Consider the following 56,942-nt stretch of genomic DNA (forward strand, 5'->3'; position numbering starts at 1 on the left):
TTGAGGTAATTTTGAAATTCCTCATCCTCAACGCCAATCGTCCAAATGGATTCAGGCATCTCCGAAAATCCTTTCTCTCTCGCTTTTGAGGCGTTCAAAGCGCTGTAGGCTGTCAATCCAGTCCAGAGGCGCTATGTGGGCCATCCAGTCGAAGAGATCAGCGATTATGCCGCCGCCGTCTCGCCAGAAGGCGCGTTTGTTGTTGACTTCTGCAAAGAACCGGCAAATTCCGTAGCGTTCAATGAGGTCATTTCCGCACCGCGCAACACAGGCAGAAAGCGAAAAATGAAGCTTTTTCGTTGTTTGGGCAGAACCCGCGAGGCGAGCGTAAAAAAAACAAGGCCGTTGAGAACCTCGTCGAGATCATCCTCATCAATCCAGCCTTTATTGATGGCGGAGGCGAGAGGAACGGGGATATAGCCTTCTTGTGAAGGGCGAATAAAATTGGCCGTGCGTTTAATCTCAGCAAAGAGGGCGCTCGCTTTAGACGCTTCTTGGTCACCGCTCTCTTGGTCTGCTTGCTTGAGCGCCTTTGCAGCCACGGCTGGGGCGGCCGTTACGCCAATTTCATCGCCTTCAAGCAGCGACCAAGTTTTCGCAAAAAGCCGCCAATTCAAATCAAATACATCGCGTGAGAGTGGCGCGCTATGCACGATAGTGTCCTCACCAATGGGAAGAACAAGATTAAGCTGCGCGTTAATACGGATGTCACTCATCTTATGATAGGCTCCACATGTCACTATTGACGATCTCATAGCCGGCAATCACGATATTCCACCGGGCTTGTGTGCCGTTAAGGGCCTGTTCTGGCTGTGTCATGATGAAGCAATTGAGGATAGTGCGGTCATCTTGCACGGGGCTGTCGCTGATGATCCGCATTTGGCCGATGTAAGTATTCTTTTTGATTTGTTTAAAGAACTCATTCGCTAAGGCTTGGGCGCGGTTGAGATTGATGGTGACATTGACATTCTGTTTCGCTGCTGGGCTCCCCACGCGTCCGGTGAGGGTCTCAATCATATCGGTAACGTTCCCTTCTGGCGCGACCGAAATACCCTCCTGCGCGAGGAAATCTGATGTGATGTTGAGAGAGGAATGGTCTGGGAAGACAATCGAGCCACGAAGGCGGTTAAGCATCCCTTGTGGGGTGGCGGGATTAGCACTCATGAGGGTTAGGCTCCTGTGACCGTCGCGGCGGTGGTGACGCTCTGGCCACTAAAATCAATCGCAAGGTTAAAGGTCAGGCTCGTAAAGCCGCGAATAGGTACAATCGTTGCGGCCAGCCCGTTATACGTGCCGGTCGTGTAATCGGAGGGGTTCGCGGCGATATAGGTACCGAAATCAGTAGCGGTGAGCGTATATTGGGCGAGAATGCACCCGCTAATGACGGCCCCGTCGAGCGTTTGCTGAGCGCGGGCGGTGAGGCGGCTAATGCCTTCTTGATTGTAAATGAGGGGGCGTTGGCCGGGCTGGCTGCCTTCGATCAGAACATTAGCGAGTTGACGCTCTAAGGTGATCGAGCACCAATCCGCGCCATACCATCCGGTGAGCGTATCGCCATTGAGGAGGGTTCCCCAGAAGAGGATAGACCCGGCAATACCGCCTTCGGACGCTGTGCCTGCGAAGCCGACATTATTACGCTTCATCTCAGCAAAGACGGTGCTATGCCCGGCCTCGGGCCAGGGTGTAATCCCGACCAATTGACGGAAATTCATCGGGGCGAGGCGGTTGAGGCCACTCGGGCGGGCGCTGCAAAATTGGGCGGCAACCGCAGAAGCGAGATGCTCTTGTGTAAGTGTTGCGGCACTGGTCCCGTTGGTGACAGCCGAGCCGACATATTCCGCCCCATAGAAAACGGATTTCTGACCTTGGCCATTGACGAGCAGGAGTTTGTAACTGTCCGCATCGCCACAGAGGAAGAAATAACCCCGCGCGTCACTATTGGACTGATTGGCGAAAAAAGCGGGAAGATTGGCGTCATGTGTGGCCCCGCGTGGCAGCACATAGGCGTAGAAACTTTGCGGATACGTGGCGATAAACGCGCTTAATGGGGCTTCAATAGCTGTTGTGCTGATGGGGCCAAGTTCTAATATCCAGAACCCTGCTCGCGTATTGGCAAACCAGGATTGCGCCATGGCCTGAAGTTCGGCCATCGCGGCCTTGTTCCCGCTGGTTGAGCGGATCATATCGTCAACTTCTGGCGTGCCATCCGTCGGGTCTATCGTGCCGTGGGCGATAGGCTGCCCATTCTCAGAGCCGCCTTTGATATTGACGGTAGCGAGAGGCGAGAGCAGGGCCATGACATCCGAGAGAGAGGTCACTTCCGCGGCTTGACCAACCGGAATTGAGGTTGCGCCTAAGCTGATCAGGCACGCTTTTTGTTGTAATAGGTTCGGCATTGCGCCACGGGTGACGCTTTCATTAATCGTGACAATTTGGGGCATTAGAGGGAGGTCCTTAAAGCTACGTGAGCGTGGGAAATGGTTTGGAGCTTGGGGTTCTTAACCGCGCTCTGAAGGGTGAGTTTCGCGCTTTGAATGGTCTGAAACGCCACAGAACGCGCCGCGTGCTGGCTATACATCACGTCTATATCCGCCCGTTTGAGGGAGGCGAGGGTATTGAGATCGGCAAGTGGCTGTTTGTCATCGCGTAGCACAGGAGTGTTAAGCACCCCCATCTTTCCCCAATTGAGCAAGGCCCAGCGCGGGATGAAGGTGAGAATTGTTGATGCGTCTTGATGGTTAAGGCCTACAAAATGTAGCCTTACACGCTCTTGCACCAACGTATCTGTTGATGTGCCAGTTATATCTACCGCGCCCATATGTGTGGCTTGAAGGCTGTCTTCATCATTATGCACACTTACATAAGGCGGAGGCTGGTTATTAGGCACACTAAAGCTTGGGAATACGGGGATATTCTGAGGCCAGGCACACCAGGCCAAAGCTGGGTTTGTGTCGTGCTTCATTGCTAAGAAGAACGGTAATGAATTGCTGACAATGGGGGATCGTCCATCCAATTCTGCTTCTGTTTCGATCAGTTGATGAACAAGAACAGGGGGAAGGATGGTGCCGTCATAATGTTGTAATTCAGCTTGTGCGTAATGGGTTTCTTGAGTGCTGAGTGAAAATTTGATGGTGTCGTATGATCCAATCCAGAGATGATCAACTTCATGTTCTTTATTATAAAAAGGTCGAACATCATCGCGTGTTGTGAGTGTGACCGTTCCTTTATCGAAAGATTGCCATTCTTCTTGTGTGGCCTGATGACGGATATGAAGACTGCCATACACATCAATTGCTGGGGAACACGCGACCCAGAAGACAAACCCATCGCTGGGGAGGATAACGCGCCGAAATTGTTTAAACGAAACACGTTGATTATAGGAAATATCACTCAAACCAGCTTTTAATGCGGCTGAGAGTGGGGTGCCATGTGTGTTTGAAATTTCATCTAAAGAAGGCATGGAAGGCTCCAAGGGCCTTAGACCATCGTCCAGATACTCCCAAATTGCTGAGCAAGGGAAAGGTAGAATTGGCCATAGGGGTTTTTAAGAGTTTGAAGGTCGGCCAAGCTGAGATCTTTGAGGGTATTAGGGATAGACCAGCTCTGCGAGGTGCCACCATCTGAGCTTGAGGCGATTAAGCCAGGTGTAAAGCTATTCATTCCCAATGAAAGGCGTAAATTTTTCCAAAATCGCGGTGTGGCCGATTGAGGTTGATCTTGAGAAAATTGAATAAGGTTGGACGCTGCTAGATTGTAAAGTGCTGCTTTGTAAACGCGTAAAGAAATGCATTGAATATCAGGCAAAGCGAGATCTTTCGCTAAATCAAAGGCAAATGCGAGTTCATCATGCGTTGGCATGGCAGACATTGGCACTTGCATGACCGTGCGTACAAAACTTTCAAACCCCTCTATGGTTGGGGGGGTGTCTGACATGGTTTAACCCTCTGCTGCTTCGTAGGTTTCCTGCGAGAAGGCACTGGTATTTTTACCGCTATCATCATGTGCTGAAATCTTTACTTGCATGGACTTTGTACGGTTTTCTTTTTTCCCACGTCTTGCTTGAGCCATTGTTTGGCCCGTAATCGTTTCCGCTGTCCGGCGACGATTAACGCGTCCTTCTTCCGTGAGCTTATCGTAATTATCTTCTAGTCCAGAGGCGAGTTCTTTGAAATTAACAGCTTTATCTTCGTTATAGACTAAACCCCGATAATGTGGGCGATGACGTGCTTCAGAGGCACGGCAAAACCCAAAAATAGCGTGTTGATCGACAATATCACGGGCGTCTTCTGGGTCTAGATCACGAATGACCACCTGTGCACCGGGGCGAATAGTCAGGCGGCTGGGTTGATCAGCACGATCACCAGGGCGACGGAAGGTGAAAATATGCGTTTGATGGGTTGGATTACCGACAAAAAGCTGCATGAAGAAATGATCCTTTTAAAAAGAGAGCAGGGAAGTTCCCCACTCTCTTTTTGATGACAGATGAGCGATCGGCCGTTTAGTTACCTGCCGTAGATGATGCGGTGGTGCTTTGTGGTCCTGCGGCAGAGAATTCATTAGCCTCTGACACACCGACAGAAAGGATCGTGGTTGCCTCTCCGCGTAATGCCCAGCCGCTGGTGGAGCGCATAAATGTCACAACATCCGTTGCTTCAGCCCCCACAGGGCCTGTAATTTCTGTTGGAATAGAACGATCTGCAAATAAACCATTGCAGCTTAAATTGGCTTGGCCAAATTCATCTGCAAAGACGTTGGTATCAATCTTACCTTGTGCGGCCATATTGGGCAGCTCTGGAATGGTAAAGAGCATGACGTCTGTGCCATTTGTTCCACGACCACGGAGTTCATCATCAGCGGCGAAAATGACCTCCACATTCGCTGCTTTCATGACATCAATCACCGCTTGTACAATGGAGGCAGAACCAGAACCAACGCGCTGGTAACTGGTGAGTTCCACAATCTTGCTGACCAAAGTCCCTAAGACGCGCTGGGGCGCAAGACAGGTGACCTTAACCGCAGGGCCGCCATCATTATAACGCCCTGTGATACCCAACAAGTTACACCGGTTGAGCTGGCCGGTAATGATACGGTTGATGGATTGGAAAAGCTGCCCAGCATCGTAATCATCAACCGTGCTTTTCCCGTTGCTATCAGCGGGGAGAAGTTCACGCACGGTGCCACTGCTGCTATTGAGTAAACCTTCTCCATTTTGTGGGTTAAACCCAAAGAGAGCGGCATCACGTAAAAGCTGGAAATGTCCCTGTCGCATGGCGTTGGAATAGGCATCTGTCAGTGACATATTCCAATTGGCTGCAGCATTGAGGTCTTCGCGCGAATAAACGACACGAATTTTCTGCTCATAGGTAGGCGTGGTGATATAGTCGAGGCTTAGGCTGACAGAAGGGAGCTCATTATAACCGCTCTGCGCTGCCTGCGCGATGGTGCGAAGGTCCAATACTGGAACATAAACGGCTTGGTCACGCTCAGTAAGGCGAACATCCAATTCCTGACGTGGGAAGAGGTGCATAAAGCCAGAACGCAGGGCATAATTAATGAGGAAGCGGGGATCAGTATATGACGGATTAACCGTCATTCTGGTAGGAGCAATAAGCGCCATATTTATATATCCTTAAAGGGAATTAGAATTGGATAAGAACTAAAATAGAATCTTTAATATCTTCGCTTCTCTGCCAGCGTGCGGCCCCTGTTGCCTGGTCAATCGTGACAAGCTTTCCACCTGTTTGGAAAACATCAAGAAGACGCACAGGGATTGTATTGGCGCTTGATCCCGCAACGAGACGTTGCTGAGAAAAATCCCATCCGTAGGACCCAGATGTCAGGTTCCCCACCTGGCTCAGTAAGGCAGGGTCTGCCTGTACGGGGAGACGCGTATCGGAACCGAAGCGCACAAACCCGATAGACATTCCTGGGAAAGACTGAGGGACGGGGCTTGATGGCGTAATGACCATATGATTGGCATGGTCAAAGACGGCAAATCCCGTCATGTCACTATTGGATGTCGCCCGTTTAAGCGCATTACCCATACGACCATTATTGGGTGAGCGCCCTTCATTGACCGTCGCCCCCATGCCAGGAAGTTGACCGATACGTTCTGAAATAGCGATGCCGCCCCATAAGGGAAGGGTTTCGCTTGGGTCAACATAACCAATAGAGAGGCGGTAACGAGTGGCCGGGTCCGCCCAGGAAAGCCCCTGAATGGCACCTGTGGTGGAACTACTAAAAAGCCCGGATGCCTGGGTAGTGGCATACGGGTTGATGGAGAGCGTATTTACCATGAAAGAAATCCTTTAAGACATGAATGCGCCGAAAGCGCTTCGGAAAGAGCCGCGATATTCTGTACGTGTGTGGCCGGTTGGGCTGCGTTGTGTGACGGGGCGGATGGGGTCACTATCTTTGTAACGCATGGGGCGAGAGGCGGCTTCTTGAGCGTCTTTATGGATTTGACGGGATGCAAGCTCGAACACTTCCGGAGGAAGTTTTGAGAGGTCTGTGTTCTTCCAGTCTGCGGAATGTGATTGAAGAAGCTTGGCGCAACGGCGCTGATACCCTTTTACGCTTTCGCCTGGAATATAGCGAGGTGTTTGGAGGCCAAGGGACTGAGCAACAGAGTCCGTTTCAGCTTCAGACTTGCTGACCTCATTATGTTCATCATCCGTCAGCGGACGGGTACGGCGTGAGAGACGCTCTAACTCTTGGCGCTGTTCTTCATCACGGCGGTTCATGTCATCCAAACGCTGGCGAATATCACGATTTTCTGCGCTATCATGAACATAATCGTCAGGATTACCGCCGCATTCTGTAATGCAACGCGCGATCGCTTCATCAGAGCAGCCATTCTCGCGCATCGTGTTCACAACTTGCGTCAGCACACCTTGGGGAAGTGTTGCATCATGGGCGGGCATGGTGGGGGAATCCCCTTGGTTCATGAAGAGATAATATGGGAAATTATCCTGCTCTTCCTCATCTGCATCAGGCGTTTTCTTGGCAGATGCTGGTTGTGCGTCGTCTTTCCCCCGTGGGGCAGAAATTTTCTCTAGTGCAGCGGCAAGACCATCTGTGTCGCTGGGCTTTTCAGAAGGCGCTTGTGTATCGGTTGTCTGTTCAGGAGCAGGTTCCCCAGGAATATAGCTTGAAGGAAGTCGTTCTTTCGTCGCATCATGCTTCGGCTCAGTTTTTTTATCTGTTTCACGCGCGATACGAACAATTTCTTGAGCGATAGCCCCATGATCAGCAGGTTCGTCATCAGAATCATAACGATGATCTGTTTGTGCACCTTCGAGCAACCCTTTGAGTTTACTGAGTTCTTCGAGAGCTTTTTCAAATAATTGCTCTTGATCTGCCGCATCTTGACGGATGGCGGTACGACGGCCTTCTTGATAACGCTGTGTGAGTGCGTTTAAAGCAGCTCGGTTATTGTCGGGGGTAAAAGAAGCCATAATGGCTGTGTCTCCAAATTTAAGATGAATGTGATGTATCAATGCCGGAAGGAGGGCCGTATTTATCCCAAACTCCAGCAGAGACGATTGCGAGATGGTCGGGATGGAAAGGTTCATCCTCCAGGATAAGGCTCTTTGTTCCATGACCGAGTGGCATGCTGACGCTATTTTTCCCTGTCAGCACGCCAGGAGAGGTAGACCACGATGCTTTCATGAGTGCGTCTGCCATATGGTCATCCTGGATACGGACGATGGCCCAAAGCTCTTTATTTTTAATGTAAGGATAAACCACTGAACCTACGACCCGATGACGATAAAAATGGCTATCAATAACAGGTGAGGTAGGAGGATGATCGAGCGTAACAGGCATTCCCTGGCACGCTTCCATGACCCTTGGGGTGAGCCATATATCCCGGTTGCGGTAGGTGTATTCTTGCCGCTTGTCACCACGATAGGCCCATCCAGTTCCACTGATACGCATCGCAAATAATGTTACGTTATAAAATCGTTCTGGGCTGGTATATTTTCTTTCTGCAATTTTACGACACATTGTCCCCATATTCGCCGTAAAACGTTCCAAAATATCGGCAACACCGGGAGAAAGTGGGGAGGGAAGCGCATCTGCCTTAAACCATCCAAAGTCACGATGCTCATGGTTTAAGCGTGGCATAAAGGGCGTATGGACCTTGACAGCATACGCACAAAAGCGCCCTTTTTCTCGTGAAAGTGGAATTTCGACAGACCACAAAACGGTTCCTAAATGAGCATGACCGACTTCTTCATGTGCTTCACGCAACGCTGTTTGGAATAATGTTTCATTGGGGTGATTTTTCCCTCCGACAATCCCCCAGGAACCATCATGTCGTTTAAGCAACAAAACACGTCCTTCTGTTGTATAAACAATACCTGCAGAAAGTTGATTGCGGGATGAAATAGAGGGATCTTTTAAGAAAGGGCGTTTATTGCGAGGTCGCTCGCGTGCTTTATGATAATGATGTGACATGAGAAGATGTTATTCCAAACAAAAAAGCGATAGCCTTCATGAAAGAAGAGCGATCGCTTTAAAAAACGTGATAATAGCGTGATGCTGAAGAGTCATGATAAAGAAGGATAGAATATTATAGAACGAGCATTCATCATCCGTAATGGGAGCGTAAAAACATAAGAGGAGAATAATATTACTGCTTCACAATTTACTATGAAATCATCACAAAGAGAAATGAAAGCCCAATGGCAACGACTTTAACAAGAGTAAATTTATGGACAATTCGGCATTAAAAATACTTTTTACAGGAATAAACTATTATATGTGACAAAAGTCACTATAAATATCTATATCTTATAAAATATCATCACTTAATGTGGCACACAAGAAGTTTTTTCTGTTTTTTGAAAAAAATCAGTTTGTTATGAAAGCTGCCAAGAGAGATTCATCAATATGGCGGAGATCATTGAGCCCGAAATAAGGTCTTCCAACATGGATTGTCATAAATTTTCCTGAGATTGAGGATTATAAAGGAGAAGCTCGGTCGCCCTAACTATTTGATTTTTTAATGATAGTTAAAATAGATGACGGGAACCAAAACACGTTTATCTCCGGGGTGAGGGAGTTCATTTATGATAACGATTTCATGATCATATTCACCATCCTCCGTAGATTCTTTTACAATTCTTTCCCACATTTTGCGCCATTTATAATGGCGAATGACGGCATCTTTCCCCAACTTCCAAATGGGCCTACGCTTATAGGTCCCGAGGGTTCTGATAAAGCGTTCAGGAATATCGTCATAATTGGGCGTCGTTACATGGAAACACGGATGGCAAGGCGGACAAAGAGCCCCATAAATACTACCAGGATCAGCTAGGTATTTGTATCGGTCTTCCTGCGAAGAGAAGATAATATACCGAAAATATGTATGATACTCTACTAAATCTATAGCAGGTTCTTTCTCAAAATCGATTGCATATACATCGTCATTGGACATGATAAACATCCTTTTTATTGGAGAAAATTTTATTAGAAAAGATCGAATAAGCTATAGTCATTTCCATAGACGACGATAGGAACAAATTTATATTTATTTCCAGGATGAGGCACTTCTTCCAAGACAAAAGGCCGTAATAATAACGCGGCATTATCCTTGCATAGAGGGGCTTGCTGTTCTTCAAGACGATTGAGGAGCTCTTCATATTTAAGTTGCAAACGCTGCCCCCAATGCCCCAATGTTGCAACATGCTCATATTGATTTTTAGGGATCTCGTCTTCTGAATAGCTCCACCGTGCGGGCATAAGTTCACGAAAGCAGTCATCATCAGGAGAACGTAGGGCGATAGGCGTGACAGGGTCAGTAGCGTATCTACTAATTCTGCCGATAGTTGTACCAATCGAAGTAGTAAACTTTATAGGAATTATTTTATAGAGCATGGCCACCGCGTAATGGTCACCCTGCTCGATAAGAGTAAAGGGGGTTTCGTCAATATGGCGAAGATCATTGAGCCCGAAATAAGGTCTTCCAACACGGATTGTCATAAATTTTCCTCAAGTTGCGGATTATGAAGAAGAAGTTCGGTTGCCCTAACCATCTGATTTTTCAATGATAGTTAAAATAGATGACGGGAACCAAGACACGCTTATCTCCAGGGTGAGGAAGTTCGTTGATAATGACGATTTCATGATCATATTCACCATCCTCCGTAGATTCTTTTACAATTCTTTCCCACATATTGCGCCATTTATAATGGCGAATGACGGCTTCTCTCCCCAACTTCCAAATGGGCCTACGCTTATAAGTGCCGAGAGTTCTGATAAAACGTTCAGGAATATCGTCATAATTGGGAGTGATTAATTGGAAACAAGGATGGCAAGGTGGAAAAAGAGTCCCATAAGTTCTCCCGTGAATACCTAATCTCTTATGTCGATTCTCTTGCGAAGCGAAAATATCGTGCAGAAAATATGTATAATTTTCTACTAAATCGATACCAATTTCTTTCTCAAAATCCATTTTATATACATCATCATTGGACATGATAGATATCCTCCTTATAGCATTGACTACATTATGGAACAAAATTGTCCTGTAAGAAATAACTATTCTGTTTCTTATGAGGAAAGACTCTGAAAAAATATTTTTCTAGTCTTTCTTTGGTTTACGTTGTTCTTGTTGTTCTTGTTGTTCTTGTTGTTCTTGTTGTTCTTGTTGTTCTTGTTGTTCTTGTTGTTCGTGGAATTTTTGTTTGAATTTTTTGATCACTTTGGGATCATCCACATTGTTATTTTCTAAGAATTCTTGAATCTTTTGTAGAGTATGTAATTTATTTTCATTTAGGAATTTCTGCACATTCTTGATATTGGATGCCCTGTATTTAGGTTGCTCACGATCTGCATAATTCTGATAAGTCTCGTATGGATTACCCTGGATTTGACCTGTTTTTTGTAAGAAATTGATTAATTTCCTATTTTCCAAAAGAACAGGCTGAAAGGAATTTGCTTGATCGGCCTCAGTCAATACTTTTTCTTCAGCTTCCGCGGCAGACAGAGGTTTAAACGTTACGGTTCCATCAGAATTTTTTAAACGATATACATAGTGAGGTTCTCCTTTCGAAGAAGTCTTCTTTGATATGTCTTGAGGGAAATGGAAATCAAGCATAGCGGATGACGCGCTTCCATGAGGGATCAGTCTCAAAACGCTGCTTAATTTATGAGGGTATATCGTATGGATGGAATAATAATTTCCTTTAGAAGTATTTTCTAGCGTGTATTCTTTTTCTTCTGGGGAGTTGTTAAATGAGAGTACGGTCATCGGTACTTTATTTGATGGTGCCATCCCTTCTTTGGGCATGCTGATGACATTTCGTGTTTCTTGATCTGGACGATAAAAATCAAGTCTTCCCTTATCGTGAAGCGTATCATAAGCAATATCTAAAGGGGATTTATAGCCCAAATCGCGTAGTTCTTGGCCATGACGGTGCTCAATATGAAGACGACCATGCCCACCACTTCTCGGTGCATCTCCTCTTTGAATACCTTCTTGATAAATGGCGGGTACCATAACATTGGGATCCTGAGAATGAGAAGTTTCTCCGATAACAATGGGGCGTAATAAAGCAGGCTCCTGCATTGGGTTTCGGCCCGTCTTAGAGGCCCATTGCTTCCCTGAGTGATAGGGATATTCTTTAGAGGTCTTTTTTTGTTCCTCTACTAAGCGATCTAATAAGTCAGCATATTTATGCTGTAATGCTTCAAATTCCGGTCCTTTGCTTTTAATCCATTTTTCATGGTCAGGGTGATGGACGCTTCCTTGTTTTGTCCATTGTCCTTTGCTGTTGCGTGGTTGATTAGGGTTATAGCTATCATGAGCAGCAAAAGGGAAAGCAACAGGGTCAGGGCGATGAAAACACGGATGGTCAGGGCTAAAGAGAGGGATGGCCTCTATCCCTGGTTTTTGAGGGTTGATCGCCTTTTTCCACGATAAGCGCCCATCATGCCAATCTGAAGCTTTCGGGGTGTAAAAGCTTTCGACTATATAATGATCTCCACGTTCAATCAGACGAAGTGTGGGGAGGGGCGGGCGTAAAAAGAACAATGTGGATGCATGCATCATGGCGTGTCTTTCATCCCCTACGTACAAGCAAAAGCGCACAGCGCATCACCGTGTTGTGTAGGAAGATTTAAAAAAGGGAGAGGACATAAAAAAAGCGCCCAAAAGGGCGCTTAAAAGAGCGACGTAACCCGTAAAATATGGGGTTACATGATCTGCATGAAAATGAATGAAAGCGTGCGACTAAAAAAAATCAGGTAGGATCCATTATCGTCAGATGAACGATCAAAGACTTTCAATACAGAAATTATTGATGAGACCATCAATAACCTTGAGGTTGTATATAGTTAAAAAAGAGGAGAGGATTTCTAGACTATAGCTAGGGGGGCCGTATGTTCTTACCGTCAAGGATTGAGTATCACATGTTAAGAAAACCCAGGAAGCTTGAGAGAGGAGACGCAATAGCCATTATTAGCTTATCAAGCGGGGTGCTGGGAGAGAGTTTTGTAAAGCATCAACTCGATTTAGGAACAAAAAGGATAAGGGAATTTGGATTACATCCCGTTTTTATGAAAAACTCTCTAAAAGGCATCGACTATATCTCTCAATATCCATCAGCTCGTGCGGATGACTTAAAGCAAGCTTTTTCAGATTCTTCCATCAAAGCGGTTATATGTTCGATAGGAGGGGACGATACATATAAAACGATTCCTTATTTGATGAATGACCATGCATTTAAAAATTCAGTTCGTGAAAATCCTAAAATATTCAGTGGATTTTCTGATAGCACAATCAATCATTTGATGTTTTACAAATTAGGAATGCAAAGTTTTTATGGCCCATCGTTTTTGACGGATTTGGCTGAACTTTCCAACGATATGTTACCTTATACAAAGGAATACTTCTCATTATATCTTTCAAATAGGAATAATGTTCACATCAAGAGCAGTCCTATCTGGTATCATGAAAGGGATAATTTCTCTGCACAATCCCTGGGAATACCTCGAAAATCCAATCGAGAAAAATATGGACACGATATATTATATGGTACGGGAATTGTTAGAGGATCCCTTTTAGGGGGATGCTTACAGAGTATATATGCATCTCTCACTGGAAATCGTTATCCAGATCAAGCCGATGTCATGGAAAAATATCATATCATTCCCAATCAGGAGGAGTGGTATGATAAAGTTCTGTTCATAGAGACGAGTGAAGAAAGATTATTCCCATATGATTTTAAGAAAATGTTGCGCTGTCTTGTTGAGAGAAAAATTTGGGGTAACGTAAAAGCCATTATGGTTGGCAAGCCTCAAAATGAAATATTTTATAATGAATATAGAAATATTCTTCTTGATTTGGCGCGTCTTACTGGAAAACCCATTATATATAATGTAAATTTTGGACATTCTTATCCGAGAACAATTCTACCATATGGAATAAAAACAGAAATAAATTTTGACACAGGAAAGATATCAATCATAGAGCCATGGTTTAAGTAATATATAATGTTACATAGTAATTAAATTATTTCTCCCTTATGACTTAAAATATTTTCAAATTTTGTCCGAAAAATTTAGAAAATGCCAAGAAAGTACTTTGGGATTGATATAATAGTGAGGATAATCCCTTTTATATCATTATCAAGTGGTCCGTGTCCTTCTTTCCAGAAGGAATGACCTCAAAATATATGGTGGCTGACCATCAATCTGCTTATAGGGTTATCATACTCTATGGATTTATTGTCTTCTTTTCTCGTGAGTAGGGCAGCTTATCTGAAAAGGTCAAACAAGCTATAGTCATTTCCATAAACGACTACGGGTACAGGAAGCTCTTCTTCTTCAGGGTGACGCACTTCTTCTAAGACGAACGGACGGAATAATAACGCCGCATTATGTGCGCATAGAGGGGTTTGTTGTTCTTCAAGACGGTCGAGAAGCTTTTTATATTTGAATTGTAAACGTTGTCCCCAATGGCCTAAGGTCGCAACATGTTCGTACTGATTTTCAGGAATATCATTCTTTAAATACTTCCAGCGTTCTAACATGGGATAATAAAAACAGGGATCATCGGGAGGGAATAATGCAATGGGAGCCATGGGATCAGCCGCATATTTGCGAGGATACCAATGGTAACTTTTACCATCGGGTTGGGCGTCCCTCACAATTTTATAAAGCATGGCCACAGCATAATGGTCTCCCTGTTCAATAAGGGAAAAAGGTGATTCATCAATATGACGGAGGTCACGAAGCCCGAAATAGGGCCTTCCAACTGGGAATGTCATAAATTTTCTGCGATCCTTGATCATATAAAGAGAAGTGAAGTCGTTATACTATCTTGATGTTTTAATGATAGAGTGATTACAATATAAGCTTGATAACGGGAACCATAACACGGTTATCTCCAGGGTGGGGAAGTTCGTCTATAATAATAATATCATCCGTATATCTATCATCATCTGTACATTCTTTTTCAAATTCTTCTAAAATATCACGATATTTATAATGAAGAACGGCTGTTTTTTCCCCAAGTCTGCGTAGAGTCCGAGGGTAGATTACTATCTCATCAAGGAAGTCATCAGGAATGTCTTTATACTGGGGGGTTGTCAGTTGAAAACATGGATGACACGATGGCAGAAGTGTCTGAGTTCTAGCCCATTTATGCCCTAATGACTGACGCCGATCTTCTTGTGATCTATAAACCGTATGATAAAAATATTTATAGTTTTCTTCTAAATCGATAGCAGGTTCTGGATCGATTTCATAGTCATCTTCGTCGAACATGAAAAAATCCTTTCTAGATTATCAATGTTATTATATATAAAAATAAATCATATAGAATAATTATTTATAGTTTCCCCTTTGCCATTTCCTATATAATTTTACTCTTTTTTCATCTGGTATGTCTTTTATTATGTTACGGAAAAATTTCTCTGGACTAAGATCGTTGACTGTCGGCTCGATTGAGTTTTCTAACTGTGGTAATTTTCTATCTTCCCATGGTACAGAGTAAAGAGAGTGCATTTCATCAGACTCATTCAAACCAAGGGTTGCCGCTTCGTCCTTTGAAAGAGGTTTAGTCGTTGTCGTCCCATCGGCTTTTTTGATGCGGAAGATACGCTTAGATACCCCTGATGGAGATATGTCTTCAAGAGGTTTATGACCTATTTCAGAGCTAGGTATGGCAAGTGATGAACTTCCGTAAACAGGATTTTTCATGAGTTCCTCTAATTGTTGAGGGAATATCGTATGGACTTTATAATAACCTCCAGAGAGATTATTCCCTTCTCTATGGTTTTTATTTTCATGCGCATGTTCAAATGTTAGTACAGATACCGGTAATTTGTTGGAATAATTTATGTTTTCGTCCTGAACTACAACGAAATTACGTGAGTTATGGCCAATATTATAAAAATCCTCTTTTCGCGCATCAGCAAGAGTGTCGTAAATAATATCTAAGGGGGAATTATGCCCAAAATCACGTAGTTCTTTTCCGTGGCGATGTTCAATATGAATACGGCCAGATCCCTTACCAGTAGCGCTATTTCCTCTTTGATAGCCTTCTTCGTAAATCACAGGCACCATAACATGTGGATCTTCCGGATGTGATATTTCCCCAACCACGATTGGACGTATGAGAGATGGGTCTTGTGTTGGGTCGCGGCCTGTATCAGGGTCTCTTTCTTTTTCTCTTGGGTCATATGGTTTTTTTTTATTTTCTCGTTGTTCTTTTTCTAAGTGATCTAATAAGTCAGCATATTTATGCTGTAGTGCTTCAAGTTTTGGTCCCTTGCTTTTAATCCATTCTTGATAGGCAGGGTGATGGCCTCTTCCTTGTTTTGTCCATTCTCCTTTACTGTTGCGTGGTTGATTAGGGTCATAGCCATTTTTATGGCTATCATGGGTAGCAAACGGAAGGACAATAGGATCAGGGCGATGAAAACACGGATGGTCAGGGCTAAAGAGAGGGATGGCCTCTATCCCTGGTTTTTTAGTATTGATCGCCTTTTTCCACGATAAGCGCCCATCATGCCAATCTGAAGCTTCAGGGACATGCAAGCTTTCAACGGTATAATGATCCCCACGTTCAATCAGACGAAGTGAGGGAAGAGGCGGGCGTGAAAAGAATAATGTGGATGGATGCATCATAGCGTGTCTTTCACCCCCTACGTACAAGCAAAAGCGCACAGCGCCTCGCCGTGTTGTGTAGGAAGATTAAAAAAAGGGAGAGGACATAAAAAAGCGCCCCAAAGGGCGCTTAAAACTGTGCGTGTAATAACGTAAAATAAGCTATTACACTCTATATAAAACAAAAATCGTAATAAATAATAATGATTATTATTTTGTATTAAGAGGAAGATGTTTTATATTAACAGGATAGGCGTATTCATTGCCGATCATAACAATAGGGACCTTCACGGTGTTATCTTCAGGGTGAGGATATTCATCAATAACAAATGGGCGTGGAAGAGCGGCTCCATTATAGGGGCGTTTGCTTTGTTCTTCCTCCATTCGGTCTAAGAGGGATTTATATTTAAATTGGAGGAGTTGTCCCGGATTACCAAGACGTTCGATGACAAAATCACTTTGATTCGGTGGAATAACGTTAGATGGATCATTGGCTTTGGGAGTATCAAGATAAAGCATGGAGAGGTGGGCGGGGCAAGCGGAATAGGGGTAACGGGTTCAGCGTCCTTGTGCTGATAAGCTGGCCCGTCAGACGTTTCAATAATCTCACCATCATAGAATTTTGGGATTATAAAATGGTCGCCTTGCCTAACAAGTAGGAACGTTGGATCCTCATCGAGATACGGATTTCCACACTTTGATATCTAAATCATATCAGTCACAGTGTAGTGGTCACCTCGAAAAAGCATTTCAGTAGCAAATTTTCCAGCACTTTCTGACCAGGCATAAAATACATGATAGGGCTTAACGGCATGTGACATAAAGCGACGCCTTGATTGTCTGTTGGGCTATTCCAACTATCCCTCAGATAATAGAACATTTATTAAAAAAGCTTTCCAAAAAGAGAAACATTGACGAGGTTTCCTTATTTCTTTTACTAATTTAAAGAGTAATTCATAAAGAATGAGATCAATGTCGTATGTTTGGTGCTATCACAGGTAAAATATTCCTCACAGCCGCTGTTGTTATTATAAGTGCGCTGTCTATTGCTTTGACTTTTTACCGGTATTCCCAACGCAATACGCCAGACTCAGGATTGGTCCCAACGATTATCCGTGTGGTTGTTCCATTGCTCGTTTGTGTTCTTGTCTGGCGTTTGTTCTGGCATTAACTGAGGGGATAGACAGCTTTTTTTGTGCCAATAAACTGATTTTATTCCCCCTCAATCTTGAGGAAGTTTTTCTAAACCAGCAGCTACCTGACCAGCTCTTGGAGGCACAGCAGCCCCAGGGGAGGTAGGGGGTGTTTGTCCACCGGGAGGCGGGGGCGATGGGTTGTGCATCATCGCTTTAATGTCGATATTCAATGACCCCGCAAAGAGATCCTCACCGAGATTGTTGATATTTGTTTGAATAAAGGCGAGGAGTTCCGCAGAGGCGGCTGTATTTTCCTGCACCATGGGGTGCAATAAGCGTGCTGTATCGAGCATGAGATGATATTTCTTTTCTAGAATATCAAAGGCATTTTCCCCCCCTTGCTCGGAGGGGAACACAGAAGAAAAACTATCCCGCCATTCTCGAAAAATCGTCTCGTCGCTTTTTGTGCCATATTCTTTAGGGTGTTTATCACGCATAGCCGCAATAAAGCCTGGGTTCCAGGCACGTCTCATGGTGACAACATCACAATAATTATAAATACTTTTCAACCAACGGCGGATACGGGTGACATATTGTGCAATCTGTTTTGCGTCCTCTTTCCCTTCACCAAATCCTTGTGCCAATGTTTCAGCTTTAAGAATTTGAGCCGGCATAGTCGCTGCGGCTGCAATATCTTCAAGGATGTGTTGGCGCACACCTCTGAGAGAATTATCAACATTCATAAGGTTGAGGGTTGAGACGTCTTCATCATGGCCAATTGTAATCGCGTTTTCATTGGTCGCGAGACGAAGTTTCTCAGCTTTTTCAGTTGAAAAAACCTGCATAGCGCGGTTGGCGATAGACGTAGGTTGTTTTAGCTTTGCAATAAGCACGCCCGCTTTATGCGCGACCTGGTTATTCGCAATTTGGGCTTCCAAATAGGATCGTAAGGGATAGACACAGCGTCGAAAGCTTGAGCGGCCGGAATAGCCAAAGGCTGAGCTTTCATAATCGAGATATTCAGGCTCTTCATTCATTAGAACCAAGAAACGCCCTTTTTTATAGGTTGTTCCATTGATGGTGACGGCCGCGGGTGGCTTTAGAAAAGAGGGATCATTCGGGTCTTGCTGAAAAGTGATGGATCCTGCTGTATTCAGTGGGTCTACGACATTAAAATAGATATCAAGTTCATGAAGAAGATGCAGCGGAATGTCTTGATCAGGTGGAATACGCTCATTTGTTTTGGGGTTTACCGCCCCGAAAACCACCACAGCGGCCCCATAAACACGCGCCTTTGTGCCCAGTTGAGCAATAATATCGTCACAACCAATAAACCCCCAATGGCGTTTAAACTCCTTTGCCGGCTCATCATCTAATGCCGCATCAATACGGATAATGCGTTCTTCCCCCATGGCCATATCAACCGGCATACGCGCAATTTTAGCCCCTAAGGGATGAGACGTATAAAGCAGTTTGCACAGCTCATAAGAGGGGGCATGGCCTGGAAGAATAGGGGCATTCAGCATTTCCCGCCATAAGGCGTTACTGCCAAAGTCCATTGTTATATCAGACATGAATTATAATCCTGTTTCGTCGCCCAGTCCGATAACCACCCCATAGCAAAAGCAATCGAGGAGATCGTCAGAACGGCGGGCTGCGTCTTTATCGTTAAGATGAAAGGTAAAAAGCTGGGTGAGGAGGTGATTGCGGGACTGACCGCGAAAGATGGATGTTTTATCAAAGGCGTGCTGTGTGAGTGCGATCTGTTGGCGATGCACATAGGGGGACACATTCAGCGCCCGTTGATCTTTCCCCATTGAGGTGAGTTTTGATTCAATGGGATGAACCGGATGTCCATTGCGTTGTAATTGTGGAATAATGACGGAACCCGCGGCACGGTCTTCAATAAAAAGCCCTAAAGATCCACTGCGTGCTTGGGTCAAGCGTGCATAATACTCGATCTGCTGGAGAACCGTTGGCACCCATTCTTCCAGCATCCCACCTTCAATCTCAACAAGATCCCAATCAAGAAGGGTGAGTGGGGTAGTTTGATGATAATTATCGAGTGAGAAATAGAGAACAGCCGTGCCGTCATGGCCAACGCCACCTTTTAGCGTGGTATCCATCACAGCATACACACAATCACAATGTGCTGGAGGCGCTATGGGAGAACCTTCAGGTAAGAAATGAGAAATTTTAAAAAAGCGTGCTTCTAAAGACCGATAATCCCCATCCCAAATATGGGCATAATTTTCTGGGTCATGATGGAAGCAACGCAATCGTTCGTCATTTAACGTTGCAGGAAACCAGGGATTATCTGACCAATTAATTTGGTTAATAAAAGCCCGTGGGTTATGAAGAAGACTTTCACGCAACTTCTCAATAGGGGCCCCTTCTTCAAGAGGATTCCACGAAAACCACACCTCCGATCCTTCTTTGCGAATAGTCGGCAAGAGAAGCTCGATAGAATCCTGGCTTAATGTTTGCGCCTCTTCGACCCAGGCAATATCAATACCTTCTGTCGATTTAATGCTCTGAATATTACGGGCTAACCCTTTAAACAGGAACTCAGACCCATTATAGGCCCGAATACTATTTTCGAGAATAGTAAACCATGGGGCAAGGCCAAGTTCACTAATCTGATCTGCCAGCAATTTATGTACAGAATCTGCAATAGAATTTTGATATTCACGACAGCATAAAACACGAAGTGGGCGTGTGAGAGTCAAAGTAAGGAGTGCACGTGCCACGGCCCATGATTTACCGCCTCCACGGCCTCCATGCCAAAGGCGATAACGATAGGGTTGATCAAAATCTCCAAATTTTTCAGGAAGATGAATAATCGTTTTTGTCATAACAAATATAAAAATATGATCATGATGAGGATGTTTTTAGTGGATGAGAAATGCGTTTAATCACTAAATGAGGGGATGAGAGGAGAGGGGACTCTTCAGGTTCAGGTAATTCTTGCGGGGCTTTTACTTTGCCGTAACCCCGGTCAAGAAGTTCCCTGATGGCCGCAATGCGTGCTGTCTCGCTTTTTCCATTTAGAGCAATATCCGACAGAGCATCAATCATGGTTGGACCATGCTTTTGTGCCAATGTCCGCATTGTGGTTGCTGCTTTTGCTGAGGGAGTTCGTTTGCGGCCCGACGCAGTGGATTTATCTCGAGCCATATCCCAATACTCCTTTATGATGATTTTTTGATGTGAGATTTTGGTGACAATTGCTCAAGAGAGACAGAGACACTTTCGAGCATGACGCCACAAACGGCGCATTTATTGTGTGGAACCGCCATAAAAACATGACCATAGCGTGTGCAGTCATAACGAGGGCGCCAGAAATAATAGAAGCAAAGTTTAAGAAATTTTGTCACCATTATAGCCGCTCACCAAAGAGGCTGTTCGGCCTAAGGGGAATAGGTGTGTGAGGACGGCCGAACATGGCCCATTCCTTCCCTCTGTGGGAGGAAGGAATGAAGTGCCTGTATGGGGCACGACCATGTTTTGAAGAAGGGAAGGTAATGTTCACGTAGATAAGCATAAAAAACACTACCTTATGGTGATGATGTCATGTTTGTGGCACACATGCAAGACTTTTTACGAGGGCTTCTTTCTTGCGTTTTTCAATATAAAAATTGGCTAGTTGCTCAAGCAGGAGTGCACATTGAGAGCGTGCCATTTTGGCGGCTTCCGGTCGCGTTTTATGGGGCCATAATATCATCCCCAAAGCAGAGAAACTCAGTCCTTCAACCAGTAATTTTTCCAACCGTATGTGAGAGCATAGGCCAAGCTGCTCCTGTATTTCGCTCACACGAGAGCCAGCTTTACCACGCGCTAAAGCAAATGTATGAGCATCTCCTAGAAGATAATCTCGTGGGAGAGAGTCCTTCAGATAATCTGCATAACCATGCATGCTAAAGAGATAGTCTTTGAGCCATCGTTCTGATGCCGTTACAGCTTCACCGTCTATATCACCACTTTCATGAAGGGTCTGAACGGTTTTGGATTTAACACGGCGTTTCCGCTTGCCGCTGCCTATCGTCTCATAATCAGGTTTTAATGTGCGCTCTTTTGTAGGAAAATAATACTGACAAGAGGATTTCATGGTCTATCTCCTCCGATATAGTGCTGCCATAACGGCATCGTTATTAAGCTTATGATGCGTAAAAGAAGGCTGAAGGGACGTTGAAGGGATGAAACGCCATGTGATCTGCTGCGCAACCTTTGGAATAGATTGATCGGATTCATCGTTGACGACTATTTCATTACAGAATGTAATCATTCCTTCGACATCACGCATGACATTCCTCCTGTCTCTTTTGTGAAGAGAGATGGCTTAAATGGCATGTCCCTTTTTCGGATTGAGATGGACGTTCTGGAGATGGGATTGGATGATAGATAGGCTCTTGAATGAAGAGCTGTAATATGGCGCGTTTATTACGATTTTCCTGAGCGCGCTCTTCTAGTAGCGTATAAATTTCTGCCGGTGTTGGCATAAATTTGAAGCGACGCATTGCCTGTTTTGCCAGTTCGGTTCCCCAGGCAACGGAGGGTATATCTTCTGTGATCATAACGGAGGCTTCAAGCCAGGGAAGCATCCGCTCTGGAATGGGCGGGTTGGAAACAATAGCGCCTAATTGTAGATAGAGATTCTCTAATTGGCGTCTCCGTGTCTTTTCAGGCAAGAGAGCCATATTATGTTTCTCAATGCCCCGTAAAAGCATTATAGCTTCGTTATGAAGTTCTTGGCTTTTTCGGGTTTTCTGCCCATAGAACGTTATTCCATCAACATTTTTCCATTGACGTTGTTGAAGAGCATCATGCAAGGCAAGGCTGATCGTTTGTGGCGCGAGCTGAGTCATTTAAACATCGGCCCCCTTATTTTTTGTAATATAGGCTTTCTTTGCAGCATTAATCACCCATAGGCGGTTTTGCTCTGTTGGTGAGAGTGTGCGCGATAAATGGGGTGATGTACGGGTTGAATGACGATGGGGTGATTTGTCCCATTTTTGGAAGTCAGCACTCTTGCGGCACCATAAACGAAAAGCTGCATCCCAATCACATTTGATAGCGTTCTGTCCTGTTGCGCTATGCCAATAATCACGAAAATCCTCTACTTGTCGGTGTGGGTCTAGTCCATATTGACCAGCATAGTCGATTAGTTGGCTGTTGGCGTACCATGTCTGAGGGAGGCGAGAGCCTTGATGAGATGGCTCTGAGGATGAATTTTTCTGTGTTCGTTCAGGGAGTGAAGCACTCTGTTCTTCCTCTGATGGTGAGGGAGTAGGATCACAGGCTAAGCGTACCGAACCACGCCGGCCATCAGGAGCAGCAAGAAGAATTTTCTGTTGTAAAAGGGCCGTTTTTGCTCGAATAACAGAACGTTCTGAAAGACCCGTTTGGTGTGCAACAAGACGTGTTGAGGGGAATGCCAGTCCATTTTTATTCGCAAAGTTTGCGAGTACCAACAATACATGTTTCTGCGTAGGGGGAACAGGGACAGAAAGCGCCCAATTGATAGCATGAAGGCTCATGGCTCCATCTCTCCTGTATCTTTAATGGTAACGACTGTCTTTTGCTCAGAGAAATGACACGGGATGGCGCGGTATTCGACGGTAATATGCGCCGGAGAGGCATCTTTTATGATCCCAAGCCCATAAGGGGTGCGATAAACGCCTTGCACCCCGCGCTGAAACGCTGTGAGGCTCTCTATAAGGCTCGGGGCTCCACCACCTTCCAGGGCTTCTTGGCTTGGCTTTTCAACGCTCCAACGTTCAATACGAATATGAGCATATGAAAATGGCTTAGAGGGGATGTTCTGAGGCCCGCCTAATGCAGCGATGATTGTACCGCGCATAGCCTTTTTCATTTTGGTGTAGAGCGTCGCCGGCATAAATTTTTTTGCTGATTGCAGCGGATAAGGTGCCGGCAATGTAAAATGAATTGTTTGTTTCATGACAGTTATATTCTCAATGCACGACGGTAAGTGGTGAGAAGCTCTTCATAAGCATCGATTTCTTTTTGGTCACACGATCGAATATTGATGAGCTGCTTCATAATCTTCACGTCGAAACCGGCATGTTTAGCCTCAGTAAAGATTGTTTTTATTTCGGTCGTAATAGCGGTTCGTTCTTCCTCTAAATGTTCAACACGCTCAATAAGAGAAAGGAGGAGATCAACAGCAATGCCGCCTGTGAGGGTAGTACCTTTTGTCATGGAAGAGACCTCTTGATGAATAATGCCATCATCGCGGGGTTTCGTATTTTTACGAAAAAACTCGTGATGCTGATGATAAAGGAAACGTATTCTTGCGAGGGAAAGAGTGATTTATGTACCAGGGCCTTGATGAAAGGCCGTTATTTATGGCGCGATAGTAGGGGTAGGATAGGCCTTTCTTACTATGTCATGAGCAGAGTATAATGGGATTTATCTCATAGTGCAATAAAAATGGGATATATCTCAATTGTTCTTATTTATTTTTGATGCGAATATCCGAAGATATGAAAAATGAGCGCCTCATCCATGAAATACGTCAACGTATGGAAGATAAGGGGATAGGCCAGAAGAAACTGGCACTTTCTGCCGAGTTAAATGAGACCTACGTTCGTGATATTTTAAAAGGGAAATCCAAACGCCCAGATGTTTTTAGCATCGGGCGATTGGCTGTGGCTCTGGGCTGTACTGTGGATGAGTTAATCGGAATGCCGTCCTTCGACCACGCGCAGAGTGGTCATACCGTTAGTATTTCTAAAATATCGAGTGAGGCGCTTTATACGGAGGAGGAGGAGGCTGTCATTGAGCTTTGGCGTTCGCTCTTGCCGGACCAAAAAGAGCACTTGATCGGGCTTCTTGAAGCGATGATGCACCGGAAGATCGCTTGAGTCTTCGTTTTTCTGAGACATATCCCGCTTCCTTTCATTGTTGAGGGCTCAGTCCCGATTAGAAGCAGGATTCCTCTAACAAGTTGATTTATATCATTATTTAACGTTATTAATATTAATAGAAGTTTAATTTTTAAATTATTTTGTGATATATCCCATTTTTTCTTGCCTTATTATGGGATTTGTCACACACTCTTTCTTGGACATCATGCAATCGCTTGTGATGGCATGAGGAGGAGAGATCTTATGATCACTAAAAGCCCAATGGTCATTCAACCTATGTCAGATCAATATGCTCTAGAATTTGGTCAATTTCTTCTTGGTATTCACCCGCAAAGCCAAATGCTCTGTCGGCAATACAAAGTTGTGCAGGGTGTAAAAATATATATAGATCATATCTATGGAGTAATGTTTGATAAAAGTCGTAACCAATACGATAAAAACTTAGCAGAAGAATTTAGCAATTTAGCGATGATTATTGATGAAGAATCTATGCCAGCATTGATGACCTTTATTGATAGACAGCTATATTATGATAGCTCTGAAAATAAGCGTTTAGAAGCCGCCGATATTCGCCGTAAGATAGATTGAAAGTCTTTTAGAGGTTTATTGATAGGTTTTATGTAATACTGAAATAAGGATTACTTATATGTTGGACCGTACACACTTCTCTCCGGTAGAAAAATCAACTGTTCTAAAAGATAATATAAAACAGCAAGAATTATTACTGGATCGTGCATATAATGAAGCAAAATTATACCGCTTAAAGGGATGTTATGCAGATGCGAATAGAACGCTTGATCTTGTGAATAATATTAAGAATGATATTAATATATTAAAATACTCACAATAAAATATTTATTGAATTTTTCACGCTGCTTTCTCCTTAATTGGAAAGGGATGTTATGTTGTTTATTTTATATTCTATAATATTTTATATATTTGTTGGTCTATTTTTTGCTTTTCAATTTGTTTTTTATCGACAAGAAATTGTAAAAATACATAAGGGAACTATTTTTGTGGCTTGTTTTTTATGGCCTTTATTTCTTTTTAATGCCTTAATATATCTGAAACATTATATCAAAAGACAAAAATAGTGAAACATTCCTTTTTTTGATCATTTCACAGGTGTAAACCATTATTAATGGTCCTTCTGTTTAAATGTTAATGTAATTTTTCTTTAAAAGAGAAAATTATTACGATCGGTAATGTGTATTCTCTATTTTCCCAAGAAATAGGATACATGTTACCGATCTTACACATCATAGGAGTCTATGATGAAAATGGATTTTCTTCGTCACCTTTTGCCATGAAGTCTAAAATGTTAGAAGATTCATCGGGCTCCTCTAGTAGCTCTACATCACGTAACTTACGCTCTACCGCCCGTGTACGTTTGCCAGCTTCTTCCACAGTTCGTTTTGCGGTGTCGAGTTGTTTTCCTAATCTCTCCCAGACCTGACCATATTTCATAAATTCTGACTTTGCCGCACCAAGAACCTGCCAGACCTCACTGGAGCGTTTTTCAATCGCTAATGTTCGGAAACCCATTTGCAAGCTGGTGAGAAGTGCTGACAGCGTGGTCGGGCCTTGGATCATGATACGATAGGTTGCCTGAAGGTCACGTGCTAATCCAGGACGACGAATGACCTCTGCAAACAAACCTTCAGTAGGGAGGTACATAATGGCAAAGTCTGTCGTATGTGGGGGATGAATATATTTTTCGCTGATGCTTTTAGCTTGAAGGCGTACGGCTTTTTCAAGGGCTGAGCTGTAACGTTCTATCTCTTCAGGGTTGCCTGTATCTTGTGCTTGTAGAAGTCGCTCATAATCTTCGTGGGGAAATTTCGCATCAATGGGCAGCCATAGCGGTTCATCCGGCTGACTATTCCCCGGAAGTTTAACTGCATAATCAACAAGTTTATCGCTTCCTGGGAGAACCTTTACATTGCTCTCATATTGCTCGCGCGTCAGCATATCATCCAGCAACATTCCTAGCTGAACTTCTCCCCAACCACCGCGTGATTTTACATTGGTCAAAACGCGCTTGAGATCTCCCACACCGGTCGCCAGTGTTTGCATTTCTCCGAGGCCCTTATGGACTTGCTCTAACCGATCACTGACCAATTGGAAGGACTCGCCTAAACGCTTTTCCAATGTGCCTTGCAGTTTTTCTTCAACTGTTGCACGCATGCGTTCTAGCTTGTCCGCATTATCTTTTTGCAAACGCTCAAGAGATCCTGACACGGTGTCGCGCAGCTTTTCTTGAGCCGTTGAATGCGTTTCCATGAGCGCGCCAATACGCTCCGTCACAGCTTGGAGACCTTCTTTTTGCGTTTGGACACCTTTTTCCTGTGAAAGCGTTAAACGATCTGACAATTCGCGTAAGGCATCATTCGTCGCTTTCAATTGCGTTGTCTGTGTGTGGGAGAAGTTATCAACATGACGTTGTATCGATTCCTCAAGCCGTGCACGGTGATCTGACGCTTCTTTCCTCATGCTTGAGAGTTGCCCACTTTGAAAGGTGCTCAGCTCGTTCAAACGGCGATCCATCATGTGAGTTTGATTTGCTAAAACCTGTCGCGCATCATCGCGTGAAATATGCGCTTCGTCACGAAAAGACGCAGACAATTCTGATGAAATACGTTCCAATGCGGCTAAACGCACAGAAAGATCTTGCGACATAGGAGAGGGTCGTCCTTGCCGCAGTAAGACAATAAACACCATCAAGGCGATCACTAACATGATGACAAAAGGTGCAATCACCCACACATCCATAGCCGCTTCTCCTGCTTTTTAAAGGAATGCTACGGTTCTTTTAAAACGATTATGAAGGTATTGTCATGAAATTAAAAATAACGGTTAGTATGTGAGAGAGATTACTAACGATTTGATACATTCTATTTCTTTATAGATAAGGCTTTTGTCGCTGGTACATGTCAATAAGAAACAGCTTAACGCTTATTTGCAAAGATTCCGATATGGGATTGAATGATAAAACCATATCGGAATCTTAGGTACTATGATGCAGGAGCAGAAAAATTATGGATGGAAGGAGCGTTACGTGTATAAGGCTTCCATTCAGAAATATGAGAAGATGTTGGTGTTCCGTTTTTCACGAAATTGACCAGTGAGGCGTGCATAACATCACTGACCTTCACATCTTCATCGTCGAGCTTATCCTGCAAACGTGTTTTCACCGTCGCGAAAAAATAAGGAATATCAGAGGCATGAGCGGCCAATGTCTTACCTTCTTCACGAAGAGAACGCGCTACATAAGAGAAATGGTAGAGATAGACAGGTAAGTTTTGCTGAGAATAGACGTCAGCAATGTCCTTAGCCCCTCGAATCATCACACCATCATCTCCACCAAGATCCCCACTTGTTGCGCCAATCAGCAATGGAACGCGTGAGAAACACCCAGCTTGGTAAGCGTTGATAGGCGTCTGGGCAATGATACCGTCGGCAAAGGGTGGGCTATAATTACGGAAATTACTAAACATCTCCGCATAAGATTGCATACCGCCCACCGTGCTAAAGAGTTTTTTGAGATCAAGATCTCCAACAATTTTTTCGGCCGGAAGGTCATAAAGCTTTTTAAGGGCGTCTGGATCTTCAGGCGAAATACCGACCTCAGAGGCAAATTGTACACCAGCTTGCTCAACCTCTTTCAGGGTGCAGTTTCCAAGTGTTGCATCACCCCCAGATTGAATGACGGCTTGATGAAATAATCCTTGTGCTAGAGGGGAGGCGAGTAATGCATTGATAGACATCCCGCCAGCACTTTCACCAACAATCGTGACACGAGAAGGGTCTCCTCCAAAGGATGCAATATTTTGCTGCACCCATCGCAATGCCGCGATTTGGTCTAAAAATCCGTAATTGCCGAATAGCCCATGATCCGGGTTTTTTTGGGTTAGTTGAGGATGGGCAAATGTGCCAAAACGACCTACTCGGTAATTAAAACTGACAAATACGATATCTTGTGATGCAACATTCTCGCCGGAATAAATAGGAGGAGAGGCACCACCATTGACAAACCCACCTCCGTAAATCCAGACCAAAACAGGCAAGCTAGCAGATGATTGTGTGTCATTTTGTTGGGCAGGACGCCATACATTAAGGTAAAGGCAGTCCTCTGATGGTGTTGTGCCTACAGGAGCTGCTTCATCAGCAACAGGATTTTGCATAGCATCATGCTGAAATTGGGCAGCTTGATAAATGTCAGACCATGGTTTTACTGGCTGAGGCGCACGCCATCTTAATGATCCGAGGGGTGGTTGAGCAAAAGGGATGCCTTTAAAGGAATCTACGGCGCCTTCATGTGCACCTTGGACAAGACCAGATGTGATGCGCACTGTGGGATGAGACGTAGCAGACTCTTGTCCTGCTGAATGAGAGGAGGATGTAGGTGTCATACATATATTCCGTAGCAAAAATAGACATAATCTAATTTTTTGAGGAAAGAAGCCCAAAGACCAAAGGGCCATAGGTGCCATTTCTCACTACGGAATGATACGCATGCTCCTGAGAGATTTACAATGGGAAGTGTTAAGAAGTAGCTAAAGAAACCAACCTATTCCACCACAAGAACTCTATCAGGATCCACAAATCTTCCTGACATATTGATGGGTTGCATGATGGGAAGTTCTTCGCCCGTTTCTAGATCAATGAGCAAAGAATGGTGCTCATTAGCGCTGTATAAAAACTCTTCCCCCCACTGTCGCAGTGCAACCATAAGAGGGAAAAGCTTTTTGCCTCGATAGGTAAGGCGATATTCTTGATAGGCCGAGCCGCTTTTTGTCGGAGCCGTGTACATAATGTCATTTTCGACTAATGAGCGTAGTCGATCTGTAAGAATATTTCGTGCAATGCCTAAACTGGATTGAAATTCCGTAAATCGAGCCTTTCCATCGAAGGCATCGCGGATAATCAAGAGTGTCCAGCGGTCACCGATATGATCTAACGCTCGAGAAATCGGGCATATAGCCGCTGAAAAATGTTCACGTTTCACCATGGTTATCCTCCATACATGCGGCTATTCAATATTTTGGTAAATTATCAATGATTACTCTATGTATAATGAAAGAAAGAAAACTGCAACTACTTTTAAAAAATGAATGATAACATAGATTTACCTTTAGTAAGGTCGTTCTTATGGTAGGTGATTTTCAATATTATTTCAAAATAAGTATTTTTAATATTTAAATACTATTAATAAATAACTAAATATAGGTTAATATTTTACTTTTAAAGTAAATAATATACCACATTTTTTTTGATACTACTATTGTAATTGAAAAAATATTCAAATCCTTATAGGAGAGTTTTAATCTCCGTACCGGGAAAAATATTTTCTTTTTATTGTTTTTGAATAGATGAAAAAGTGTTACCTAGAATAAAGACATTGAGAGGAATTGGAGGCGATTCTCACTCTTCTTAACCACCAAACGCTCGAGTCATCGGTGGGTAGCCTTTGTAGAATAAAGAATAAGCGTTCATTCAAGGGCTATTAGTCGGGATGACTTGCTTTATATAGGACTTTTAACATGGCCAAAAATTCTCGCGGGCATGTAATCCCAGGCACATCATCGTCTGTTAAAGAGACAGCCGGTAGGGTTCTGGAGAAGGGTAAAGTAAGTTCTAAAGACGCCAAAAGTTTGGCTGGTGCAGTGATGAGGCATGAGCCTGCTCATGGAAGGTCGAAGAAGAAAAAATAGTTGATGGAGTGAGCGGTGTGGTGGACTTTGTACCGAGCTTTCCATAAAGTCACGAACAGGCTAGGAGCTCTTTAAAGCAGGGCTTCTGGCTTTTTTGATGTTTTGAATTTTTCAAAAAACATTAAGAAATAGGAGGCTTCTCCTTATTCACTTGGAATAGGGAGAAGCTGATCGTAACGGAAATTTCTTACTGAGCGTTTTCCCCAGAAAGGGTCTCGCGCACAAAAGCGCGGTAAGAACGCAATGGGTGCCCGATGAGCGCTTCAAGTGTTTCCTGTGTATCAGCACCCGGAATCATTCCGTAACGATGGAATGCACGGAACATCACGCGCAGGTCATGCGCTTGCCAACCTGGGATGAAGGACGCCATTTGCTCTTCAAACCGTGCGAGGTCATCACCGCCATATTGCACAGGTTGTTTAAGTTCTTCAGACCAGATTTTGGCAATTTCTTCACCTGTCAGTACGTCTGGACCAACAATTTCAATGGTATTGCGTGGTAATGGAGCGGGGGCTTTGTCGCGGCGTAGCAATTCATGCGCAGCAACATCAGCAATGTCACGGTCATCGACCATGGCGACACCACGTCCACCAACGGGCTGCGGGTAAAAGCCACTCTTGATGGCTTGGAGCAACATCAGGTCATTTTGGATGAAATAAGCAGGGCGGAGGACTGTGGCTGGAATATCGTAGCTGTCAATAACGCGCTCAACAAGCCCTTTCCCAGCAAAATGCGGCACATCGGCGAAGAGTTGGCTGTTGAAGACAGAGAAATAAACAATACGCTTAATGCCCGCTTCACGTGCGAGATCAAGTGTTGTGAGAGCCTGTGTTACCTCGTCAGGAAGAACCGCATTGATGAGGAAAAGAGTATCTACACCTTTCAAAGCGGCACGAATGGAGGGAACGTCTGTCATATCCCCTTGAACGGCTTCAACACCGTCACGGGCCTTTACCTTGCTGGTGTTACGCGCCAGCGCTTTGATTGAGACGCCTTTTCCGACCAAACGATCAATGACGAGAGACCCTATACGGCCTGTTGCCCCTGTTACTAAAATTGTCATGATAAACTCCCAATAGCGAGAAATAAGGTAACGTAGCGCGTTCAAAACCAGCCAACTGTCGGAGAAAAAAAACCTTTTCACAACGCTGGCCGAGCCCAAAATTAGCCCGTTCCATCACCTATGTGGTGATGAGGCGATTGTAGTCAATCGCAGGCACAAAACAATGAGAGCCTTAGAGTGGGAATGAGATGCTTACTTTACATTAGGGATTCTCTGATGGAGTAAATGGTCTCCAAAAAGGTAAAAGTCTTAGAAAACCGCCATAAATAACCTAATATTTCGAGTGCCGTCTTGTAACTTAAGAAAAGATAAATACATCTACGCGACCGTCTGTCTCACAAAGAGACATGTCATTTTAAAAGGGTTGATAGCATGAATACGCCATTTAAATTTGATCAATCAACAAAACACGGGAAGTTTTCCGGCGGGTTCGGAGTGGAGATTCTGTATCCAGGTCTGGCCCTTTCAAGAACTGATAGTGGACTAGGGGCCATTGGTAAAATTGATCATGCCAGTTTCCATCCAGGTTCTATCGTTCCTATGCATCCGCATAAAGATGATGAGATCTTGACCTACATGAGAAGCGGGGAGATCACGCATCGCGATACGGTCGGGCACGTTGAAACCGTAACACCTCAGCGTCTTATGCTGATGAATGCAGGTCATACGTTCAAACATGAAGAGACCATTGAACCTGCTGGCGGGAAATTGAAAGCACTACAGATTTTCATGAGACCACGTGAGGCTAATCTTAAGCCAAAGGTGCAGTTCCATGATTTCGGCAATGCTTACAGCGTAGATCAATGGCGTCTTATTGCAGGGCCTCATGACGCTCCTCTGATCTTGCGGGCTGATGCGTCCATTTATGACACACGCTTAGAAGCTGGAGAGACATTAGCTCTTCCTCAGCCACCAAAGGGAGAAATTCGGCAGCTTCTCTATGTCTTTGAAGGTGAAGTGACCGTTGCTGGTCATAACCTTAAAACGGGTGAGAGCCTTTTGCTGGATGGTCATGTTCATGATGTCGAAGCCATCAAACAAAGTGACCTCGTATTATTTGTGACCGATCTTGATGCGCCGATCTTCAAAGGCGGGCTTTTTAGCGGAAACTTGTTCCAAACCAATAACCTGCGTGCTTAAGCCTTCAAAGGCGGGCTTGCTAGAATCCCACTTGCAAGCTCGTCCCTAGAACAATGGCGTTATGGTAGGTTCGTGTTGCTCCAGGGCGGATCACATATTGGATATCAGGTGTTAGGATTGTTCCTGGGGCAATATGAGCTCCGTATTGAGCTTCAAGGATGCCTGTATGGCTCTGCGCTCCTGGAAGGCCGGCCATACGTATGCGTTGGCTAAGCCATGTACTTTGTTTAGACCATATAAAGAGAACACCGATCCGATCCAATGGACGGCTTTTCCAAAACCCACGATCTTCAAAACCCACTAAACCCATATCTTGATAGATAGAAATCTTATTATCTGAATGGTCGTAGTTGAAGAAAAAGACTAGTCCCCCATTCGGGGCTTGCGTCTGACGGATGAGCATAATATCGCCACCAGCCCATGCGGCAAAAAAACCTCGATGATTTAAGGCTGGACCACCTTCTAAAGCCATCAGATGTCCATGTTGGTTAAGGGCGACATCACTTGCTTGAGATGTGGAACCATAAAATCCTGCACGTAAATGGATCGGCTTATTATCTTTTCCCCATTGGGGGGTCCAGCCGAGCTCAAAAGGGAACATAACGCCGGTGACACCGTGGCTCGACCAATTGAAACCGGAACGCCCTCCCAAGAGGCCACCAGCAGCATTAATCCCTGTTCTAACGTAAATATTGTGAGGAAGTGTTACGTTTGCGTAAAAAGACCAATTATTTTGCGGTGGCATAACAAATGCCCCCTGACTTCCACCTGTAATGGCGCGTGGAGCAGGACAAAAGCCGAACGATAGAAAATCACAATAAATGGGTGATGAGTTAAAAAGCATAGCAGAGCCCATACGGCCTGCCATCAGGTCTAAATGGTTATGGAAGAGTTTTTGTTCAACAAAAGCGTAACCTAAATGAGCAATAACATCGCCGCCTGCGCCGTAAATTTCGTTTTCGTTGAAGACACTATCGCCAACATAATCACGCCCTACGGGGCGTCCAGTTCTATTCAGTAAAAAGATATGAGTGCTAAATCCTTTTAGGCCCGCCAATACTCCCCAATCAATATCCAAACCAGCCGATATTTGTCCTGCATAATCCTCACCATGGCGCATACCGCCTGAGACGTTCCCAACAATCATGCCAAGATAATTAACGCTTAGTACAACACCATGATCAGCTAAAAACGGTTTAAGGCCCCACCAACTTCCCAGCAAAGCGTCATCATATTGAGTACCAGGACGAATAGAAGAGGGCTGTTTTAAGATAGGCCAGGTCGCATAAACAGCAGCCATCTGCTCATCTGCGCGTTGAATTTGCTTTTGTTGTTCCAAATAGTCACGATAAGCGCTTTTAGAAACGATCTGAGAGTGTGATTTTCTTTCGTGAATTCTGATTTTTTGATGGCGTTCTAACCAACGGTCATATGTATCTGCCATCGCGTCATCGGCTTGAGCTGATATAGAGGCATCGTTCTCGTTGTGTGTCAAAGAGTTGTGTGAAGAATAAGGGCGATCAGAAGCGTATGATGCTATATCAATGGAAGACAAACCGATAATAACAGCGAAAAATATAGCAAGACGCAGCAGAATCATGGATAAAGGAACATCTCTTATTCTCACAAGAAATACCCTGCTTCATAACAGGTTGAAGCAGGGTATAAAGAAATCAAGATTTCTTGTCAGCTACAATATCAATATCGACGCCAACTTGTAGTGCAACCCATTGTCCAGTTGCCCAAGGACCTTGGCCAACACCAAAAGCGGAGCGCACGAGGTCAAGATGACCCTTAGCATGTGCTGTATTATTCGTAATATCTAATGTGAAAGGCAGTGTTTCTGCTTGGCTAACACCCTTAATGGTTAGGGTTCCGACAGCCTCGTAAGCATTTCCGCCCTTCGCTTTAAAGCTTTTTGCTTCAAAGGTCGCTTGAGGAAATTTTGACGCATTAAACCAATCACTGCCTGGCATAGCACCGTCACGCTGAGCATCGCCCGTTGCAGCGCTAGCAATATCAATATTGATTTTTGCGTGACCAGCTTCAGGATGAGCTGGGTCAAAAGAAATCGTACCGTCAAACTTACCAAAATGACCAGAGAAAGGGTTCCCTGTCTGGACGCCTGAGAAGCCAATTTTGCTGTGTGCTGGATCCACTGTCCAATCAGATGCAAAAACAGGGGTTGCCGCTAAAGACCCAAGAGCGAGCGCCATAACGGACGCTTTTTTTAAGAAAGTCATGCTATTAGTCTCCTTGCTGCGTTGCTTTCCGACCAAAGGCTGGGAGCATTTGCCGCAGAACATTGTCACGCAAAACATAATGATGAAAAAGAGCAGCGGCCGCATGTACGAGAATAAGAGCGGTCAGGATCCATCCACCCCAATGATGGGCAACTTTTAACGCTGCTTCAACAGGGGCTTTGTTGGGCAATGTTGCAAGAACAGGCAGATCTGGCCAATGAACAGTTCCATACAATACCGTCGGAATTCCTAAAACGGACACTGAAACCATCGCCCACCCAGTAAGCGGCATGAAAATCTGCAAACCATAAAGGCCGAGTTGTGCCAAATGAGCAATCAAACGATCGAATGGTGGTACACTCGCAGGAAGTTCAGGGGGCTTATGGGTGATGCGCCAAATGATGCGTAATACGATCAGGAACATCACGGTAATACCGATTGACTTATGCAGCTGATAAAGCTGGAAAAGTCGCATAGGGTTGAGTTGGAGATGATCCATCACCAACCCTATAACAATCAGTATGATGATACCAAGAGCGACCAACCAATGAAGGATGATCGCTCCTTTGGTATACCGTGTTAACCCATTCGCCTGACGAGCAGGCATTGACATAAAATTAGTCCTGTTTTTCGAAAGCACCAGCAATGCGCAATGTCACGGCATCGCTCACGTAAGGAACATACATTTTTACGCCAAAGTCGCTGCGCTTAATGGTACCTGTTGCTTCAAAGCCTGTTGTGTACTTCTTGTCGAGTGCGTTAACACCTGCGCCAATGAAGTGAACTTTCAATGTTTCTGGCTTTGTAACACCATGAAGTGTCAGGTTACCGGTCACAATGGCATCGTTCTTGCTCACGCGACGAACGGATGTTGATTCAAATGTAGCATTTGGATACTGAGCCGCATCGAACCACTGGTTGCCCTTAAGTTCTTCGGTCAGCTTGGCGCTTGTTGTTTGGATGGAATCAACAGGGATCGTAACAGACAGTTTGCCTTGTGCAGGGTTCTTTGCATCAAGTTGCAACGTACCAGAAACGTTTGAGAACAGACCCTGATAGTTCGTGAACCCGAAGTGAAGAACCGAGAAGCTCACCTGTGTGTGGCCTGGCTCAACATTATAGGTGCCGGACTGAACCTGGCTTGGGTTGGTGACAACCTGAGCAGAAGCTGAATGTGGAACGGCAGAGGCAACAGCAAGGGCTGCGAGAGGAAGAAGGAAAAAACGGGTTTTCATAAAAAAACTCTTTATTCTAAATGTTCAACACAGAGACACACCTGATTGTTCTTTCCGGGGTTAACCGAAAAATCGATAATGCGTCCTCGATGATTAAGAGGTAGGGGAAACTTAACTGGGAGTAAACAGCAACGAGAGAAATTCATTGTTTCCAATTTGTACCAGTATCACGTGCTGAAAAACTTCCTTCTATCAGAGAGTTAACACTCTTTTGTTGCAAAGATAGAATGTAAAAAGACCGAAAAGAATGGCGTAAAAGTAGGAAAAATGACATTCTTTCACGCTGTTTATTCGAGAGCTTATGCTTAAAAAAACTGGATATGAGATTTAAACCCAAGCATAGCGGCATCCTTTAAACGCCGCTGCATTCCTGGATTAAAATAATATTGAAAATCCGGGGCAAACATCACACCCGGCATTACGTGGATACGATAGGTCGCTTCAAGTATGGCTCCCCAGCGTTGCACACCGTAAGATCCCCATAAAAGTGGTGCCCCGCCTGTTTGGTAAATGGGATTTCCTGCCGCTGGCGCCATCCCATGCTCAATTTGGAAACGTTGCGCACGACGTGTGAAGCGGCTCGACCCTGTATAGGAAAAAGCAACACCGATAGTATCAAGCGGGCGAGCAGGCCAGAACCCTGTATCAACGAGGCCGAAAGCATACAGCTTACCACGCATAGCAATGTCAGGTTTGTTCCAATAAGCATCGGCAAAGGCAATCAGGCCGCCACCTTCTTTGTCTTTTGTATGATGCCGAAAGATCATTTGATCAGCCAACAACCACATCCCCCAACCAAAGCGATGCACATTTCCGGTGCCTGGAATAGCCTGACCAGCACCCCAGCATGTGGGGCAATCTGGAATAGATAGGCGTGCTTCGTCTCCATGGCGTCGCCTTGGTGGATTATAGACGCCTAAATAATGATTGGATGTATCTGGAGCAAAGCCGAACTTGTAATGCCCTTGTAAATTATCTCTACCAAATCGAGGTTCCCAGCCCACTTCTACCGGAGTGAGAACCCCATTGATATTGGCACCATTAAATTTGAAGCCTGTCCGATTTTCACGAACGCCATAAATGCCGCGTTCTGGGAAATAGACTCCGACCTGAATGTATGTAGTGTTCGTCGGACGCGCACGAACACGAATAGCCCATGATGATTGCGGGTATGATGACCGTGTATAGTTATCTGTGGCGGTTTTAGGGTTTCCACAAAAAGAATTATTTTCAAAGTTACAGTAAATAGGGCTGTTGCTAAAATCACTCAGCATGGACATACGTCCAGCGGCGATATTTAGGCGCCCCCCCCACAATGTTTCTTCACCATAAAGAAAGACAAGATGGAAGAAGACATTTCCACCACCACCATAAATTTCCTGGCTTGGGTTTACATTATCTCCAAACATTTTACTGGCCGAAATACCATAACGGCCGACACCAATCATATGTGTTTGAAATCCAGGGATACCGGCCAGTTTATACCAGTCAATATCATTCTCAAAGCTATATTGCCCTGTGTTAGAAGAGCCTTGCTTTAAGCCTAAACCTCTCGTCTGTTTTGTGATAGCTCCAGAAAACTCATTTGTCGTATCCAGCATAATAGCGACGCCACGTTGCCTTAACCACGTATTCCAACGCATATCGGGCAGTAAAGATTCGGGGTGGGGCAAGGGAGGCCCGTCATCACTCGAAGCGGCTTTTGAATTGAAAGGAATATCTACACGATCCATCAACTCATGGCCATTCTCACCATAGGCTCCAAATTCTTCATTAGGATAGTTTGAATAAGCTTTTGGATGATCATTGATCTTAACGGGAGTAAGAGAACTAGGCGATAAATGGGAAGCCTCTCTCTTTGGAATACCTCGTCTTGATGGAATAAATATATGGCGTTTTTGGTTATAGTGCTGCGTCATGTGGTCACGACGCTCCGATAAGGCGTGTGACCTCTGACTTCGGTTCGATGTTAGAACTTCAACTGCGTGCGAAGAGTCTGTTCCATGAGCAGGAGAAATGGCTGACGATAAACTCAACAGGCACAGACAGATTTTGTAGGGCCATACTCGTCTTTCGGGGAAAATACTCTTCTTAGTCCCGGTGCAGCGCGAAGGACGTACTTCAATAGATACTGCCATTTCTCAAGCCCCCAACAGAACGACTCTGCTTTAATGGAGAGGGATTATAAAATAAAATTTATACCTGTCATAAAAAATCATGAAACTTAGGAAATTATATCTCATTCCTTGATAAAAGCCTCTAAAAAAGCAAATTCTCATCAATCAAAATAACAGGCTGATAATGTCTGAATTTTTGGAGATTCTCAGGCATCTACACGGAAAAAGTAAGCGTTTTGGATGCCTTCAGCAATGAGAAGACCATAAGTGATAACATATCAGTATTGCGCCTACGTCAAACAATCTATTTTCATAGACGCCAGCAAATGTGAACACGATATGCTCAATAAGTAATTTTATTCTGTTTCCGTGGAAGGGACTCTCAGGACCTCTCCTTATTTTAAGAAGGAGAGGTCCTGAGGAGAGGTTATACTTTATGCACTCTTAAGCGCGCAGGAGCGAGGCAGACACTGTATCCTGGAAAGGTCCCTCTTTTCCCTCTGTGCTTGCAAGATAGGGGCCCGCCTGCAAAATATGTACGCTTAACACCCGTGAAACGGCAGATCTCTCAACAGGTAAAAGCGCAGCGCCATTGGTCCAGCGGCAATGTGATTCTTCCATAACATCCCACCCAGGCAAGGACGCATCATGGAAGGGAGCTTCAATTTCCGTGTAATCAGTTCGCTGGAACAGACGAATATCATCGATCAAAACACCAAGGTTCCGTCGGTCATCTACGAAAGGTCCGATGACCTCTGAAGGACGCGCCGTCCGTGAGATAAGCTGAACCTGATCAATATTCTCAGGTAAATGGAAGAGATAATGATCATTCCGAACACGGTAGGGGCGAATAACGTCACCGGCCTCCGTCACCAAGTGAAGGTCAGGATCATTCACTGTCGCAGGGGTGGAATAATGAACACCTGCGCGCTGTGCAATCTCCTGCCAAACAGGCTCTACAACGTTACGGCTTGTCTCAAGAGGGGCGGCAGCATCACGCTCCCATGTCTTGACATATTGCTCGGACAGTTCTGATGAGTGCGCATTAATTTGCGCAACCACGTTGAACATCTTCCGAGACCCCGTGTCCAGATAGGTCTCAGAGAGGGCATCATTCGCCCAGACGACAGCATGCTCTTCCGTTTCGATATGATAAATATCATACTCGGTGACGTCTTCCTGATAAGCAATCGACACACCATTGACGAGCATCCGCACAGGGATGAACATCCCATTCAGGAACATACAATGTTCAGGAGTGACGAACAGATCCTGAGACGGAACCCCATCTGCAAGAGCATCTTTTTTGATGCACACAGGGTAATCAACAAAACCATTATGCGCATTAGGGCGCACATAAAGATGTTTTTTCCCTACCCAGCGAAGAGGGTGTTCTTCTGCCTTGCCATTCTGATAGGTCAGAACAGTGTCGCCCTCCTTGAGTGTTTCAACGGGTACGTCGCCGCGTGGGGTACGAATTAAAGACCCGGCTAAATAGCAAGGTTTAAATGGCTTAGTAGGATTAGGGTTATTCGGGTTGTTATTTGTCCCTCCAGGAATATTTTCCTCTGTAAATCTAAGATTATCCAGAGTATAGATATCCGGTCTTCTCCATCCCCCATAGTAATGGGTGATAGTTTTCCCCACATACTTACTTACATCAGCACTTGAATTGGCAAACATGTACCAATCATGGTCAGAGCCATAATTAGGACCTAGAGGATTACCAAAAAAATCAGTTCCCCCCGGTACCGATACAGGAGTGTAACTCTGAACAATGACAACGTTAGGATCGTTGGATGAGAATTCTCGAGAAATAGGGAAACTCACTACGTTCCCATTACCATAATCAATAGTCGCCGTATTCCCGCCTGTCTGAGGGTCATTAGGCGAAATGGTAACGGTAGCAACAGCGACGGTATTCCCATTCGATCCCAGTACGTACTGCGCCTCACCTTGATAGTAAGGGTTATCGCTCGGGAGGGTCGTGTAACCAGGTGTAACTCCCTGCTCAGTATACCCAGCTTTGAGCTTGAAAACGGTATACTGGTGCGGCTGTTGGTCTGTAGGTAAAACTGATGGCACGAGGAACTCCCCAACAATAACAAATTTCGCTTAGGCTAAGAGGTCACTTTGTCTCTAATATGACGAAGATCAACTAAAGTTTCTTCGACTAAAGGCCAAAACTAAACAGATAGCTTGCAGGTTGATCCGTTTTCCAAATTTGGCAGCCTCCTACGTACTCCTTTTATCGCGATTGGGAAGGTAAATCAAATTTTTTTTATTAATAAGTTGTTATAATTGTATTTAATTATAACGAATCTGCCCTTTTGTAGGGGAAAGTCCGGCAGCCTCCGGGAATGCGGGAATGATGTTTCGGTGACTGCCGGTATGTCACATGTTTATGAAAGCGTCGGGTAGTCTGTGTAACCCTTTTCCGCACCACCATAATAAGTCGCGTGGTCCGCTTGATTAAGAGGAGCGTTCGCTTTTAGGCGAGCAAGGAGGTCTGGGTTTGCCAGAATCAGCTGGCCGTAAGCCTCCATATCCACAAGGCCACTCGCGACATCCTTCCCAATTTCTTCACGAGGGTGCCCCGGACGATTAAGAATGAACGTACCCGCCCAGTTTTTGCGGACATATGCCAAAAGCTCTTCATTTCCTTGATGCATAATATGCACATAGGAAAGGTTCAGCTTATTCAGTTTCTCAATGAGGTAATGATAGAGATCCGCATAATCTGGGCCTTCATTAATGCCCCAGAGCGTTGTCCCTGGTGCAAAACGAATGCCTGTGCGGTCAGCCCCAATTTCTTCAGCAATGGCTGTCGCGATTTCAATGGCAAAGCGAGCACGATTTTCGATCGATCCACCATATTCGTCCGTGCGGGTATTCGCGCTTGGAGCGAAGAATTGCTGAATCAAATAGGCATTAGCGGCATGGATCTCCACACCATCTGCGCCAGCTTCAATCGCACATTTTGCAGCATGGCGGAAATCCTGAACTGTTTGACGGATCTCCTCGATACTCAGAGCGCGCGGGGTCGGGATATCCTGCATCCCTTTAGCTGTAAACATCCCTGTACCGGGGGCGATAGCTGAAGGAGCCACAGGCTGACGATGGTGAGGTGTGTTGTCAGGATGGCTCATACGGCCAGCATGCATCAGCTGGATATAAATATGTCCACCTTTTGCATGAACAGCAGAGGTAACTTTTTTCCACCCTTCAATATGCTCTTTGGTATAAATGCCTGGCGTCATGAGATAGCCTTGCCCGTCGGCAGATGGCTGTGTTCCTTCCGCGATGATAAGGCCAACACTTGCACGTTGTGCATAATACTCAGCCGCCAATGGCCCTGGTGTCCCATCGAATTGCGCACGGCTACGCGTCATAGGCGCCATGACGAAGCGATTGGGGAGGGTAGCTTTGCCCAACGTAACTGGTTGCCAAATATCTGTCATAATACGTAATACTCCTTAGTCAGCATCACACCTCAACAGAGGTTGTTCTGTTGGCATGATGCATGCGTAGCTGTTGCCGTCAGAATTGTTTCCCTAAAAATCGCGAAGAAATCACTTAAGAGAGGAAATGATCCAAACATTATGAATAACATGCTTTTGTAAAAGCCATTTCCTGAACCAACAGCGTGCACTCATTCAAGTGTAATGCCCCTTAGGAGAGGTATGCAAGGGATGTTGTTATATTATTAAATTTCTCTGTTTCTAGATGGTTTTGTCTTTACGAGAGATATGAAAGAAATTTATTTCTATATCGTAACTATTTTAATAAAAATAATCGTATATGGAATAAATTAATTTATCGGGTGCATTATATCACAGATTCATACGTAATATTGAAAGTAGGCAGATAAATTTTCTGTTCGCAAAAATAAATAATTGACAATATAACTATCATAATTACGGGGAAGATCCGTTTGTGACCATCAAATTTTGGCCGCATATTTCTATCACTATTAAGCAGGTGCCTAGGTATTTATGGGCACCTGCTTCCCTGTTACCATTATATACAGGGTGTGATTATTAAACCTAATATCTACGATTATGGTGTTTCATAATCGCTATTGGCTACGTTATTTTCCAACCAGACCATATCCCAGAATTTAAGGGAGGGTAGTGTAAAGATAATGTAGCTTCCTGAACGATCTTGATATTTAGTGTAGGCCAGTCTGATAGGTGCACCATGGTTTATGTCAGGGCTAGCCGTGTAAAGGTCGCCAATTACGCCCCCCGCTGTCACATACATTTTGAGCTTAAGAGGCCCCGTTTTGATCGGGTCGGCGGCATTAGCAGCATTATCGTTTACGTCATGAAAGGAGGCTGTGCTCATCTGCTGATAATTTAACAAGTGCAGAATATCAAAGCCGCTACGATGGTTCTGGAAGAGCCAAACTTTCCCAGCTGTTGCTGTTGTGCTCCCTATTGCCCCCGATAGAAGAGAGGGTGAAGAAGCAGTAGATGCATGAATGTTTAAGCGTAGAAGTTTCTCATACGCTACCCCAAAATTCTGGTAGTCATATTCGCTTTGTACCATATCTGGCTTCGGGCTGGCTAAGTTACCAATTGGGTAATCATCATTGCTGATGAAGCGTGCACCATCCCCAGCTTGCTGCTGGCCATCCACGATCCACGCATGATGGGCACCAGTCGCCAGAATAGTTGCTTCTTGATAGAGAACACCCGGCGTATTGAACGTGCAGAGTTTTGGGCCTCCATTGATAGAACATTCTTTAGAAACTGAAAATATTTTATTCAGTCCCATATCCCAATCGAGGCCAATATTATTGGGCTTACGATCAGCCCATCCCCAAACCTGCCGCGCTTTGGTCAGAAAATCTCCAAACGTACTAATATCGGACCAATTGTTCCATCTCTCTGTGAAATGATAGGCCTCGCGACCAGATTGAACCAGATCCTGCTCGTTATAAGAGCCCGCAGGGTTTAGAACTAGTGGTCCTTTTATATAATTTTGAAACGTTTTCAAAGATGAAGAATAAGCCGTATCCATAACAATACGGTTACCTGACCAATCCCAAAGCGCCGTGTTGATAGTACCATATGTATCTACAAACAGGCCATCAAACCCAAGATGACTCTGCATTAATTTAGCTTGCTGCCCCCAATAACGCTGCCACGCAACATTATTGGGGTTCATATAAGCAATGTTTGATTTACCCGTACTGGGAAATTTGAAAAGATCAGCTATTGTACATTTGGATCCACAAGCACGTGTGAACATGCCCCATGAAAGCAGCACATTAGAACCATCCCGAGTAAAATCCGGTGCAATACCATAGTTCACTGCGTAGAGTGGCATATACATGAGTGTTCCCATGTGGAAGAATTTTGCTGCAGCGATATGTTTTTTGATCAGGTCTACACTAATACTCTCATTATCCCCATTGACCCATGATTTCCCTTTAATCCATGGCTTATGCCACCGATAGAGCATATTATAGAGTTGCAGATTATTACATTTGTACGCGTTCAAGCTCTGAACATCAGCATGTGGGGTACTAAACATATAGGGCTTCCATCCACCCCAATTCGTAAAGGCACCAACAACCCAGCATTGCCGGGGATAAGTCCACCAATCAGAGGAAACATCAAAGGCCCCAGCTTCCTGATCCAGTTGATGTCCCTTTTGATCAGCAGCAATCAAATTGACAAAATAACCCTGCCAATTTGTATGATAGGAGGGGAACTGAAGTTCTGCCGTTGTGGTCGCTCCAGCTGCTAATCTGGAAATCATAACGGATACAGGTTTGCCTACCGGTACGCCACGACCCGTCACTGTCCCCGTGATCGTTCCTGTAAAGGGCGCCCCTGTCCGGTTAGTCAGTGTCACGAACATTCGAGGCTGCTCGCTGCCGCGGTAATGTGAAAGATCGGTATTTACCGATTGGATGAGCGCGCCTGACAGGTGAGGCTCAGCATGAGCTAATCCTCCGATAAAAAAGAAAGGTAATGACGTTAAAATACGTTTTATTACCTGCATGGCGTATCACCCCGATAGGTATCACCTGCGGCATCACCCCACATGGCGCGGGAAGTGAATGATGGCGCAGAGGTTAGAATATTGAAGGTTCGTATCAAGCTTCCGGTATCGATTTTTCTATTCCCAGACGCTTATACGTTAACCTAACTATTACCAACCTAAGAGGCAATATACATATTTTCACACGTGTTGAGTGAAATAGATGCTGGATTAAATTCCTTTATTCATCATGTGGCTGTGCGCTATCTTTTATACTCATAACATCGTCTTAAATGTGCTATTAGGTTTCAAACAAACGGGTCGAAAATCATTAGACGTGATGAATTATTGTCCTTAGATATCATTTTTCTGACATTCCGCCCGTATTTCCTGACGCAGCACCCCATAATCACGCATCATTACAGGAAGTTCCTGCATATTTTGATTGGTTTGAAGTTCCATAGCTGCTTGTTGTTGCTCTAATGCCGGATAGTTTATCAATGAAGGACAAAGAGGGGTGAAACGCGCAGATGTGCACCCCGAAGTGATGAGGAGTGCCCAAGCCACCCAAAACGCTTTCATCAAAACTTTCCTCTTTTTAGGAGAGTAAGAAGCTGAGTTGTATTGCGTATGCCATTTGCTTGAACGGCATTCATTCGTTCTGTAGCCTGAGCCAGTTGTTCCATTTCAGAAGAGTGACGCTTACTTTCGGAAAGGCGTGCATTATTACGTCCTGAACGGTACATAAAAATAAGCAAAGCCGATAAAAATGTAATAAGAACGAAAAAAACACTGACAATAAGATAAAGGCTCATATAACTCGCTTTTATAGAATTTTTCTTAAAGAAAATGGGTAAATCAATGTTGAGATTTAGAGTGTATCACTTTTAGAATCTCATAAATTCCTCCTTCAGTTTCAGTAATACCTGTTTCCACACGCTGAATGGCTGCGAGAAGTGCATTCACGTCGTACTTTCCCGCAAGTAGGGGAACAAGTTCATCTCCCACAGAGCCAATGATGGTTGAAAGTGCATGGAGACGAAGTTTAGTAGTGGCACTCTCACTGGACTCAAGTGCACCATCAATAAGCGTATTAAGCCCGGTCATAACATCAGATACTGTTGTCATATCTATTTTCCTTTTATCATATGTCAGAGAATGTCACGTAGAGGGTGGCTCATCCTGTTGCCGTGTGCGATCAATTTCTTTGATGATGGCAGGTGTGACGACTTGTCCGATCAAACGTGCTGTTGAATTGTCAGGGAGAAGAGTTGGAAGCGCGGCAAGGAGCAATGTTGTGCTCATTCCAGGAGATAAAGCACCCGTAAGTGCTCCAGTAATTCCACCGACAAGAAGAGAGAACCCTGTTAGGGTCGTTGGCTGCTGCACCCATTGGCGCAATCGTGTAAGAATTTGAATCATAAATCATCCAATTATAAAAACCGCTCTTACAAGCGTTAGGTCATATAAGAATGAAAAACGTGTCATGATCTTTAGAAACACAATAATATTACACTCTAACCACCAATAAAATTTCTTAGTAGAGAGTAAAGGCCAACAGCCAACCCACCACCAGCACCACCACTAATTGTTAAGATCATTGTTTTTTGATTTGTTAATTTTCTCATTTGAAGAGAAATATCTGAAAAACCTTGACTCATTTGATTAGAAAGAATGCTAACTTTATCAGAAAGAGATTGGATACTTTCTTGTGCATAACGTTGTTTTGTTTCTAACGTAACAATACGTTCTCGAATTTCATTCACTTCGTCGCGTGACACATGGTCATCGTCTACCATTTTAGAAATAACCTATTCATCAAGCGACGTTGGTTGGGGAGGAAGATTTCCCCAAGCGCGGTTTTCAACCGAAAGAGCGAAAAGACCTTGATAATAAGCAAGAGTCCTTGGCCCACAAAGACGCTTAATCATATGGATTTCAAGTTGCTCTCGAAGATCATTAAGATCGTTTTGTGCAACGGTAGAAATCATATTTTCCATATTAAAACGTGGATCTGATGTATCGGGGTCACCATAATTATGACCCCCTAGAATTTGGTCTGCCATAATATGGCTTCCTTTTGAGATGTGGTGGAATAATCAAGATGATAGGCGTTAGATGACCGATATTATATCAAGTGTTACTAAAGAATTCAGAACACCCACCTAACATACTAATATCCCAATATATTGGATTGGTCATAGATATATTCCTATTTTAGATTGGTTTACGTGATCATACAGGTGATATTTTAAGTATTTTGTTAAATACTTATATAATATCTGCTATATTTTTTCTAAAACTGAATATATTTTATGGTCTTCGAATTTGGATTTATTCGTTTTTTTGAACTTTTTAGAGAAACTATCGCGACGATCACTTTCCTTCGCATAATTGAGGCACACAGGAAAGGTTTTATCCAGAAAATAATTACAATATAGAATAATACTGAAATTAAAATATCATTAAAATGCGGCAATAACATTTGATGAGTAAGTATTAAAATCACGTGGAGATGACGCACAACGCGAATACTCATTCCCAAAAACTTTTACATTTGTGACACCTGATCCAAGCCATATAGAACCTTGAACAAATTTCAAAAATGACGCATTCTCGTTCATCAAAATTTGCTGGCCAGAGGCTTCACATAGAATATTCCCTGTAATAATGCCTCGTGTTGGTAATGTTGTGCTCCCATTGGCAGATATTTCAATATTTGGTGACATAATTCCATTGTATTGATCCCTAAGATTAGACGCAAAGAACTGCCCTCCATCAATAACAAAATCAGCAATGCCCATATCTAAAACAGAGAGGCCAGAATTACCAAACCGACCGCCATGGAAACGAACTGCTTGCGCGTAAGATCCTATGGATGCTGTCGTCGCTGCCCCTCCATAGTTCTTGCTATAAATATGTACAACATGATCGCTAACTTGGTCCTGACCTAGGAAATAACCATCATAAAACTCCCAATCCTGAATATCGGAAGCCTCTACACAATGTGTGCAATTTTCAGCTTCAAAGTCATGAAAACGCGAATAAGCCGGACAAGCCTCACCATTATTACCTTCTATGGGTGAACAATAAGCAAGGATACCATATTTAGCATCTTCACAAACCGAATGGTCAATGATGATACTTTGAGCAAAATCATGATATAAAAAGCACGTTGAGTAATGTATATCGTCCTTATTGGGGATATGCTTCACAACCCCATTAAAAGACACCCGAGACACACGCAAAAGGTCGGCGCGTTTATGACAATCTGCGATAAGAAGGGAAGGGTTATTGGTACCACACTGTGATGCATCTCCGAAAAACTCAATACCAACCCCTTTGAGATTCATAACGCTGACATCTTCAATCAGATTCCCGGCACCACCTTCTTCACGGAAAAGGTTTGAAATATTAATAGTTGCAATATCTGTAATGCTGGAATGTTGTAGCCACGAGAAATCAAAGACTGTTGCGGTAGGAGACATTGCGGTGCCATCAACAGAAGCATGGGAGATGTGAATGCCGCTTCCATAATCACTCTGTGTCATACCGGTAGCAAACGCTGCTTTATGGTCTCCGGTATTGAGTTTGAACACTGTTCCACGCCAGTCTTTTTGTTCTGAACTTGTGTTTCCGTTGTTATTACCTTCCAACGTCACGCCATTACAAGGAAATATAACAGAGGAAATAACATAAACCCCAGACGGAAAGAAAACAGTCCCCCCGCTTCCTGTGTAAGCGGGGTTACAGACGGCATAAATAGCTTGTTGTATAGCGTATGTGTCATCTGTAATGCTGTCTCCTTTCGCACCGAAATCTTTTGCAGAGAGGCGGTCATTCAGTTTATCCGCAACGGAACGTGAAGGCACATTTTGCCAATTCGGTGCGTAGCTAACAGAATTAGCGTTTATATCATTCGCTAATGCCGGAACGAGACTTAATAGTAAGAGACATCCAAAAATGAAGGATAACCCTTTAATAGAAGAGAATATTTTTCTCATCGTTATATCCTAACGGTTACAAAACGATTCATGGCGAAATTCGAATGACGAACTCACGTGAATCAATATTTATGCGATAAGTATGAGGCATCGCATTAGATAAATAAGGTAGATATAAAATGAAACATTCATAGTATTATACTTATCATAAAAATACTTTATATCTGGTATGTTTATATAGATAAATAGTATCATTACCCAAGTATTATGGCATAATATCGCACAATATTAACTTTTTTATAACGTAAGTGTTCCAGACATAACCGGAACACACGAACCCCGTAAAAGAGCCGTTATGCCTTTAGAGGATCGCACAGCCTCAATATCCATTCTGCTAGGGCGTCCCATTTCGATCCCCTGATGGATGATAAAATGTGCTTTATCTGCCGTTGGCTCAAGCGATAACAGTAAACAGGCGAGCGAAACGTTCGCGCCTCCCGTAGCCGGATCTTCCCATGTTCCAGTCAGTGGGGCGAACATACGTGTATGAAGCGTATGGCCTTCTTTCGCATAAACATGAACAGCAAAATCATTATTGTCCTGAGGACGTGCTGCAAGAGCTGCTTTAAAAGCCTCATGATCGGGAAGACAACGCCCAAGGGCGTCATGCGTTATCTCCGCCATGACATAAGCTCTGCCATTAGAGGCAAGAACCGGGAGATGGCGCGACGTCACTATGTCACGGTCATTCAAACCCAGCACATTGGCAATAATCTCGGCTGAGAAAGATTCCCCAAGGCTAAGCGGCTTTGGCGTTTCTAATTCTACGGAAAGAGGGAGACCACCATGATCTCGTTCAATACGGATCGGCACACAACCTGAAGGAATTTCAAAGAACATCTCGCTGAGTGTTGGCTCTTTCATAGCCAACATAAATGCTGTCCCGATGAGTGGATGCCCAGCAAAGGCCATTTCAATCTTTCGATTAAAAATACGAATACGTGCTGTATGAGAAGGGTCTTCTGGCGGGAAAACAAAAGTCGTCTCGCTTAGATTAAACTCCGCGGCAATGGCACGCATCGTCGCCTCATCGAGAGAACTATCTCCCATAACAACGGCTAAAGGATTTCCACCAAAGCGGGTCTTCGTAAAAACATCGACGGTAAAAAAGGGAAGCTGAGGCATAAAGATTCCGTTTAAAATTCACGAAAAGATAGGCCAATTTTTTATCCTGATAAAGATCTTTTTGGATCACCGGATAAAATATTCTGCAATCAAAACTAGCTCTGAATAGCTTCTAGGAAATGTGGAATATTTGTGTGTTCATCAGCCGCTCCATTTTCCGTATTATACCATCTTTTGTGATAAGCACTCAATGCGGCGGCATCAGTAGCTTCAGGAAGTGGGGCAGGAGCACGAAGATACTTCACGCGCGCCATGGCACATCCATAACGCAAATTACTCATTAACTGATTAACCGGCGTGTCATCATGGCTTTGCATCGCTAAAAGTGCATCCGTAAGGCTATGATGCGCAGGGAAGTTCAAAAAATTTTGCCAACAATCATCATGTGTAAAAGGCTCCATCTGCCATAACCCTAAAGCAGGCCCAGAACCAAGTTGGCGAAGATAAACCCCACCACTTTCAACCAATGCCGTGCCTGTTAGGAGATTTTCAGCAGCAATAGACCATAACCCAATTGCCTTAAGAGTTGGGCGCACAATTTCCGTTTTAAGTTGGGAGAGGTTTAAACCAGACATAATATGGACTGCAATTTCTATAAAAAAGCCACCCTAAAGAGGGTGGCTTATAAAAAAACAAAGAGATAATATCTTATTGTTTTAGATCATGAGGCACGGGAGGCAGTACAGTACTTACCGTATCAGACCCGTCCACAATCGCTTGAAGTTTTGCCACATAATCACGTGTTTGTGGTCCAAAACTCCCCCCCATAGCGACAATCATCACCGCACTATTATGCACGTGATGTAAAGCATCTTTCGCCTGTTCTTTCACCGTGGGAACAGGGCGCTCATAAGGTGATAAAACACCTTGATAGAGTTGGGTTGGTGTTTGTGGTGCCACCAAACGAGCAGTCCATGCTTCATCCGCCATATCCAGCTTAACGGCTTTATACCCTGCAGAAGCATGATATGGGCGTGATGATCCATCCTTCTCATGTGGCTGATCATCCCATCCATAGACTAGAACCGGTTTAGAAAGATCAGCATCTTCTTGAACAAGAGCGTAATAATCTGATGTATTCATTGCACTGATCCAATCGCAATAATAGAGAGATCGCCACGTGTTGTTTTGGGGGTTCCATCAGAAAAGATACGTGTTAAATTAAATCCATTACGATCAAGGCTGGTATAACCACATAATGGAGGGGTGTAAGTTCCTGATGGCGTTGACGTTTTTGCAGTGATGAGAATTTGCACATCATCTGCCGTAAAAGCCTTTGGAAAGGTAATACGATCGGCATCCTGAACATTCACAGATGTAAAGCTTTGAATCAACGTACGTCGACGCACAGGCATTTCAGGAACATTATAGCCTTTATCGGTCAAATAAAGATCTTCATTATTCGTCCCAAGTAAAGAAGAATAGTATATTCGGTTGTATGTACCATAGACAAACATTGGGCTATCACCATCGCCATTCCAATGCACTCCAAGTCCGGAAAGATCTCGCGGTCCTAACGCGAAAGTACCCGATAAAAACTCTGACAACATATCGGTGGTTGCCATATTATCTGGCAAGGTTGCTGCCTTTCCTGGCGGAAGCTTAACGTTAATGGATGTAATATTTCCATTTTCATCTTGTCCCAAAAAGGTCGCTGTTGACGCTTCACCAGGGACAATAGGTGTTTGTGACGCAAGTTGCATAGTTCGTCTCTTCTTAATAAGAAAGTCTAAAGTTTTTTATAAAAGTTCCACCGGCTCCAAGGTGAGCGATCTTGATACCGGTGGCATTATCAGGGGGGAAAATAAGACTAGAGATATAAATCTCATTATTAATGATAATCTCAACCGTCGATACATCGTAAATAATGGAGATATTATAGAACAACCGCATTGGTAACGGAGCTTGATGATCTTGCAACCATGTTTGCTGGGCATTCTCATCATTTGTAACGAGAGGACGGTTTCCAGACTGCGCACGTGAAAGCGTTACAGTCCCACCATTTGGATCAAGCTCTAACCGTGTAAAATTGTTGTCCTTAATGCAGAAATCAATCTGAATTTTATCAGACCAATTGCGAGGCATATAACGTTTCAGAATAATATCAGCGCGCCAGGCAATACCAGGGTCAACAATAGAGGGAGACCATGTTTTATCTGACGTATCATCGGCAATTCTGATATCCCAATAATCCTTGTAGGTGGAATATGTTTCATGCTGCCCTTCAAGAAATGACATGTTTAAACGGTAAAATCCATCATCAGCACGAGCGAGAGAAAGCTCCGTGACAAGTGTCTGATTTCCTGTAAAACCTTGAGTTGGTAACTGGCTATAAACCCAGTTATCCATCCATCCCCAGCAATAGGTATGTCCATCATGCTGGAAAGCCGCTTGCGCGTAATAATCCGGACCATGATTGAAGAGGTGAGGCGTTGGCTCGTCTGGTGTGAAATGCGTACCATCCCAGGTGCCAACAAGGTAAGCAACACCGGCATAAGGCTTGCTATCCCATGTTTTGAGACAGAAAAGTAAAACCCACTTTGTTGTCCCATCTTTTGCGGTTATTTTCACAAAATCAGGCGTTTCAACCTGGCGCCAAGCGGCAAGGTTTGTAACGCTTAAAAAGGTCCAATGTTCTAGGTCTTTTGATGCGTAGAAAACAATTCCGTAATCAACAGTCTGCTTCATGAGCCATTGTTGATGCTCTTCATCCCAATCAACACGTGGATCACGGAAATCCAAACCGGCATGAACAATATCACCAGGCCCAGGATTTTCGAGAACGATCTTATCGAAAACAGGTGACAGTCCAAGATCAGGCGCAATAAACCGAGCGACAGATTGGTAAGGAGATGTACCACCCACTGGGAGAGTTATGAGATAAATAACAGCCCCAAACCCGTAGCCGGCTGTATTATTATGATCAATAACAACACTTCCGCCCCAAAGCATCTGTGTTTTAAGATTTCCCTGATAGAAAGGGAGGCGGTTAACCGTCCAGTTTTTTAGATCAGGAGAAACAATCTCAGACCATGTTGAAATAGGATAATCAGGGTTATCGTTTGTCAGCATCCAAGCCCGCCAAAAACGACGTTTTTCATCCCATACCGCCCGGCATGGATCATTAATCCAAGGGCGATGTTTCCCTTTCCAAAATAAAGTTGAATAGATTGACTGAGGAAGAGGTTTCTCTGTCTGTTGAAAAGGACCAGATAAAAAATCATTCCGAAAAGGTTCAGCCGTAATGTGGTTCAAGGGGCGATATTGAGAGAAATCAAGCCCTTCTTGAACTTGCACAAGGTCTGACAAAGCCGTTGCGGGTTGCCAAATAGCCGTCATAATGTGATCCCTTGCTTCTGAGCAGCCGCCATGAGACGCTGGCTCAAACGGGCCTGTTGTTGCTGGTTTCTAGCCCATTGCTGTTGTTGGCTAATTTTCACCATCAACTCCGCTTTTTCATTGAGGAAAAAAGTCTCATCATAGGCATCAAGCGTTGAGCCAATCATACGGACAGGTAATTTTGGCCCACCGCTGGCGGAAGCATTCCCGCCATATAAATTCACATTAGCCCATGATTTTGCTTGTGCTGTTTGTGCGCGATCCTGAACAGGATCTGTCATATTGTCATCAACGAGTGAGTAATAAAGCTGCGCAATATTATTCTTATCGCGGACAAGAGCGCCCTGAGGATATCCGCCAATATCTTGTGCATAAGCGGCATCATAAGAGCGTATTTGTCCGGCCTCACTCGCTTTTGCAACCACAGACAGCATTTTAAAGAGACTTTGTGTATCTGCCCCATTAATGGCAACGCCGCCCGATGTCAGTGGAATAAAGTTTTCGGCCGGGTATCCTTTCAAAATCGAGACACGACCACGCGCCTCAGTCGATGAAGGAAGGGGATAATTGACCAGACGTGGGTCAGCATCCCGCGCAAAGACCTCTGGAAAGAGAGGCGGTGAATCAGTTTGTTTCATGATATATCCTGAAATATCTGCCGGAATAAAACTGCTATAACGATCTATAAATGGAGTAATTCATAGTGTTTTGATTAATACTTAAACGATATAATAATGATGGAATTATATTACGTTAATATCATTAGTGATAATATAAATTCGATATAAAAACTATATGTCGTCATCAAGTCTTACAATGTAGGATCAGAAGGAGCTGTCGGTAACACAGTGCTCGTTGTGTCAGAACCTTTCATAATCGCATAGAGCTTTTTAACATAAGCCCGCATGAGAGGACCAAAAGTTTCCCCCATAGCAAGAACTACAGAAGATTGACTCTCAACGCTATCCATAGCCCGTCGCGCTTTTCTAGAAAGAGGAACAGGCGCTGGAGGTGGCGGCATATAGCGTGATACCGTTCCATCTGCATTAATCTGTGCTTGACTATTCCCAGACAAAAAATGCCAATCCCATTGCTCTTGTGTGAGTGGCACCATCTTGTTTTGGGGTAGGAATAGCGTCGATTTATATCCTAAATTCCACGTATCATACCACCCCAAAATTTGTTGTGGTCTAGGATGGCTTGGGTCAATAACTCCATAATAACGATCAGGCCAGGTAATTTTACGACTATCTAATGTATCATTATTCATTGTCTTATCCTCAAATACTAACAGCTCGAACCATAAACCATGTCATATTATCGAGCGAATCTTCGTAGCCATCAGGACCATGGCCTGTATAAAAATGGTTTATTCGAGCACGAAACCCAGTTCCATCCATATCAACCACCTGATTGTTCTTACGGTTAACTGTAGCAACCACGGAATTATTGTCATTATCATTACCATCTCCCCAAACAGGAGAAGGCGTTATGAAAACACAAATATTACCATTTCCATTAGAATCTAAGGCAAAATTCGCAAAAGGAGTGGGAAATGGTATCCAGATATCATGTTTCGTTTGTACCCAAAAAACCTGGTCTCCACCTCGTCCTGTTCCTTGCAATGTAGGAACAAGCCCACCATCGGATGTCGTAATGCTCTCATCCGAGCCAAAGAACCAGCTATGTTTTTTTCCGTCATTCCCCGTTACAGAAAGTGCTGCTTTTTCGGCTCCTATATTTCCCAAAAGTTGCAGGCTTGCCGCAGCTTGTGATCCAGGAACATTACTATTAACGGTCCGACCGTAATAATTATTTCCCTGTATATTACCCTGTAAATTCAAATCCCCCGTCATGGTATCACCAGAACGGGAGACCTTATTCCCCAGCTCAGCATCAATTTGATTATGGAGACTTTGAAGAGCCGCGTTACGATTTTGGGACTCATTATTAATCGCTGCAGCTGTGCTATCAGAAAGAGAGAACCAGGCTCCAGAATTGTCATTCGTCGCATTAGCAAGGTTATCATCAATCGTTGAGATAAATAAACGTATTGGATTTGCGGGATCAGAGACTAATGCCGATTGCGGATAGCCGCCAATTTCTTGTGCGTAAGCCGCATTATAGGGGCGGATAACGCCGGACTCACTGGCACGAATAGCCTCAGACAATGTCCGAAATAGACCGTTAAAATCAGCTCCTGCAGGAGGAATCCCCCCCGATGAAATCGGCGTAAAATTCTCAACAGGAAAACCTTTGAGAATAGAAACACGGCCTTTTTCTTCTGTATTCACAGGGATAGGGTAGGTCTCTAGGCTTCCATCAGCCTGAGCGCCAAAAGGAATAGGAAAGACCGCTGCTGTATCGCTTTTTTTCATGTTACACTCTTTGATAATGAACGCTAACGCCGGATGGGCGAGGGAAAACACCTGATTCAATAATGGCCATTTCTAAAGGGGATAAATCCCAACTATAGCAAATTGTCATATTCATTGGTCCGCCCCCAAAGGCGCTGCTATCTCCCCACGTGCCAAAATTAAATGGTTGAACAGGCAGTTCAGGAGACTCTTCCTCAGAAAAACCAAAATAGTTGCTCATCGTTCCTTCAGAGACAAAAATACGGCCTTTATCCCTGAAGAGGATCATCAAAAGCCGGTTAATATCGGCTATAGAACCATTAGAAATATTGGCTGCCGCCTTTGTAAAAATAACCTTCCGATAATCATTATCCGACAGAACATAACTATCAGCGGGGATATCTTTGCCGTAGAAAATACCATTATTAAACGGGCGCGCTGTATCAGAACCATCATCAGCTTCTAGAAAACCGAAATATTGTGGAAGATTCACTTTAAAAACACGGCTGACACCAACAATACGACCCCACACATCAAGGCCCCATCCTGTGGCCGTGCTTGGGTTCCAGACATGATTGTAAAAGGTGTCTATAAGCGCATAAGGGTCGATAGCAGCATTAAATTGCTCAATAATACTCAATAAAATAGGGCTGTTCGCATATTGAGCTAAAATAGTTGCACGAATATCCTTCATCACACCATCTCGATTGAAATCGTCTCACGGGTTGCCGTAGCAATCTGATTGATAGGAAGGGTAAGGCGCTGCACATTTTTCTGCGTGCCTGCTGATATGGTGAGGGATAAAACCTCTGCCCAATCGCCTAAGGCATTCACAACGCTCGAGAGACGGTAAGCATAAATCGTGCTTCCCATACGCGCACGTAATGACCCACTGGCTAAAGCAGATAATAACGCATCACGCACAAGATCACCCCCATTGAGAGGAACCCCAGCCAGTTTAGATAATGTAATGGAAATAGACAGCGGTGAGGCCTGAGCACGGTCAAACGCAAATGTGTAAAACGGTCCACGCCCATCATAAGCAGGGTTCGTGTCTTGAACAAGAACATCCTGACCACCGATCATCGCACAGCCTGGGGATTTGCGTGAAAGAATAGCCTGACCGATATCAGCGTCTTTTCCACCTTCCACCACACAATAAATCGCGTGCGCTGGCATGGAAATACCATTGATAACGGTTACATGACCACTTGGGTTATCTTGCACATAAGCATCCGTTACACCGTCTACTTCCAGTAAGGCACCGAGGAGGGAGGCATTCTGTCCTTCACTATTCGCCGCAACGGTCGCTTGGCGCCGTTGCTCAAAATGGGCACGGTTTTCAACATCCTCTCCTATCGTTCCCGCTTGTGGGTTGGTGAGGGAGGCAATCCCTACACCGCCTTGATAAAGCTGCAAACTATTAGGAGGGCAGGCGATCGCCCCAGCCGTTTCACAGGAGAGTTCAAGAGTAGCTGGCCCCGTGGTAGGCAGTGTGACAGACGATAAGGTGAGATACCGATTACCATCCGGGTCTATCGCAAGCGCTGTGCCGACTGGAATATTCTGTCCACCCGCTGTCACTACGGCTTGCACGCTGACGGTCGTTGGGGTGGCGGGGCGGCGCTCCATAAAATAAATACGCCCAATTGCCTCTTGCATACGGCCTGAGGCAATCGCGGGGTCGATACCGTTAAAAACCTCTAAGATCGCCGCGAAAGCATCGCCCAAAATAGCGGTTTCACTTAAAGCAATCTGCCCTTGAGGGGTGCTTAACGCCATATTGGCGTTCCCCCCTAGGGCCGTGTTGAGGTCATTTTGTCTACCGTTTAGAATATCTTGTTCTGATGGGGCAACAAACCCAGCATCCGTTAAGCGCGGGGCCGGTACGGATGTCGAGGGGCTAGAAAGCGACATAATCTGTTTCTCCATTGGTCATGGTAACGGCTAGGACGCCGGTAAGCCGACGGGTTGGAGTAAGCGAAAGGCTGTAACATGTGGCTGATGAGACACCAGGTACTTGCCCCGCAGTATCTTCAACATCAGACGCATAAAAGGCGATCGCTTCACTGCCACCCATCAGCTCATCACTGTAAGGCACGCCGAGATTGAGGTCATAAATCACCTCACCCAGCCACGTTTGCACCGCTGAGCATACATCTTGCAGAACACTCAGCTGACCTGTCGCAAGAGCAAGGTTGCCAGTACCATCAAGACCAATATCCCAGATATCCGCATCAAGTTGTAAACTCGTCATTGGGTGATCCTATGGGTATAAAAAACCGCCCTTATAGGACGGCACTAAAATAGCGTATAAATCTCATATACTGCGCTTAGTCAGGCTGAGATGATGATGGACAATCCCATAATCCCGCCTGTGGCACGCGCGCTTTAGGCAAGACGTCCTGTCGCAACAAAGCGGTAAAAAGCAGCGGATGGACCATAAAAGGTGAAGCTGCTGCATGTACC

General features: G+C 44.4%; 63 protein-coding genes and 1 pseudogene (1 of these 64 running past the window's edge). 6 read left to right on the forward strand and 58 right to left on the reverse strand.

Annotated features, from left to right (window positions below):
• Positions 1-164 precede the first annotated feature (164 nt).
• From GS501_RS04590 to GS501_RS09855, 14 genes are all read right to left on the reverse strand, one after another.
• Positions 165-716 carry a hypothetical protein gene (locus GS501_RS04590; protein ID WP_160830638.1) on the reverse strand — a complete coding sequence of 184 codons (552 nt, stop codon included), beginning with the start codon at positions 714-716 and terminating at the stop codon, positions 165-167.
• Position 717: 1 nt separating this feature from the next.
• Positions 718-1,164 (reverse strand): hypothetical protein, encoded by a 447-nt coding sequence (locus tag GS501_RS04595; protein ID WP_160830710.1) that lies wholly within the window; start codon positions 1,162-1,164, stop codon positions 718-720.
• A 5-nt stretch (positions 1,165-1,169) separates the two neighbouring features.
• Positions 1,170-2,441, reverse strand: coding sequence for a DUF3383 domain-containing protein (locus GS501_RS04600; protein WP_160830711.1), 1,272 nt, complete (start codon positions 2,439-2,441; stop codon positions 1,170-1,172).
• Complete coding sequence (locus tag GS501_RS04605) at positions 2,441-3,460, reverse strand: hypothetical protein (RefSeq protein WP_160830712.1); 1,020 nt, start codon at positions 3,458-3,460, stop codon at positions 2,441-2,443. Before GS501_RS04605 ends, GS501_RS04600 begins: the two co-directional genes overlap by 1 nt.
• A 17-nt stretch (positions 3,461-3,477) precedes the next feature.
• On the reverse strand, positions 3,478-3,933 hold the full coding sequence (locus GS501_RS04610) for a hypothetical protein (protein WP_160830713.1): 456 nt from the start codon (positions 3,931-3,933) through the stop codon (positions 3,478-3,480).
• A 3-nt stretch (positions 3,934-3,936) separates the two neighbouring features.
• Complete coding sequence (locus GS501_RS04615; protein ID WP_160830714.1) at positions 3,937-4,422, reverse strand: hypothetical protein; 486 nt, start codon at positions 4,420-4,422, stop codon at positions 3,937-3,939.
• Positions 4,423-4,498: 76 nt separating this feature from the next.
• Positions 4,499-5,617, reverse strand: a complete 1,119-nt coding sequence (locus tag GS501_RS04620; RefSeq protein ID WP_160830715.1) for a major capsid family protein — start codon at positions 5,615-5,617, stop codon at positions 4,499-4,501.
• 22 nt (positions 5,618-5,639) lie between these two features.
• Positions 5,640-6,296 carry a hypothetical protein gene (locus GS501_RS04625; RefSeq protein ID WP_160830716.1) on the reverse strand — a complete coding sequence of 219 codons (657 nt, stop codon included), beginning with the start codon at positions 6,294-6,296 and terminating at the stop codon, positions 5,640-5,642.
• Positions 6,297-6,308: 12 nt separating this feature from the next.
• Entirely contained in the window at positions 6,309-7,457 is a 1,149-nt protein-coding gene (locus tag GS501_RS04630; protein WP_160830717.1) for a hypothetical protein, read from the reverse strand.
• Between the two features lie 19 nt (positions 7,458-7,476).
• A complete protein-coding gene (locus tag GS501_RS04635) occupies positions 7,477-8,460 on the reverse strand; it encodes an NUDIX hydrolase (protein WP_160830718.1) in 984 nt (327 codons plus the stop codon).
• A 547-nt stretch (positions 8,461-9,007) separates the two neighbouring features.
• The gene (locus GS501_RS04640) at positions 9,008-9,442 is read right to left on the reverse strand and encodes a hypothetical protein (RefSeq protein ID WP_160830719.1); all 435 of its coding nucleotides are present in this window, start codon (positions 9,440-9,442) and stop codon (positions 9,008-9,010) included.
• Positions 9,443-9,474: 32 nt separating this feature from the next.
• Positions 9,475-9,987, reverse strand: a complete 513-nt coding sequence (locus GS501_RS04645; RefSeq protein WP_160830720.1) for a hypothetical protein — start codon at positions 9,985-9,987, stop codon at positions 9,475-9,477.
• 61 nt (positions 9,988-10,048) lie between these two features.
• Positions 10,049-10,483, reverse strand: a complete 435-nt coding sequence (locus tag GS501_RS04650; protein WP_160830721.1) for a hypothetical protein — start codon at positions 10,481-10,483, stop codon at positions 10,049-10,051.
• A 105-nt stretch (positions 10,484-10,588) separates the two neighbouring features.
• The gene (locus GS501_RS09855; RefSeq protein WP_202405317.1) at positions 10,589-12,058 is read right to left on the reverse strand and encodes a hypothetical protein; all 1,470 of its coding nucleotides are present in this window, start codon (positions 12,056-12,058) and stop codon (positions 10,589-10,591) included.
• Positions 12,059-12,417: 359 nt separating this feature from the next.
• On the opposite strand from GS501_RS09855, the gene GS501_RS04655 reads away from it, so the two are divergent.
• Positions 12,418-13,494, forward strand: a complete 1,077-nt coding sequence (locus tag GS501_RS04655; RefSeq protein WP_160831080.1) for a S66 peptidase family protein — start codon at positions 12,418-12,420, stop codon at positions 13,492-13,494.
• A 269-nt stretch (positions 13,495-13,763) separates the two neighbouring features.
• Here the strand turns inward: GS501_RS04655 and GS501_RS04660 are convergent, their stop codons facing one another.
• From GS501_RS04660 to GS501_RS04675, 4 genes are all read right to left on the reverse strand, one after another.
• The gene (locus tag GS501_RS04660) at positions 13,764-14,276 is read right to left on the reverse strand and encodes a hypothetical protein (protein ID WP_160830722.1); all 513 of its coding nucleotides are present in this window, start codon (positions 14,274-14,276) and stop codon (positions 13,764-13,766) included.
• Positions 14,277-14,352: 76 nt separating this feature from the next.
• Positions 14,353-14,775, reverse strand: coding sequence for a hypothetical protein (locus GS501_RS04665; protein ID WP_160830723.1), 423 nt, complete (start codon positions 14,773-14,775; stop codon positions 14,353-14,355).
• Between the two features lie 60 nt (positions 14,776-14,835).
• A complete protein-coding gene (locus GS501_RS04670; RefSeq protein WP_160830724.1) occupies positions 14,836-16,140 on the reverse strand; it encodes a hypothetical protein in 1,305 nt (434 codons plus the stop codon).
• A gap of 189 nt (positions 16,141-16,329) precedes the next feature.
• Positions 16,330-16,638 (reverse strand): hypothetical protein, encoded by a 309-nt coding sequence (locus tag GS501_RS04675; protein WP_160830725.1) that lies wholly within the window; start codon positions 16,636-16,638, stop codon positions 16,330-16,332.
• Between the two features lie 460 nt (positions 16,639-17,098).
• On the opposite strand from GS501_RS04675, the gene GS501_RS04680 reads away from it, so the two are divergent.
• Positions 17,099-17,290, forward strand: a complete 192-nt coding sequence (locus GS501_RS04680; RefSeq protein ID WP_160830726.1) for a hypothetical protein — start codon at positions 17,099-17,101, stop codon at positions 17,288-17,290.
• Positions 17,291-17,341: 51 nt separating this feature from the next.
• Here GS501_RS04680 and GS501_RS04685 read toward each other — a convergent pair whose 3' ends face one another.
• The 9 genes from GS501_RS04685 to GS501_RS04725 all read right to left on the reverse strand — a co-directional run bounded on the left by GS501_RS04685 (position 17,342) and on the right by GS501_RS04725 (position 23,474).
• On the reverse strand, positions 17,342-18,829 hold the full coding sequence (locus tag GS501_RS04685) for an anti-CBASS protein Acb1 family protein (protein WP_237442432.1): 1,488 nt from the start codon (positions 18,827-18,829) through the stop codon (positions 17,342-17,344).
• Between the two features lie 3 nt (positions 18,830-18,832).
• Positions 18,833-20,110, reverse strand: coding sequence for a PBSX family phage terminase large subunit (locus GS501_RS04690; protein WP_160830727.1), 1,278 nt, complete (start codon positions 20,108-20,110; stop codon positions 18,833-18,835).
• Between the two features lie 19 nt (positions 20,111-20,129).
• A complete protein-coding gene (locus tag GS501_RS04695; protein WP_160830728.1) occupies positions 20,130-20,432 on the reverse strand; it encodes a hypothetical protein in 303 nt (100 codons plus the stop codon).
• A gap of 394 nt (positions 20,433-20,826) precedes the next feature.
• Complete coding sequence (locus tag GS501_RS04700; protein WP_160830729.1) at positions 20,827-21,363, reverse strand: hypothetical protein; 537 nt, start codon at positions 21,361-21,363, stop codon at positions 20,827-20,829.
• A gap of 3 nt (positions 21,364-21,366) precedes the next feature.
• Positions 21,367-21,558 carry a hypothetical protein gene (locus tag GS501_RS04705; protein WP_160830730.1) on the reverse strand — a complete coding sequence of 64 codons (192 nt, stop codon included), beginning with the start codon at positions 21,556-21,558 and terminating at the stop codon, positions 21,367-21,369.
• Entirely contained in the window at positions 21,551-22,120 is a 570-nt protein-coding gene (locus GS501_RS04710; RefSeq protein WP_160830731.1) for a hypothetical protein, read from the reverse strand. The genes GS501_RS04705 and GS501_RS04710 overlap by 8 nt, the downstream gene beginning before the upstream one ends.
• On the reverse strand, positions 22,121-22,792 hold the full coding sequence (locus GS501_RS04715; protein ID WP_160830732.1) for a helix-turn-helix domain-containing protein: 672 nt from the start codon (positions 22,790-22,792) through the stop codon (positions 22,121-22,123).
• Positions 22,789-23,214, reverse strand: a complete 426-nt coding sequence (locus GS501_RS04720; protein ID WP_160830733.1) for a hypothetical protein — start codon at positions 23,212-23,214, stop codon at positions 22,789-22,791. Before GS501_RS04720 ends, GS501_RS04715 begins: the two co-directional genes overlap by 4 nt.
• A gap of 5 nt (positions 23,215-23,219) precedes the next feature.
• Positions 23,220-23,474: a DUF2312 domain-containing protein gene (locus tag GS501_RS04725; protein WP_160830734.1), complete on the reverse strand. Its 255-nt coding sequence runs from the start codon at positions 23,472-23,474 to the stop codon at positions 23,220-23,222.
• 323 nt (positions 23,475-23,797) lie between these two features.
• On the opposite strand from GS501_RS04725, the pseudogene GS501_RS10115 reads away from it, so the two are divergent.
• From GS501_RS10115 to GS501_RS09860, 3 genes and pseudogenes are all read left to right on the forward strand, one after another.
• Positions 23,798-23,947, forward strand: a pseudogene (locus GS501_RS10115) (helix-turn-helix domain-containing protein); the annotation flags it as partial.
• A gap of 438 nt (positions 23,948-24,385) precedes the next feature.
• Positions 24,386-24,730, forward strand: coding sequence for a hypothetical protein (locus GS501_RS04735; protein WP_160830736.1), 345 nt, complete (start codon positions 24,386-24,388; stop codon positions 24,728-24,730).
• Positions 24,731-24,788: 58 nt separating this feature from the next.
• On the forward strand, positions 24,789-24,992 hold the full coding sequence (locus tag GS501_RS09860) for a hypothetical protein (RefSeq protein ID WP_202405345.1): 204 nt from the start codon (positions 24,789-24,791) through the stop codon (positions 24,990-24,992).
• Positions 24,993-25,411: 419 nt separating this feature from the next.
• On the opposite strand, the gene rmuC is transcribed toward GS501_RS09860, so the two are convergent.
• The 4 genes from rmuC to GS501_RS04755 form a co-directional block, all read right to left on the reverse strand.
• On the reverse strand, positions 25,412-26,914 hold the full coding sequence (gene rmuC, locus GS501_RS04740; RefSeq protein WP_202405319.1) for a DNA recombination protein RmuC: 1,503 nt from the start codon (positions 26,912-26,914) through the stop codon (positions 25,412-25,414).
• A gap of 242 nt (positions 26,915-27,156) precedes the next feature.
• On the reverse strand, positions 27,157-28,554 hold the full coding sequence (locus tag GS501_RS04745; RefSeq protein WP_160830737.1) for a carboxylesterase/lipase family protein: 1,398 nt from the start codon (positions 28,552-28,554) through the stop codon (positions 27,157-27,159).
• A gap of 158 nt (positions 28,555-28,712) precedes the next feature.
• Positions 28,713-29,153, reverse strand: a complete 441-nt coding sequence (locus GS501_RS04750; RefSeq protein ID WP_160830738.1) for a helix-turn-helix domain-containing protein — start codon at positions 29,151-29,153, stop codon at positions 28,713-28,715.
• 890 nt (positions 29,154-30,043) lie between these two features.
• Positions 30,044-30,919 carry an SDR family oxidoreductase gene (locus GS501_RS04755; RefSeq protein ID WP_160830739.1) on the reverse strand — a complete coding sequence of 292 codons (876 nt, stop codon included), beginning with the start codon at positions 30,917-30,919 and terminating at the stop codon, positions 30,044-30,046.
• 372 nt (positions 30,920-31,291) lie between these two features.
• On the opposite strand from GS501_RS04755, the gene GS501_RS04760 reads away from it, so the two are divergent.
• On the forward strand, positions 31,292-32,059 hold the full coding sequence (locus GS501_RS04760; RefSeq protein ID WP_160830740.1) for a pirin family protein: 768 nt from the start codon (positions 31,292-31,294) through the stop codon (positions 32,057-32,059).
• A 19-nt stretch (positions 32,060-32,078) separates the two neighbouring features.
• On the opposite strand, the gene GS501_RS04765 is transcribed toward GS501_RS04760, so the two are convergent.
• The 27 genes from GS501_RS04765 to GS501_RS04895 form a co-directional block, all read right to left on the reverse strand.
• Complete coding sequence (locus tag GS501_RS04765) at positions 32,079-33,659, reverse strand: carbohydrate porin (protein WP_160830741.1); 1,581 nt, start codon at positions 33,657-33,659, stop codon at positions 32,079-32,081.
• Positions 33,660-33,732: 73 nt separating this feature from the next.
• Positions 33,733-34,302 carry a YceI family protein gene (locus GS501_RS04770; RefSeq protein WP_160830742.1) on the reverse strand — a complete coding sequence of 190 codons (570 nt, stop codon included), beginning with the start codon at positions 34,300-34,302 and terminating at the stop codon, positions 33,733-33,735.
• Between the two features lie 4 nt (positions 34,303-34,306).
• Positions 34,307-34,915, reverse strand: coding sequence for a cytochrome b (locus GS501_RS04775; protein WP_160830743.1), 609 nt, complete (start codon positions 34,913-34,915; stop codon positions 34,307-34,309).
• 4 nt (positions 34,916-34,919) lie between these two features.
• Positions 34,920-35,537 carry a YceI family protein gene (locus tag GS501_RS04780; protein ID WP_160830744.1) on the reverse strand — a complete coding sequence of 206 codons (618 nt, stop codon included), beginning with the start codon at positions 35,535-35,537 and terminating at the stop codon, positions 34,920-34,922.
• A gap of 305 nt (positions 35,538-35,842) precedes the next feature.
• Entirely contained in the window at positions 35,843-37,456 is a 1,614-nt protein-coding gene (locus GS501_RS04785; RefSeq protein WP_160830745.1) for a carbohydrate porin, read from the reverse strand.
• A 642-nt stretch (positions 37,457-38,098) separates the two neighbouring features.
• Positions 38,099-39,739, reverse strand: a complete 1,641-nt coding sequence (locus GS501_RS04790) for a Hint domain-containing protein (protein ID WP_160830746.1) — start codon at positions 39,737-39,739, stop codon at positions 38,099-38,101.
• 317 nt (positions 39,740-40,056) lie between these two features.
• A complete protein-coding gene (locus GS501_RS04795; RefSeq protein WP_160830747.1) occupies positions 40,057-41,115 on the reverse strand; it encodes an alkene reductase in 1,059 nt (352 codons plus the stop codon).
• 598 nt (positions 41,116-41,713) lie between these two features.
• Complete coding sequence (locus tag GS501_RS04800; RefSeq protein WP_202405320.1) at positions 41,714-43,669, reverse strand: glycoside hydrolase family 66 protein; 1,956 nt, start codon at positions 43,667-43,669, stop codon at positions 41,714-41,716.
• Between the two features lie 333 nt (positions 43,670-44,002).
• Entirely contained in the window at positions 44,003-44,230 is a 228-nt protein-coding gene (locus GS501_RS04805) for a hypothetical protein (protein ID WP_160830748.1), read from the reverse strand.
• A complete protein-coding gene (locus GS501_RS04810) occupies positions 44,230-44,463 on the reverse strand; it encodes a hypothetical protein (RefSeq protein ID WP_160830749.1) in 234 nt (77 codons plus the stop codon). Before GS501_RS04810 ends, GS501_RS04805 begins: the two co-directional genes overlap by 1 nt.
• 43 nt (positions 44,464-44,506) lie before the next feature.
• On the reverse strand, positions 44,507-44,776 hold the full coding sequence (locus GS501_RS04815) for a hypothetical protein (protein ID WP_160830750.1): 270 nt from the start codon (positions 44,774-44,776) through the stop codon (positions 44,507-44,509).
• 33 nt (positions 44,777-44,809) lie between these two features.
• Positions 44,810-45,070 carry a hypothetical protein gene (locus GS501_RS04820; protein ID WP_160830751.1) on the reverse strand — a complete coding sequence of 87 codons (261 nt, stop codon included), beginning with the start codon at positions 45,068-45,070 and terminating at the stop codon, positions 44,810-44,812.
• A gap of 95 nt (positions 45,071-45,165) precedes the next feature.
• The gene (locus GS501_RS04825) at positions 45,166-45,447 is read right to left on the reverse strand and encodes a hypothetical protein (protein ID WP_160830752.1); all 282 of its coding nucleotides are present in this window, start codon (positions 45,445-45,447) and stop codon (positions 45,166-45,168) included.
• Between the two features lie 12 nt (positions 45,448-45,459).
• On the reverse strand, positions 45,460-45,714 hold the full coding sequence (locus GS501_RS04830) for a hypothetical protein (protein WP_160830753.1): 255 nt from the start codon (positions 45,712-45,714) through the stop codon (positions 45,460-45,462).
• Positions 45,715-46,113: 399 nt separating this feature from the next.
• Positions 46,114-47,652, reverse strand: coding sequence for a glycosyl hydrolase family 28-related protein (locus GS501_RS04835; RefSeq protein ID WP_160830754.1), 1,539 nt, complete (start codon positions 47,650-47,652; stop codon positions 46,114-46,116).
• A 237-nt stretch (positions 47,653-47,889) separates the two neighbouring features.
• Complete coding sequence (locus GS501_RS04840) at positions 47,890-48,777, reverse strand: PhzF family phenazine biosynthesis protein (RefSeq protein WP_160830755.1); 888 nt, start codon at positions 48,775-48,777, stop codon at positions 47,890-47,892.
• A 95-nt stretch (positions 48,778-48,872) separates the two neighbouring features.
• Positions 48,873-49,352, reverse strand: a complete 480-nt coding sequence (locus GS501_RS04845) for a hypothetical protein (protein WP_160830756.1) — start codon at positions 49,350-49,352, stop codon at positions 48,873-48,875.
• Positions 49,353-49,425: 73 nt separating this feature from the next.
• Positions 49,426-49,860: a hypothetical protein gene (locus tag GS501_RS04850; RefSeq protein ID WP_160830757.1), complete on the reverse strand. Its 435-nt coding sequence runs from the start codon at positions 49,858-49,860 to the stop codon at positions 49,426-49,428.
• Complete coding sequence (locus tag GS501_RS04855) at positions 49,857-50,480, reverse strand: hypothetical protein (RefSeq protein WP_160830758.1); 624 nt, start codon at positions 50,478-50,480, stop codon at positions 49,857-49,859. Before GS501_RS04855 ends, GS501_RS04850 begins: the two co-directional genes overlap by 4 nt.
• A gap of 13 nt (positions 50,481-50,493) precedes the next feature.
• A complete protein-coding gene (locus GS501_RS04860; RefSeq protein ID WP_160830759.1) occupies positions 50,494-52,116 on the reverse strand; it encodes a GH32 C-terminal domain-containing protein in 1,623 nt (540 codons plus the stop codon).
• Positions 52,113-52,754, reverse strand: a complete 642-nt coding sequence (locus GS501_RS04865; RefSeq protein ID WP_160830760.1) for a hypothetical protein — start codon at positions 52,752-52,754, stop codon at positions 52,113-52,115. Before GS501_RS04865 ends, GS501_RS04860 begins: the two co-directional genes overlap by 4 nt.
• A 173-nt stretch (positions 52,755-52,927) precedes the next feature.
• Positions 52,928-53,386 carry a hypothetical protein gene (locus GS501_RS04870; protein WP_160830761.1) on the reverse strand — a complete coding sequence of 153 codons (459 nt, stop codon included), beginning with the start codon at positions 53,384-53,386 and terminating at the stop codon, positions 52,928-52,930.
• Between the two features lie 10 nt (positions 53,387-53,396).
• Positions 53,397-54,494, reverse strand: coding sequence for a hypothetical protein (locus GS501_RS04875; RefSeq protein WP_160830762.1), 1,098 nt, complete (start codon positions 54,492-54,494; stop codon positions 53,397-53,399).
• Position 54,495: 1 nt separating this feature from the next.
• Positions 54,496-55,167: a DUF2612 domain-containing protein gene (locus GS501_RS04880; protein ID WP_237442452.1), complete on the reverse strand. Its 672-nt coding sequence runs from the start codon at positions 55,165-55,167 to the stop codon at positions 54,496-54,498.
• Complete coding sequence (locus GS501_RS04885) at positions 55,167-56,390, reverse strand: baseplate J/gp47 family protein (protein ID WP_160830764.1); 1,224 nt, start codon at positions 56,388-56,390, stop codon at positions 55,167-55,169. Before GS501_RS04885 ends, GS501_RS04880 begins: the two co-directional genes overlap by 1 nt.
• Positions 56,377-56,730: a hypothetical protein gene (locus GS501_RS04890; RefSeq protein ID WP_160830765.1), complete on the reverse strand. Its 354-nt coding sequence runs from the start codon at positions 56,728-56,730 to the stop codon at positions 56,377-56,379. Before GS501_RS04890 ends, GS501_RS04885 begins: the two co-directional genes overlap by 14 nt.
• A 134-nt stretch (positions 56,731-56,864) precedes the next feature.
• Positions 56,865-56,942 carry the end of a hypothetical protein gene (locus GS501_RS04895; RefSeq protein ID WP_160830766.1) on the reverse strand. It continues 1,059 nt past the right edge of the window, so 78 of the gene's 1,137 nt are visible here — the last part of the coding sequence; its start codon lies beyond the right edge, outside the window — the gene reads right to left on this strand; its stop codon occupies positions 56,865-56,867.

The sequence above is a fragment of the Saccharibacter sp. 17.LH.SD genome (assembly GCF_009834805.1).
Taxonomy (GTDB): domain Bacteria; phylum Pseudomonadota; class Alphaproteobacteria; order Acetobacterales; family Acetobacteraceae; genus Saccharibacter.

Bases quoted from the DNA above. Each gene is read 5' to 3' on its own strand.
- GS501_RS04760 (WP_160830740.1), top strand. From the start codon at position 31,292: ATGAATACGCCATTTAAATTTGATCAATCAACAAAACACGGGAAGTTT.
- GS501_RS04685 (WP_237442432.1), bottom strand. From the start codon at position 18,829: ATGTCTGATATAACAATGGACTTTGGCAGTAACGCCTTATGGCGGGAA.
- GS501_RS04635 (WP_160830718.1), bottom strand. From the start codon at position 8,460: ATGTCACATCATTATCATAAAGCACGCGAGCGACCTCGCAATAAACGC.
- GS501_RS04805 (WP_160830748.1), bottom strand. From the start codon at position 44,230: ATGAAAGCGTTTTGGGTGGCTTGGGCACTCCTCATCACTTCGGGGTGC.
- GS501_RS04755 (WP_160830739.1), bottom strand. From the start codon at position 30,919: ATGACAATTTTAGTAACAGGGGCAACAGGCCGTATAGGGTCTCTCGTC.
- GS501_RS04645 (WP_160830720.1), bottom strand. From the start codon at position 9,987: ATGACAATCCGTGTTGGAAGACCTTATTTCGGGCTCAATGATCTTCGC.
- GS501_RS04670 (WP_160830724.1), bottom strand. From the start codon at position 16,140: ATGATGCATCCATCCACATTATTCTTTTCACGCCCGCCTCTTCCCTCA.
- GS501_RS04680 (WP_160830726.1), top strand. From the start codon at position 17,099: ATGTTTGGTGCTATCACAGGTAAAATATTCCTCACAGCCGCTGTTGTT.
- GS501_RS04610 (WP_160830713.1), bottom strand. From the start codon at position 3,933: ATGTCAGACACCCCCCCAACCATAGAGGGGTTTGAAAGTTTTGTACGC.
- GS501_RS04885 (WP_160830764.1), bottom strand. From the start codon at position 56,390: ATGTCGCTTTCTAGCCCCTCGACATCCGTACCGGCCCCGCGCTTAACG.
- GS501_RS04665 (WP_160830723.1), bottom strand. From the start codon at position 14,775: ATGTTCGACGAAGATGACTATGAAATCGATCCAGAACCTGCTATCGAT.
- GS501_RS04835 (WP_160830754.1), bottom strand. From the start codon at position 47,652: ATGAGAAAAATATTCTCTTCTATTAAAGGGTTATCCTTCATTTTTGGA.
- GS501_RS04890 (WP_160830765.1), bottom strand. From the start codon at position 56,730: ATGACGAGTTTACAACTTGATGCGGATATCTGGGATATTGGTCTTGAT.
- GS501_RS04620 (WP_160830715.1), bottom strand. From the start codon at position 5,617: ATGGCGCTTATTGCTCCTACCAGAATGACGGTTAATCCGTCATATACT.
- GS501_RS04830 (WP_160830753.1), bottom strand. From the start codon at position 45,714: ATGGCAGACCAAATTCTAGGGGGTCATAATTATGGTGACCCCGATACA.
- GS501_RS04865 (WP_160830760.1), bottom strand. From the start codon at position 52,754: ATGAAACAAACTGATTCACCGCCTCTCTTTCCAGAGGTCTTTGCGCGG.
- GS501_RS09855 (WP_202405317.1), bottom strand. From the start codon at position 12,058: ATGATGCATGCATCCACATTGTTCTTTTTACGCCCGCCCCTCCCCACA.
- GS501_RS04675 (WP_160830725.1), bottom strand. From the start codon at position 16,638: ATGCTTTATCTTGATACTCCCAAAGCCAATGATCCATCTAACGTTATT.
- GS501_RS04735 (WP_160830736.1), top strand. From the start codon at position 24,386: ATGATCACTAAAAGCCCAATGGTCATTCAACCTATGTCAGATCAATAT.
- GS501_RS09860 (WP_202405345.1), top strand. From the start codon at position 24,789: ATGTTGGACCGTACACACTTCTCTCCGGTAGAAAAATCAACTGTTCTA.
- GS501_RS04820 (WP_160830751.1), bottom strand. From the start codon at position 45,070: ATGATTCAAATTCTTACACGATTGCGCCAATGGGTGCAGCAGCCAACG.
- GS501_RS04855 (WP_160830758.1), bottom strand. From the start codon at position 50,480: ATGCAACTTGCGTCACAAACACCTATTGTCCCTGGTGAAGCGTCAACA.
- GS501_RS04840 (WP_160830755.1), bottom strand. From the start codon at position 48,777: ATGCCTCAGCTTCCCTTTTTTACCGTCGATGTTTTTACGAAGACCCGC.
- GS501_RS04880 (WP_237442452.1), bottom strand. From the start codon at position 55,167: ATGAAGGATATTCGTGCAACTATTTTAGCTCAATATGCGAACAGCCCT.
- GS501_RS04605 (WP_160830712.1), bottom strand. From the start codon at position 3,460: ATGCCTTCTTTAGATGAAATTTCAAACACACATGGCACCCCACTCTCA.
- GS501_RS04850 (WP_160830757.1), bottom strand. From the start codon at position 49,860: ATGAATACATCAGATTATTACGCTCTTGTTCAAGAAGATGCTGATCTT.
- GS501_RS04745 (WP_160830737.1), bottom strand. From the start codon at position 28,554: ATGACACCTACATCCTCCTCTCATTCAGCAGGACAAGAGTCTGCTACG.
- GS501_RS04700 (WP_160830729.1), bottom strand. From the start codon at position 21,363: ATGAAATCCTCTTGTCAGTATTATTTTCCTACAAAAGAGCGCACATTA.
- GS501_RS04590 (WP_160830638.1), bottom strand. From the start codon at position 716: ATGAGTGACATCCGTATTAACGCGCAGCTTAATCTTGTTCTTCCCATT.
- GS501_RS04770 (WP_160830742.1), bottom strand. From the start codon at position 34,302: ATGACTTTCTTAAAAAAAGCGTCCGTTATGGCGCTCGCTCTTGGGTCT.
- GS501_RS04775 (WP_160830743.1), bottom strand. From the start codon at position 34,915: ATGTCAATGCCTGCTCGTCAGGCGAATGGGTTAACACGGTATACCAAA.
- GS501_RS04815 (WP_160830750.1), bottom strand. From the start codon at position 44,776: ATGACAACAGTATCTGATGTTATGACCGGGCTTAATACGCTTATTGAT.
- GS501_RS04690 (WP_160830727.1), bottom strand. From the start codon at position 20,110: ATGACAAAAACGATTATTCATCTTCCTGAAAAATTTGGAGATTTTGAT.
- GS501_RS04710 (WP_160830731.1), bottom strand. From the start codon at position 22,120: ATGACTCAGCTCGCGCCACAAACGATCAGCCTTGCCTTGCATGATGCT.
- GS501_RS04705 (WP_160830730.1), bottom strand. From the start codon at position 21,558: ATGCGTGATGTCGAAGGAATGATTACATTCTGTAATGAAATAGTCGTC.
- GS501_RS04875 (WP_160830762.1), bottom strand. From the start codon at position 54,494: ATGAAAAAAAGCGATACAGCAGCGGTCTTTCCTATTCCTTTTGGCGCT.
- GS501_RS04765 (WP_160830741.1), bottom strand. From the start codon at position 33,659: ATGATTCTGCTGCGTCTTGCTATATTTTTCGCTGTTATTATCGGTTTG.
- GS501_RS04785 (WP_160830745.1), bottom strand. From the start codon at position 37,456: ATGACGCAGCACTATAACCAAAAACGCCATATATTTATTCCATCAAGA.
- GS501_RS04810 (WP_160830749.1), bottom strand. From the start codon at position 44,463: ATGAGCCTTTATCTTATTGTCAGTGTTTTTTTCGTTCTTATTACATTT.
- GS501_RS04660 (WP_160830722.1), bottom strand. From the start codon at position 14,276: ATGACATTCCCAGTTGGAAGGCCCTATTTCGGGCTTCGTGACCTCCGT.
- GS501_RS04625 (WP_160830716.1), bottom strand. From the start codon at position 6,296: ATGGTAAATACGCTCTCCATCAACCCGTATGCCACTACCCAGGCATCC.
- GS501_RS04825 (WP_160830752.1), bottom strand. From the start codon at position 45,447: ATGGTAGACGATGACCATGTGTCACGCGACGAAGTGAATGAAATTCGA.
- GS501_RS04725 (WP_160830734.1), bottom strand. From the start codon at position 23,474: ATGACAAAAGGTACTACCCTCACAGGCGGCATTGCTGTTGATCTCCTC.
- GS501_RS04715 (WP_160830732.1), bottom strand. From the start codon at position 22,792: ATGAGCCTTCATGCTATCAATTGGGCGCTTTCTGTCCCTGTTCCCCCT.
- GS501_RS04795 (WP_160830747.1), bottom strand. From the start codon at position 41,115: ATGACAGATATTTGGCAACCAGTTACGTTGGGCAAAGCTACCCTCCCC.
- GS501_RS04650 (WP_160830721.1), bottom strand. From the start codon at position 10,483: ATGTCCAATGATGATGTATATAAAATGGATTTTGAGAAAGAAATTGGT.
- GS501_RS04640 (WP_160830719.1), bottom strand. From the start codon at position 9,442: ATGTCCAATGACGATGTATATGCAATCGATTTTGAGAAAGAACCTGCT.
- GS501_RS04860 (WP_160830759.1), bottom strand. From the start codon at position 52,116: ATGACGGCTATTTGGCAACCCGCAACGGCTTTGTCAGACCTTGTGCAA.
- GS501_RS04600 (WP_160830711.1), bottom strand. From the start codon at position 2,441: ATGCCCCAAATTGTCACGATTAATGAAAGCGTCACCCGTGGCGCAATG.
- GS501_RS04695 (WP_160830728.1), bottom strand. From the start codon at position 20,432: ATGGCTCGAGATAAATCCACTGCGTCGGGCCGCAAACGAACTCCCTCA.
- GS501_RS04750 (WP_160830738.1), bottom strand. From the start codon at position 29,153: ATGGTGAAACGTGAACATTTTTCAGCGGCTATATGCCCGATTTCTCGA.
- GS501_RS04615 (WP_160830714.1), bottom strand. From the start codon at position 4,422: ATGCAGCTTTTTGTCGGTAATCCAACCCATCAAACGCATATTTTCACC.
- GS501_RS04630 (WP_160830717.1), bottom strand. From the start codon at position 7,457: ATGGCTTCTTTTACCCCCGACAATAACCGAGCTGCTTTAAACGCACTC.
- GS501_RS04720 (WP_160830733.1), bottom strand. From the start codon at position 23,214: ATGAAACAAACAATTCATTTTACATTGCCGGCACCTTATCCGCTGCAA.
- GS501_RS04870 (WP_160830761.1), bottom strand. From the start codon at position 53,386: ATGAATAATGATACATTAGATAGTCGTAAAATTACCTGGCCTGATCGT.
- GS501_RS04780 (WP_160830744.1), bottom strand. From the start codon at position 35,537: ATGAAAACCCGTTTTTTCCTTCTTCCTCTCGCAGCCCTTGCTGTTGCC.
- rmuC (WP_202405319.1), bottom strand. From the start codon at position 26,914: ATGGATGTGTGGGTGATTGCACCTTTTGTCATCATGTTAGTGATCGCC.
- GS501_RS04800 (WP_202405320.1), bottom strand. From the start codon at position 43,669: ATGCAGGTAATAAAACGTATTTTAACGTCATTACCTTTCTTTTTTATC.
- GS501_RS04845 (WP_160830756.1), bottom strand. From the start codon at position 49,352: ATGTCTGGTTTAAACCTCTCCCAACTTAAAACGGAAATTGTGCGCCCA.
- GS501_RS04595 (WP_160830710.1), bottom strand. From the start codon at position 1,164: ATGAGTGCTAATCCCGCCACCCCACAAGGGATGCTTAACCGCCTTCGT.
- GS501_RS04655 (WP_160831080.1), top strand. From the start codon at position 12,418: ATGTTAAGAAAACCCAGGAAGCTTGAGAGAGGAGACGCAATAGCCATT.